Raw genomic sequence first — 57,671 nt, forward strand, 5'->3', positions numbered from 1 at the left:
GGACGAGGACCATAGCCGCAGGTTCCGTGCCTGCGCTAAGGGGACAAAAGGGCAGAGGGACGAGGACCGTAACCGCAGGTTCCGTGCCTGCGACGAAGCTGCGGGACAAAGGGACAAAGGGACAAAGGGACGGGGACCGTAACCGCAGGTTCCGTGCCTGCGCTAAGGGGACAAAGGGGCAGAGGGACGAGGACCGTAGCCGCAGGTTCCGTGCCTGCGACAAAGCCGCCCGAAACCCATGTGCCCAGCATGGACAAGGTGGAAACTGGCGCGCTCGAGAGGACTCGAACCTCCGACCTACAGGTCCGCAACCTGTTGCTCTATCCACTGAGCTACGAGCGCGCGGGAAGGGTCGTATTATACCGGACGCGGTTGGGGGCGATGAGTCGGGGAGGGGAGAGTGGGTGAGGGGATGAGGAGATCAAGGGATGGATGTTCCCGACTCATCATCCCCTAATCCCATCATCCCATCACTCCGGCTCTCATCACCGTCTCACCGACTCATACCCTCCCGGTCTCGCCGTCTAGGCCCCTCACGCCCTAGGGTCGCCAGACCTTTGGAGGTACGCCGATCTTGCTTTCTCCAAGCTCGTTCTCGAGCCTCTCGATGGCCTGCTCGATCATCTTGTCGCTGGGCCTCAGATTGTGCACGTCGCGCGCCACATTCAGAGCTTCCCGCGCGCGCCCAAGCTTGTCCAGGCACTGGAACAGCTTGCGCCCCGCCTCCCAATAGTGGGGCTCCAAGGCGACGGCGCGCTGAAACTGGTCGGCCGCGCGCTCAAAGAGGTGGTTTCGTTCGTAACAGAGCCCGAGGTAGGCGTGTCCCTGAGGGTTCTCGGGGTGGTTGAAAGTGAAGCTGACGAGGGCCGTCTCGGCCTCGTCCCATTTGCCCTGTTCCATCAGGGCTTCGATATCGCTGATCATTTCCGTCCTCCGTCCGACAAAGCGCCGGACTTTCGGCTATCGCCGCCATCAGGGAGGACTTCCCGCCCGTGAAGGCGGTCTATCCACATTGTACTCGCGAATACGCCGTTTCAAGCAGGGCTAAGGACCCTTTCCTGTCCTATTCGTCATCTTCAGGGCCTTTGAGATCGATCATCCACCAGCTTTGTTTCAGGGATACCTGCCAACCTTCCAAGTCGCGCTCAGGGACTTGGCGCCTTAACCCGCGCACCAGCCCCAGAATCTCCTGATCGCTGGGCCGCTCTTTGGAGACTTGCTCGGCTGCCTCCAGGGCCTCTTCGTATCGGCCCTGGCAATCCAGGCTCCTGGCCAGCGCGGCCCCAGCCTGCCAGAACCGGGGGTCGAGCGCGAACGCCCGGCCAAAGCTCTCGGAAGCCTCTGCCATTCGCCCCTGGTGCGCCAGGCAGATCCCGTGCAGATAGTGCGCTCGAGGGATAGCGGGCTGAGCCTGCACGAGCCGTTCCGCGGCTAGGCCGGCCTCTTCCCAGAGGCCGCTTGCGATGAGCGCTTCGATGTCCGCGATCTTCGACATGAGCCACCTTAGATTCTGCCTGAACTCGGGGAGCTCTGTCCGGGCCAGATTCAGCCAAGAAGGAAACTTGCCTTGGCCGATGGCCTGGCTCAAACTGGCTCCACCGACCTTCAGAACCCGGCAACTTTGCCGACACTACCAATAAGGCCCAACTGCGGCTCAGCAGACCATGAACAGCGTCCAGAGGCTCCTTAAGCACACCGACCTCCTCCTGGGTGTGGGGCTCGTCATGGTCGTGGGCATGCTCATCCTGCCGCTGCCCCACTGGGGGCTCGATTTCGGCCTCGTCATCGCGCTTGCCTCTGCGGTGATGATCCTCTTGTCAGCGGTGAACGTCACCGACCCCTTGCAGTTCAGCGTGTTCCCGAGCCTGCTGCTCATCACGACGCTCTTCCGGCTGGCCCTGAGCATCGCCGCGACCAAACTCATTCTGGGAACCGGGCAGGCCGGACAGGTCATCGAGACCTTTGGCAACTTCGTCATGGGCGGCGACTTCGTGGTCGGGTTCGTCGCGTTCCTGATCTTGGTCATCGTCCAGTTCGTGGTTATCACAAACGGCGCAGGCCGCGTCTCCGAGGTCGTCGCCAGGTTTACCTTGGACGCCATGCCCGGCAAGCAGATGGCCATCGACGCCGATCTTGCCGCCGGTCTCATCGACGAGCAGGAAGCTAAGGCCCGGCGTAAGCAGATCAAGCAGGAAGCCGACTTCTATGGCGCGATGGACGGCGCCTCCAAGTTTGTCAAGGGTGATGCGATCGCGGCTGTGCTCATCATTGTGGTGAACATCATCGGCGGGTTCGCTGTGGGGTTCATGCGCGGGCAGGGCGACGCGATGACGATCCTGAAGACCTACGCGGTTCTATCGGTTGGCGAGGGCCTGGTTTCGCAGCTTCCGGCACTGCTTATCAGCACGGCGAGCGGCTTGATGGTCACCCGCGCCGGACAAGAGCGCAGCATGGGAGTCGAGGTTGCCGGACAGCTCCTGGGGCAACCCAAGGCACTCGGATTCTCAGCTGGAGCGCTTGCGGCCATGGCCCTGGTGCCCGGGTTCCCCGCGACGATCTTCTTGACCATTTCAGGCGTGCTCTTTGCGCTGTACCAGTTCATGAAGGCGAACCCGAACGCGCTGGCCCCAGCCTCCGAAGTCATGAGAGCAGAAGCGGCGGTAAAGGCGGCTGCCAAGGAGGCAGCGCCCTCCGGCCCAGAGGCGGTGATGGCGCTGCTGACCGTTGATCCGCTTGAAATCGAGATCGGATACGGCCTGACAAAGCTGGCCGACACCCGCGTCGGGGGCGATCTTCCGGAGCGTGTGAGCGCCACTCGACGTCAGTTGGCTTCTGAGATGGGCTTCGTCATGCCGACGGTGCGCATCCGCGACAGCATCCACCTCAAAGCCAACGAATACATCATCAAAGTGCGCGGGGAAGAGGTCGCCCGCGCGGAGCTTTATACGGATCGGGTCTTGGCGGTTGACGGCGGGGCGGTCATCTACCCTATCGCCGGCGAGCACACCAAGGACCCGGTCTTTAGCCTCGACGCCTACTGGATCGATTCGGCCCAATCGGAGCAGGCCGAGCGTGGGGGCTACACGGTCATCGAGCCGAGCGCCGTGCTCTCGACCCACCTGTGCGAGGTCGCCAAGACGCATGCCGCAGAGCTGCTCACACGCCAAGACGTCCAGGTCCTGCTCGACAACGCCAAACTAACAAACGAGGCCGCGGTCAGCGAGCTGGTGCCCAACGTGCTCCAGATCGGCGACATCCAGAAGGTGCTCCAGCACCTCTTGCGCGAGCGCGTACCGATCCGCGACATGGTGACGATTCTGGAGACGATGGCGGACTTTGGCACGCGGGTCAAGGACCCCGACCAGCTTGGCGAATTGGTGCGCGCAAGCGTGGGCCGCACGATCACGCGGCAGTTCCTGGATACCAACAACCGGCTCTACTGCATCACCTTTGAACCGGCTCTGGAGCGGGAGCTCGCCGAGAAGGTGCACGTGACCAACTTCGGGTCCTCGCTGGTTCTCGACCCCGACATGCAGCGCCAAGTCATCGACGGAATCCAGTCAGAGTCCGATCGCGCGGTGGCAAAGGGGCTTCAGCCGGTCCTGATCTGTGGCGCACAGTTACGGCTACCGATGCGGCGGCTCTTGGAGAAACATGTGTCCAACGTGCCCGTGATCAGTTACAACGAGGTTTCGGCCAAAGCGGAGGTCGAATTCGTCGGCCAGGTGCGGGCGGCGGCTTGAGACTCTGCAGCCGCAAATGGCTTTCCGGAAAGGCCACCGATCATAATCTCGCGAAGCAATGGCGCTGACTTTTGACATGGACGTCCTTCCTGGCGGAGCCTTCCTCTATAGACCTCCTGAGAAGATCTTCACGGTCGAGGATTTCTCCTCCGACGATCGCCTGATGATCGAGACGGCGGAGCAGTTCAGCCGCAAAGAGGTGCTGTCGGCGGTCGACCGGCTGCAGGTGCAGGAAGAGGGCCTAATGCCCTCGCTCATCCGTCAGGCCGGCGAACTGGGCCTTCTCGGTACAAATGCGCCCGAGAAGTATGGTGGCCTGGGTCTTGGCAAAAACCTCAGCGCCAGGATTTTGGAGTTTCTGAGTCTGGACGCTTCGTTCAGCGTTACCGCCGGCGTGACCAGCGGAATCGGCGTGTTTGGACTCTCATGGTTTGGAACCGACGCACAGAAAGCCCAGTATCTGCCACCCGTCGTCTCCGGCGAGTGGTTGAGTGCCTATTGCCTGAGCGAGCCCAATAGCGGAAGCGACGCTCTGGCCGCCAGCACCCGTGCCGACGAGCGCGGAGGGAAGTGGATTCTCAACGGAACCAAGGCCTGGGTCTCGAACGCCAAGTGGGCGAACCTGTTCTTGGTGATGGCGAAGATTGACGGCGAACGGTTTAGCGCGTTCCTCGTGGAGCGCAACTTTCCCGGTGTTCACATCGAAAGGGAAGAGCTCAAGATGGGACTGAAGGGCTCTTCGACGGCCAGGGTCACTCTCGACAACGCCGAGGTTCCGATCGAGAGTTTGCTCTATGAACCTGGACAGGGGCATCGGGTCGCCCTCAACGCTTTGAACCTGGGCCGATTCAAGCTCTCCGCGATGTCGCTTGGGCCCGCGCGACAGGCCATGCGCGAGGCGGCGGCCTATGCCCTGGATCGGAAGCAGTTTGGCAGCCCGATTTCCGAGTTCGGCCTGATTCAGCAGAAGTTCGCGACGATGGCAGCGCTCTTCTACGTGGCGGAGTCCATGATCTATCGAACTGGAGCCTCGATCGACGCCGCCTTCGAGGCACATCCCGATACTCCCGAAGGCAACCGCAAGGCCGCCGAGGAGTACGCCATCGAATGCAGCGCCTGCAAAGTTTTCGCCACCGAGGCCGAGTCGTGGATCGTGGATGAGGCGTTCCAGGTGTTCGGCGGATATGGGTTCACTGAGGAGTTCCCGATCGCCAGGCACTACCGCGATGCGCGCGTGAGCCGCATCTACGAGGGGACGAACGAGATCAACCGGGTGTTCATTGCTTCGCGCCTCCACAAACTGGCCGAAGGAGGGAGAGCGTCATTGGAGGCTGCTGGGGACTCGTTCATCTCCAAACTTGCAGGCAAAGCCATGGCGCAGCCCCCTCGCGATCAGATTGCCCTTGGCGCTCAATCGGACCTCGTTCTGCTTGCTTACGCGGAGCAGTCGGCGCGCCTCAGGGCGAGGCAGTCCGGCGCTTGGGCGGAAGAGCTGTTCAAGGTGGCCGTGCCGGTCCTTAACCAGCGGGCAGCGGCGGCGTTTCAGCGGGTCACGGGAGAAGCGGTGTTGTTGCCGCAACCTGAGGTCAACGACCTTGCCGAGATTGCGGGAAGGGTCTATGAGTTTGGCGGCCCGTTGGGCACATAGGCGAGTCTGAACGGCCGTAGGTTGGAGGACATCGGCCACAGACGTCTGCAGTGGGTGTTTCCTCGCGGCTCTAGGGTAACCGAGGGACCTTGCGGCTGTCACAACACCAACTTGAAGAGCTTCTGATCGACTTCCACGTTAACCTTAAGGTCTACTTCCCAGAGGCTGGTGACGTTGAACCTCTGGCCGCCGAGGTCGAGGGTCTGCTCGATCACGTAGCGCATGAGGTCGCCCTCTTTGCCGATCAGCATCTGAAATCTTCCGGATGGGTGATCGGCGTCACCATATTCCTTCCATTGGCCCGAGATTGAGTACGCCTCGACGTCCCGGACTTTGGTCACGCCGTCCACCCTTACGGTGTACCACTGGCCGCGAAGATACTGCAGGTCTTCGGTTCGGCTGATGGCGATATCCAGGGGCGCCGACCGATCACCGATGCCTCCAACCACCCCGGAGTAGATGTCGCGGAGGCCCAAAACCTTGCCCGAAGCCAGGTTGATCGGCTCGGCCAGGCGCTTAGAGTCTTGACCGATCACCTGCGGCGCGGGATAGGAGAAGTGCTTTCCATCGGAGGTGACCAGCCATACCTTTCTGTCGCCATAGTCCTTCTGCTGGCGGATATAGAGCTTTGCAGGGTGCTCGTACTGAATCTGGGTGGTCAGAGTCGCAGACTCAGTGGCGGTCCCCTGGCGGAGCACAATCGTGCCTTTGAGGGTCTTGGCCGAGTTGTACTTGGCGATCATCTTTGAGATCAGCTCCGATGCGCTTGGAGCGTCCTGCTGCGCCGCTCCCGCGAGCAATGCCGATGCCAAAAACAATGCTTGTATCACGATTCGCTTGCCTCCGAGACCCACTTTACGTCTTCGACGCCATCAACATGGTTGGCCGTTCGCGCCGCCACGAAAAGCCAGTCCGACAGCCGATTCAGAAACTGAAGAACGACCGGTCTGGCGCCTCCAGCGTTTGCGATGGCAACGACCGAGCGCTCTGCCCTGCGGCAAACGGCCCTTGCCGTGTGCAGCCGCGCCGCCAGTTCCGTGCCCCCGGGCAGGATGAAACTCCTGAGCGGCGAAAGCGCCTCAGACAGTCTGTCGATCGAGCCTTCCAAGTATTGGACGTGCGAATCGGAAAGGGTTTCATTGACGAACCTGCTTTCTTGCGGGGTCGCCAGTTCCGCGCCGATCTCGAACAAGAGGTTCTGGACCACCTGAAGGTCTTTGTTCAGCTCGGAGATCGTGCTTGCGGTTCGGCAGGCTCCGATCCAGGCATTGAGTTCATCGACGTCTCCAATGGCCTCAAGCAGGGCGCTCTGTTTGGAGATGCGCTGGCCGCCTACCAGCCCGCTCTCCCCCAAGTCGCCGGTTTTGGTGTAGATCTTTATCGGCTTCGGAGCACTAGCCATGCAAACCTCGGGAGGGCAAGAGCCTTGCGCCATTTTCGCGGGTTCATCACCGTTCGCCAGAGCCATTCCAGCGAGAGCTTCTGAATGAGCTTCGGCGCTCGGCGCGTTTTGCCGCTGAAGACGTCGAAGGAACCGCCTACGCCGATGGCGACTGGCGCGCCGATGATCGGAATGGTGCGCTTAATGAACTTCTCCTGGCGCGGGATCCCCATAGCAACGAAAAGCACGTCGGGTTTGAACTCGGCAACTTCAGCTGCGACGATGTCGTCGCTGTCACCGGGAAAATAGCCGTGACGGGTGCCCACGATGTTGCATCCCGGATACTTCAGGCGGAGCTTTTCGGCCGCCATTTCGGCGACGCCAGGCTCCGCGCCAAGGAAATAGAGCCTCCAGCCTTTGTCGGCGCTCTTGGCGCAAATCCGATCCAGGAGGTCGACGCCGCTCACGCGTTCGGGAAGCACCTTGCCCTTTCGCCTTGCCGCCCAGAGGATTCCAATGCTGTCCGGGGTCACCAGATCGGCGCCTTCCAAGATGCTCCTGAATTCCGGATCGGTCTGAGCCTGAACGATGCCGCTGGAGTCGGCGGTGACCACCATTTGGGGCTGCTTCGACGCGACGAAACCGGCAATGCGCTCCATGGCCTGCTCCATCGACACTCGATCGACGGGCATGCCCAGAATCTCGACGGTCTCTCGAACCTGCCCCGTAGCCTGTGTTTGAACGGCCATCTTGCGCGCCAAAGTGTACCTACATGGCCCCGCCCCCGCACGCCTTTTGACTGCCGCTGACGAGCCCAGCAAAAATGACGTTTGATGCTAGCGACAGAGATCGCCAAGATAAGCCAAACTTCATGGAATCCACGGGTGTCGAAGCGTCAGAGGAGGGCTTTTGCCGTGCACAGCGCAATAAAGGCATCACGTGGTGGCCAACGGAGGTCATTGAAACGTGAAAAAAGCCTTTACCCTGATCGAGCTGCTTGTCGTGATAGCCATCATCGCGATCCTTGCAGCGATTCTCTTCCCTGTGTTCGCCCAGGCCAAAGAGGCCGCGAAGAAGGCTACTTGCATCAGCAACCAGAAGCAGTGCGCCATCAGCACCATCCTGTACGCCTCGGATTACGACGACTATTTCCCGATGAGCGCCTACATCCTGGCGCCTCTGCCGCCCGATCCTCGGCTCCGCGTGTTCTCGGTCTATGATGCCGTCGAGCCCTACATGAAGAACAACGGCGTCTTCAACTGCGCGAGCTATTCGCCGGGCATCGACTGGAAAAATCGGGTCGAGACCGCTCCCCCACTTCCCGGCGCCCTGACGACGGCAGGGTCCTTCCAATATGCCGGCTACGTGCCAAACCTCGGGGTCTTTGGAGAGAGCTTCTGCGCGCTGCCCATCGCCTCCTTGCGGGTCTACACGCCTACGACGACCGTCACCGCGATGCCCATCCCGGCGGAGACCATCATGTTCTTCGACGGCTACATGCGCAAGGCCGCACGGCTGAACTACTACAACTTCCCGGGCATGGCACGCCATGCGGAGGGCCTCGTGGTGAACTTCACCGACGGGCACGCCAAGTGGTACAAGTACTCCGGCATCCCGACAGGTGGCTCGACGGCGGGCGTCGCGACCGCGCTTCGGCCAACCTACTACTCGTGGAACACCGGCCCGCTCCTGAAGAACGAGGCCGATCTTGAGATGTGGCCGGCGAACACGGTCTATAACGACCTTCACGGCATTCCGGGAACGGCCATCACCGACTCGGAAGACTACGCCTGTCCGTAAGGGTCGTAAGTCCTGACGAGCCGCGCCCGCTGCACAGCGGGCGCGGCTCGTTGGTTTCTTGGTTGGCGATGCTGGGACCGCGTCTGCCCGTATAATAGATGTGCCCGCCTGGCGCGGACGGAGAACGCTCATGATGACTGCCCTTCTTGGCTTTGTGCACTTGGCCGCCGCATTGATCTCACCAGCCGTCCCAGCGCTTCAAGAGCCATCTGTAACCTTCAAGCTGGTGCCGAACGTGGTGGCGCCTGGCGCCAAGGTCACCGGACAGGTCGTGGTGAAGTTCGCTGAGGGGATGCACGGGTACCAGAATCCGCCGACCAAGGACTATATGATCCCCGTAACGGTCGCGAGCGCCACTCCCGGCGTTTCGGCCAAGCCAAGGTATCCGGAAGGCGTTATGCGCACGTTGATGGGCGAGGAAGCCGCCGTCTATGAGGGCGAAGTCACGATCCCAGTGATTATCACCGCCCCCAAGAAACCCGGCAAGGTCAGCGTCAAGGTCAAAGTTGGCTATCAGCAGTGCAATGAGACTTCTTGTTTCCCGCCGCAGTCGGTGACGCTCGGAATGACCCTCACGGTCAAGGCAAAGGCCTCGTCCCCGAAATGAACGTCGGCCCTTTCCAGATCGGCCCGAACAAGTTGACCTTGCTCGGCGGCCCCTGCCTTGCCGAGTCCCTCGACATGTGCCTTCAGGTGGCAGAATCGCTGAAGACCACCTGCGAGAAGCTGGGCGTCAACTACATCTTTAAGGCCTCGTTCGATAAAGCCAACCGTACGTCGGCTGGGGCGGGCCGAGGCGCGGGAATGGAAGCTGGGCTCGGGATTCTGGCGGCTGTGAAGGAAACGCTCGGGATCTCGGCCACCACGGACGTCCACCTCCCAGAGCAAGCGGCTCCCGTGGCCGAAGTGGCAGACCTGCTCCAGGTCCCCGCATTTCTCTGCCGGCAGTCGGACCTGCTGGAAGCCTGCGCAAAGTCTGGGAGGCCCGTAAACGTGAAGAAGGGCCAGTTCCTTTCGCCTTGGGACACTCAGTACATCGTCAAGAAGCTGCAGGCCTTCGGCGCAAACGGGATCATGCTGACCGAACGGGGCACCACCTTTGGCTATAACACGCTCGTGGTGGATATGCCGGGCCTTGAGGTGATGCGGTCGTTCGGTGTGCCGGTGTGCTTCGATGCGACGCATTCAGCCCAGCGCCCCGGCGCGGCGCAGGGGGCGTCCGGAGGAAATCGGGACTCCATCCCGGCGATGGCGCGCGCGGCAGCGGCAGTGGGGATCGACGCGCTCTTTATGGAAGTGCACCCAGACCCGGCTAACGCTCTGAGCGACAAAGAGACCCAGTGGCCGCTGGCCGACGCGGAGAGGCTGCTGGCTGAGGTCCACCGAATCTGGCAGGCGAGACGCGAATTATCCTGACAAAAGTGTCACATTTCCGGCTCCAGCGGACAACCCTCTCTTGAGCGCGGCAACGCCCTGGGATTGGACTAACCGCCGGCTTGGAAGCACCTTGTGAGACATCAGCGCCACCTTTCGACCGGGAAGCCTTTGACCATCGCCGGCTTGGCCGCTCTCGCCGCCTTGAGTGCCGCCCAGGGGATGACCAACGTCGGGCGGATCGTCATCGATCAATACAAGCTGGTGGACGCCAATTTCCCAATCACGGTCGGACCGGGAGCGCGGCTGATCGCCCACTTCGAGCCCAATGAGAACTTCGAGCGCCAGACCTGCTGTAAGCGCGAGAACCTGAGGTGGATCCAGACCTACTTCGCCGATCCACGTGTGGGAGGCGTTTCGCCGCCATTCCCAGACCAAAACAGGCCGATCATCGACCCGCGCAAGGATCAGCGCGTGCCCGGCGCGCCGACCGGAAAGGGCGACGACTTGCCCTTCTACGATCTGACCTACCCCACGTTCAACGACGTGGATCCCAACACGAACGTCCTGACCAATGGCAGCGGGGTTTATTACCAAGACACGCCGCGCGTGGAGCCGGGGCAGATTCGAGAGAACGTTCGGGTGAGGCTGACCACCGCCCTTGTTTGCGTCGAAGAAAGACGGATGTGCGTGCTTGGCGGTTTCCGTTGGGGTTTTGACGTCAAGAACCCCGGGCCGAACACTCTCTTGCCCATCGGCCGAATGAGTGAGGCCGAAGTCCGAAACAACCCGTTCACTTCCTTCAACACCGCCCTGCGCGCCGACTTTCCCTCCGATCCCCAGTGGACGATGCTGGGGGCCTACCGGTGCGGGTGCATGAACTGGATGAATGTGGAGGGCGTACCTGAGCCTTCGAGCCTGCTGGCGCTTGGGGGTATGGCGATCATGGTGGTCCGGCGCAAGCGGCGTTACCGGTAGTTCTCGAAGTTGACTGGGACGGGGAGATCGAGGCCGCGAACGAACGCCATGGTCTTCTGCAGCTCGTCCTTTTCTTTGCCAGAGACCCGGACCGCGTCGCCCTGAATCTGCGCTTGGACCTTGAAGCCCTTGTCCTTGATCTGTTTGATCAGTGGCCTGGCGTGGTCCTGCGAGATTCCTTGCTTCAGGAGAACCTTTTGTCTTATGGAGATGCCCGACCCATGCTCGATCTTGCCGTAGTCCAGTTGGCGCAGGTCGATGCCGCGCTTGACGAGCTTGCTGATCAGGATGTCCTTGAGCTGGCCCATGCGGAATTCGTCATCGGCCACCAGGGCGATCTCCTCCTTTTCAAGCTCGATGGAGGCCATCGTGCCGCGGAAATCGTAGCGGTTGGCAAGCTCGCGCTGAGCCTGGTCGACGGCGTTCTTGACCTCCATCATGTCGGCCTTGCTGACGATGTCGAACGAAAACTCCTTTGCTGCCATGGCGGAGGAGATTGTGACGCAAAATCGGCTGTTGATGGCTGGAGGAGTACGCCAGCCACGATCGCACCCGTTGTCGTCTCTGCAGTTGTGCCTTTCGCCGCTCGCCGCAAGTCAGGAATCCTCCAAATCCTTGAAATCTCTGGCCACTTCTGGGAAACCAGTACTTTGGGCGGTGCTTTCGGCGATGGATTTGGGGCGGGCAGGGATGGCCCTCTGATTGAAGGGATTGGGAGAGGAATAGGTCAACCTTGAACTTCTCAGATCGCCCCAAGCTCGCAGACTCGAATGGTGCGCCACCCAAGCCAGGGGCAACCAGGACACTTGCCAGACCTTCACCCTTCAATTGTCCCACGCGGAGCGCGGCTGGCCGTGACTTCGGGAGCACTGATACGAACCGTCTGGCCCAGTCTATCGAAAGGTATTCTGATCGTCACAAAGGTCGAACAGGCCATCCTCGCCAGTCGTGGTGTAGGCATCGAAGTTCACAATTCTGCAGGATCTCAGCCGAAAGGACCGTACAGCAGTTACGAAACGATGAGAAAACACTTCCAGCTGAAGGTGCTTAGTGTGCGGCCCGACCCACACATCGCTTATCTCCGGGTCAAGACCTGTTACGACCGGCAGGCTGTATTCGTACCATTTGCCAAAAGCTGGCTCGCAATGCCGAAAGCAAAGGGAATTGAATTCAAAGGGAGTAACTACATACCAGTAGGTTAGCACTTCACCTCCTTTTGTTCGGACATCAGCAGGCCGATAGAGAATTCCCTTGACCAGCGCTTCTTCGAACGCAGCCTTTGCTTTCTGTGACAGCAGAAGTCCCATTGTGATCGGAGGGCACAGGAAGTCCGGGGGAGCCCCCTTTCCGAAGTACTCAAAAGGAGGATCGCCATTGCAGTTGAGCCAAGACACAGGATACAACCCTCGGCGTTGTCCCGTTTCTATCTCGTAGTCAGATTCAGAGTCGAACAGCTTAGTAACGTTGAATGACGAGTCACTAACTCCGAAGAAGCAGTGATACCAGTTCATGACCCACCACCTCCGCACATAGCTCGCGCAAGATCATAGGCGTAGTCAAAGAAGTCCTTGAAGTCCGCCTTTGGATGATCTCGGAACCAATCCACGAGCCTTTGGCGATAGGCAACACTGAGCCTGCTATGTCGAGCCGGATCGACCCACATGCCATTGCACGGATTTCGGAGAAATTCAATAAGCGCAGCCTCGCCTCCAGGAAATCCCCTAGCGAATCTTTCAATAACTGTCTCAGCCAACGAGACGGGGATGATATGGTGCGCAACTTCTCTTGCCTTTGAGGCCACGACTTTCCCCGATCGAGAGTTGAAACCGCCTCTCAAGATGTTGACTAGTTCATATCCTCGCTTGCCAACATACTTAGAGCCAGCCTTCGCGGCGCGAGCCACCCAAGATCCCGGAACGGCTGGCACGAGGATAGAAGCGCCACTCCAAAGAACATAGATACCGTTCATCAATGAGGGGCTCCTCGCAAACTCGGCAAGATCGTAGAAGAGACCAAGAATGTCGAGAGCTGTCTCGAACCAGTAGCCGCGTGGATCCACACGAACCAGTGGATTATTCTGACAATAGGAATACCAGTTCCTGCCTTCTTTCGTCGGATCCCTTGTCAAAAACCTCCCGATACTGGAATCGTAATACCGGTGCCCCAGGAGCTTCAGGCCGGAGTCGTTGTCATCTTGGTAGCCGAAGGGGCCGCCGTAGCTGAAAGGTCCAACCCATGAACCAGAAGATGAGGTCAGATTGCCAAAGGCGTCGTACTGTTTCGAGCTTGATACCGTCTGATTCGAAGCGGTTTGCCGCGTGTTGCTCTTGATACCGGCGTGCTGGTAAGTAGAGGTTCCCGACGAGCGCACCGAAGCCCCTGGCGTGAAGTTGCTGTTTCCGTCGCTGAGCAAGGGCGCCGTAACCCCTGCGCCATCGCGCTTGTACGTCCAAGGCTGAAGGTAACGATCCACCCTTCCAACTCTCGTATCGAGTCCATTGTAGGTAAAGGTGTTCGTGCCTCCACTGGGTATCTGCACCAGGGTCAGGCGATCCTCATAATCGTATGTCAACCATGAGGTCCCCGAAGGCGTGGTCACACTCGTCATCCTGCCCGCTGCGTCGTAGCCGTAGTTCTTGTAGCCGCCGTTCCAGGTGACCGAGGTTAGCTTGTCGCCGGGGTCGTTCGAGTACGTTTCCACCAGACCGTTCACCGTCCTCGACGTTCGGTTTCCGTTGGCATCATAGGTATAGGACGCCGAATAGCCCGTCCTTGTCTCGGAGGTGAGCTGGTCGATATTGTCGTAGCCGTAGGTGGTCGAGACCCCGTCCTGCGTGTGGTTGGTTACGTTCGAGGCATTGTCGTAGGTATAGCTTTGGCTGGAGAGGGTGCTTCCGCCCGAGTTCTTGAGGAGGATCGAGTTCGGACGATTGCGGCTGTCGTAGCCGAAGGTCTCATAGGTACCGTTGCCGAAATCCTTGCGCGAGAGCCTCTGCGAGGTGTCCCGCGTGAGCTGCGTGACCTCGCTGTAGGGGTTCGTGATCGTCACCTTGCGAAGGGCGTCGTTGTAGGCGTAGGTGGTGCTCCCCACCCCGATCTCGGTCATCGAGGTCCTGCGCCCCGCAGCTCGACCGCGCCATCGCCGACCTCTTGGACAAGCTCAAGAAGAACCCGGTCAAACGCCCCACCCAACCGCCCGACCCCGTGAAGATCCCGCCTGGGAAGAGAGACGGTGATTGGGTGAGTCGGTGAAAGGGTGAGACAGTGAGACGGTGAAACGGTGAGATGGTGAGATGGGGAGCAGACATCCTTGCCTGGCTCTAGCCGGGGCGAGACTGCTTGCTCTTTAGCTCGCGCCAGGGGTGATTCAAATAGGAAGCGCCCCGCCGGAGTCCTCCAAATCCTCCGAATCCTTGGCCACTTCTCCATTTTGAGTACTTTTGAACTGCAGTTCCTTGGGCTATTGTGCCGTTATCGATGTCCTAATCCGAGACCCATGCCATAGGGCTGGGAGAGGGTGCATCGCGTCAACCTGTTTGGGGACCGATTGTGGATGCTCGACGAAGGGCCTTGGGACTCAACACTGATGATTGGGCTAGTCACGCGACAAGTGAACTATGGGCAGTCTGGGCTCACGGAAGGAGGCAAAGCAGTGGCCCGCTGAAGATCTGAAGTGCGTGCCCGTATCTGGTTGATCGCCAGCTTAGGGGTTCAGGCGAATTCAACGGCATGGGACAGGAACAGGACTTGAACAGGAAGAAGGAATCTGTTTCACTGTTCTTGAATCTGCAATCAGCTTAGGAGGCAGGCTGCGCGCCGGGATGGAACATACTGCGGCCGAGCCCTTTTGCTGTGACCAGAAGATAGGAGGAGATCTTTGAAATCGTTCAGGAACACCAATCGGTCCCTTTCGCCTCGACTCAGGGCCATCACTGTCCTTGCCGCCCTTTGGGCGACGTGCGCCGCAACTCCGCCAGAAACCTTGGCGGTCCACGATCTTGAGTTGATTATCGGTGTGTCCAATCCTACAAATAGTCCTGTCAGTATCACTCTTGGACCCACGCAGACGTTCATTAACACGCCAAACGACGACTTCGAAGTGGGTTACTACACAAAAGCCCATTTACGACTTGGGACGATCTCGAAGATCTCAGACATCTCTGGAATGACGATCCGAGTTCATGGCTCGGACGCCGTCACGATTAACTACCTGAAGCTCTATGTGAATGGTTGCTCAGACCTGTATTATCACCCCACCACATTCGCCCCAATCGTAGTTGCAGGCAATGGATCGGTGTCGTTCTCGGCCGCGCAACTTAGGGCAAACGCAGCATGGATCGCCTACACCGGAACGACTTGGCGCAGGACACCTTGGCCTCTTGTGCAGCTTAAGCAGGTTGCCTACACGATGGCGGGCCACGCCATGGCATCGCCAAGTCCACTTAGTTGGAAGACTTCCACCGGCGCGAGCGCGCTATCCCATGTGATTGACGAACATGGAGTCTGTGTCAAGCAGACTTTGGCGTTAGTGCAGAAGGTCACTGACTCGACCACCAAAACCTATGAGGTGCGATTTACGATGCACTATGGCATTTCCTGCTCCTCGGGCTCATTTTGGCGGTATGTGCTTCGGAATCCCTATAGCCGCACTGTACTTCTCAACGGAGCCACGGTATCGAGCAGCAACGTGCCCTACGCGGTTGAAACCGCTTCCAAGAATTTCTTCGCCTACTTCAAAGAACTCCTAGAGGAGCCAAGGCGTAACGGCGCCAAAACCGCGGAGATCATCTCCGATGCGAGCGACGCAAACCCCATTCGATTTACTTTCTAGACGTCTGCCCCGACTCAAATTGTGAGTCGTTGAGAAAGAACTCGACGAGGCGGGTGGGCCCGCTCTGCCTGCCCCCTCGTTCATCACCTGCCTTCGTGTGACCGCTTTCTGTGCGCCGCCCCAATCCTCTGGGTCGGGTAAACGTCATGGCGTTGTGCTCCGGGCCAAGCATCCGCTCTGAAGCAAGGTTGGCTCGCCCGTTAGGACTACTGGCGCCGACCTCCGGCCCGCGGATGGTCCTTTCCCAGAATTCCCAGGGCTGGCGCCCTGGGCTGATCACGGTTGGCCCTCCGGGCCTGCGGGGTGCGTAAATGTGTGGTGAGAGGTTGGTGGTTAGTGGTTGGTGAGTGATGTCCGTCCGGACCCCGGACATCTGGCCTACCCCGTACCTCAGTCTCTACACCCCCAGGACCCCGGACCCCCTCACCCCCGTTCGCTGCGCTCACGGTCCCTCTCCCCAGGGGGAGAGGTGGTTTGCCGGAATCCAGACCCTGCACCCCAGACCCCAGACCCCCTCACCCCCGTTCGCTGCGCTCACGGTCCCTCTCCCCAGGGGGAGAGGTGGTTTGCCGGAATCCAGACCCTGCACCCCAGACCCCGGGCCCACAGCATGCGCCCGAAGACCTCCCTCACCCCTCTTTCAATCCACTACTTGCCAGGCTTTCGACGATTTGCCGCTGGAACACGAAGAACACCACCAGCACCGGCAGGATCGAGATCAGCGCGCCTGCCATCTGGATGTTCTCATTGCCCGGGAAGCGGCCCTGCAGCATCGCGACCACCAAGGGCAGCGTGTACTTCTTCTCGTCTAGCAGGAAGATCAGCGGCCCCATAAAGCTGTTCCAGGAGCCAAGGAACGTCAGAATTGCCAGCGTCGCCAGAAGGGGCTTGCTGAGGGGCACGATGATCGAGCGGAAGATGCCCCACTCGCTGCAGCCCTCCAGCTTGGCGCACTCGATCAGGCTGTCGGGGATCTTGCCCACGAACTGTCTGGCCAAGAACACCCCGAACGCCCCCGCTAAGCCCGGCACGATCAGCGGCGTCCAGCTATCCAGCCATCCCAAATCGCGATAGAGCAGGAACGAGGGGATCAGGAGCACCGAACCCGGGATCATCATCGTCGAGAGGAGCATCAGGAAGATGCCGTTGCGCCCAGGGAAGCGGTGTTTGGCGAACGCATAGCCCGCCAATAGACAGAAAAACATGCTGCCGAACGTGAGCGGCAGGGCAATAAGGAAGCTGTTCCACGTGGCCTGGAGCACCAGTCCCGCGTCGAGCAGGTCGGTGTAGGGCTTGACGGTGGGCTGCTTGACGAACAGGCTGACTACGGGCTCGGCGGCCTCTGTATTCGACTTCAGCGAGGTCACCACCATGTAATAGAAGGGCAAGGCCATCATCAGCCGGCCGAGGGTCAGGAAGAGGTAGCTGAACACACGTTCGGCGCGGCTCTTTCTCATCGTGTAGCTCCGGTGGAATCGTTCTGCGACCCCTTCGGGGACGGGTAATTGGGAATGTGGCTCGTAGCCCGGGGTCTCGCTTCGCTCGACCACCGGCTATCGTTCTTCGACCCCTCCGGGGTCTCAAGACGAGCGATTCCGAGGCACGGGAGGAATCCGACTCTCGATCTGGCTTGGCTCGGCCTCATTCCCCCTCTCCCCCTCTGCGTCGGTAGACCCGGAACTGAACCGCCGTGAGCACCAGGATCATGGCGAACATCACATAGGCGATCGCCGCCGACTTGCCCATCTCGTAGGTCTCAAAGCCGTTGTGGTAAATCAGCGGAACCAGGGTGAGCGCGGAGTCGTTCGGGCCGAACCGCGCTCCGGCGTCGCCGCTCTTGTTGGCCATCATGTAGATCGGTTCGAACACCTGGAAAGCCCCGATGAGCCCCAGTACGCTGATGAAGAACACCTGAGGCCGGATCCCCGGCAACGCGATGTTCCAGAATCGGCGAACCGCACCCGCCCCATCGACCTCGGCGGCCTCGAAGAGTTGAGCCGGAATCTGCTGAAGCCCCGCCACGAAGATGAGCACATTGAACGCCAGCCCGTGCCAGATCGCGAGCACGATCACGCACTGAAGGAAGGTCTTCTCGCTTTGAAGGAACGGAGCGGGGTCCTTAAGTACGCCCAGGTTCATCAGCGCCGCGTTCAGCCAGCCCTGGGGCCCGCTAAGGAAGAGCTGTGAGAAGATGAGCGCGATGCTGACCACGCTGGTCACCAAGGGAGAGAAGTAAAGGAACCGCCAGAACTTCTCGCCCCTCGGCTTGCCGTAGAGCAGATAGGCGAAGAAAAGCGAGATCATGATGCCGATCGGCACGGTTAGAAGCGCATAGTAAGCGCTGCGGAAGGTCGCCGAACCCAGGTCGCCGCTCTCTTTGGCCTGAACGTAGTTGTGCGCTCCAGTCCAGCTCGCGGTCGAGAGCGGCAGCACAGGGTGGTACTCGGTGAAGGAGAGGTAAAGAGCTGTGACCGCCGGCACGAACACGAACACCACCGCCAGCACCACCGGTGCCGCGATGAAGAGGTAGCTCCATCCGTGCTTCCTAAGGCGTGGCGCGAGCCCGACCATGAACAGCGCAACCCCAAGCAGCCCCACCGCCGACCACTTCACGACGTCGAGCACGCTGGACCGCCGCTCGTAATCAGGGAGGTCGCGCACCACATTTCCGAAGCGGGTCTCATACCGGGCCGTTTCCTTTTCGACGATGGCTTTTGCCTTCGGTGCGATGTCTCTGTAGCTTGATTCGAGCTTGGAACGAATCGCGTTGTCGAGCGCCTGCCGCTCCTTGGCGTATCTCCCGGCGCCCATAGCCTCGATCATCTTGGTGCGCGTGGTGCCGAGCCTCGCAGCCAGGGCATCTTGCCGGTCGCGGATGAAGGTCTGCATCTGGTCGAGCAGGTTGGCTTCGAGCCGGTTGGCCTCAGCAGCGCCGTTGATGCTCGGCGCCGTGTCAAACGAGGCATAGGTCTTGCGCAGCACCTCGATCAGCCTTTGGCTGCCTTTGAACTCGGCGCGCCGCCAAAAGGCGGCATTGGAGGGCCCCCAGAACTCCCGCAGCGGTGAGATCGCCATGTTGCTTTGCTCCCCGCGGCTCATCCGGTCCAGCGTCATCGCCTGCTGAGCCTCCATGGAGTTCATGTATTCCAGCCATCGCATGGCCTGGCGCTTCTTGGCGGATTTGCGAAAGACGACGTAGGCCGTCCCGCCCATGATGTTGAACGCCTTGCCATCATCGGCCCGGGGCCAGGGCGCGATGTCCCACTTGCCTGCGACTTCGGGTGCGGTGAGCCTGATGCTGTCGAAGTTCGTATGCAGTTCAAAGAAAAGCGGGACCGCAAGGCTCCGGTCGTTGGAGCGGAACATCCCGATGACGCGGCTGCTGAGGTCCTTGCCCGGCGAGTTGTGGGTGTGCCATAGGCGCATCGCCTGGTGGACGCCGTCGAGGTACCTCGGTTGGGTCCAGTTGACCTTCAGTGTGCCATCCGTTTCGAGTTTGAAGCCGGTGAGCCCATAGGGCTGGGTGTAGAGCCCGATCGCCCACTGGGCATACGCTGGGAAGCCGAAATAATAGCGGTACCGGTTCGCCTCCAGGACGTCGATGACGCGGTTCAGTTCGGACCACGTCGCAGGAGGCTGCAGACCCAACCGGCGGAACACGTCCGTCCGGTAGAACATGATCATCGTCGAGAGGTCGTGCGGTATGCCGTAGAGCCGCTCGCCGGCGGCAAAGATCGTCAGCAGTCCGGGCGGGAACTTGGCTTCGAGGCGTTTCGTCTCTTCGGGAAACTCCGTCCTCAGGTCCACGACGCCGCCGACAGCGCCGTAATCGAACGGCCCTCCCAGGTTGGTCACACCTATGTCCGGCGGAAGCCCGGCCGCCATCGCTGCGAAGTACTTGGTGGCAAAGCTCCCCCAGGCGAGAGGCGTCACGTTGACGTGGATGCCGGTCTTCGCTTCAAACCTGTCGGCGAGTCCCCGATACATCCGCACGTCGAGCACGCTGCCCGTCACGGCCCAGAAGTTGATGGACTCCTTTGCCGGGCCGGCTAATCCCAATGCGCTCAGCCCCAAGAGCAGCGCGACAATCCAAGCGCGCACCTTCGGCGCCCTTGTTACCCGCTGAGTTGGGTCTGGCCAGTGCCCCACGAGGATAAGTTCTCCATCTGTCGAACCTGTCCCTTCTCAATGCAAAAGGCCCGGCCGGTCTTTTGAACCAGCCGGACCCAACAGGATCCGAAGAAGATCGGATTCTATTTGCGGCGTCGGACCACGGCCAAGAGACCGAGGCCGAGGACGGCCATCGAAGCAGGCTCGGGCACCGGGTGTATGAGCATGTTGGGACCCCACCAGCCATCGCCGCCGGCCGTTCCGCCGCCGCCCGTCGGGGCAACGAGGGTCGCGCTGGCACTGTAGGCGTCGGTCACGAAGGCGATGTTCGGGTCCGTGTAGAAGCCCGACGTGGCCCACGTGTAGTTGTCGATACCCGTCGTCGAAGCGATCATGTATCGGCCGGCGGCCAGATACAGCGGGGTGATCGAGGCATACCGGAAGTGGCCCAAGAGCGTGTCGCTGCTGGTCACCGTGGTGGAGGCCAACAGATTGCTGCTCATGTCAAAGATTCCCACGTCCTGGGAGCCCGACAGGAAGCCGTCGCCGTTATCGTCGTACGAACCGAGCGCATAGACGCTGACCGGATTCAAGACGTCGAACTGGCAGCCGAGGCTCCAGTAGCCGTTCGTGTAGTTGATGCTGATGCCGCTGAACTCCCAAGCCTGCCCAAAGGCGCTGGAAGCTGCAACAGCTGCAAGGCTAATCAAAGCGAGTTTCTTCATAGTCCTTTCCTGTTCCGAATGCACTGGCGGAGCCGCAAGATGCGGATCCGTGCAAGCGTAACGGAATATCAAGGAATGGCCCAATGAAAGGGCGTAGCGCAAAATCAGGTTTCAATACTGTCGGTATTTGACCTGGCAGGCAAATGTGTTGGCCTGATGGTAGAGGCCAACTCGTTAGCAAGTAATAGTCACAGTTTGGAGCGTTACTTGCTCATGGATGGGGCAAACGTCTCAAGCACCTTGATGTAATTGGCGCGGACGAACGCAGCGGGATCTGCGGACTTGCTTTGGCTCATGGAGCCCTTCATCTGTGCGACAGAGGAATACCCTTTAGTCTCCATCCATTCCGTGAGGCCGTTGACGATGGCCTCGATGTGGCCGGCCCCATTTCGGAGTAGGGAAGAGGTCGTCATCACGGCATCGGACCCGGCCAAAAGGTACTTGGCGGCTTCGACGTGGCTTCGCACTCCCGTGGTGGCGGCAAGGGAGCAGTCGAGTCTGCCGTGGAGCACACCGGTCCATAGAAGGGGCAGCCGAATTTCGGTGGGCTCGCTGAGTTGGAGCTGCGGCTGGACCCGCATGGTTTCCAGATCGAAGTCCGGCTGGTAAAAGCGGTTGAAGAGGACCAATCCGTTGGCGCCGGCTTGGACGAGCTTGGCGGCCATGTCCGCCACGGCGCTGAAATAGGGGTGCATCTTGACCGCGATTGGGATCGTGATGGCCTTTCTGACGGTCTTGACGATGTCCAGGTAGCGCTCCTCCACTTCTTGCCCCGATTGATCGAAGGAAGTCGGCAGCGTGAAGATATTGAGCTCTATCGCGTCGGCGCCGGCTTGCTGGAAAAGCTCGGCATACTCCGACCAACCGGCATCTGATAGGCCGTTCAGGCTGGCGATAATCGGGATCTCCGTTGCTTCTTTGGCTTTTCGAATCAGGTCTAGATAGCCGTCCGGACCGATACGGAAGTCGCCGATCTCTGGGAAGTAGCTTCCGACCTCGTGAAAGCTCTCCTGGCCCTCGGCGGAAAGGTGCTCCAGGGCCTCGTTTTCGAGCCTGATCTGCTCTTCAAAGAGCGAGAACAGCACGATCGCGGAAGCGCCCGAGTCCTCAAGCTTTAGGATGCCATCGAGGCTCTTGGAGAGAGGCGAAGATGAGGCAACGATCGGGTGCTTGAGCGTGATTCCAAGATAGGGGGTAGTTAGGTTCATTGTTTCGTTACCTCGAAGCCATTTCCTCATAGAGGCTCCAGCGTTGGTCGACCAGCTTTTGCGCCTTCTCCATCATCTCGTCTGCGTGGCCAGGGTTGGTGATGCGGAGCATCCGGTAGCGCAGTTCTTGATCTGTATATTGCGGGAGTTTTAGCGTCGGGCGCTGGGAGTCCAGATTGAACGGATTCAGGCCCTCTTGCCTGAGCGCAGGGTTGTAGCGAACCAGGGGCCAATACCCGCTATGGACGGCCCGGAACTGCTGATCGAGGCCCTTCTCCATGGTGATGCCGTGGGCGATGCAGTGGCTGTAGGCAAGCACGAGCGAGGGGCCCTTATAGGCCTCGGCTTCACGCAACGCCAGAAGTGTCTGCTGCGGGTTTGCGCCGAACGCCACGCGCGCCACATACACGTTGCCATAGGAAATCGCCTGAAGGGCGAGGTCCTTTTTGCCGACTTGCTTTCCTGCGTTGGCAAACTTGGCGACCGCCGCAAGCGGCGTGGCCTTGCTCGCTTGGCCGCCGGTGTTGGAATAGACCTCGGTGTCCATGACCAGCACGTTGACGTCTCGGCCGCTGGCGAGCACATGGTCGAGGCCGCCAGAACCGATGTCATAGGCCCAACCGTCGCCACCCACGATCCAGACGGAACGCCGAACCATGTGGTCGGCGACCGCAAGCAGCGCCTTGGCTGCATCGCCCTTGGGACCGCCGGAATGGGCGGCCTGAAGCTCGGCAAGCTTGGCTTTGAGGATCGAGACCCTCTCCCTTTGAAGCCGGATGTCGGACTCCACAAGCTGAGGCGCATGCAGCAGCTCGTCGACCAGGTCCTCGCCGAGATCGGCCGCAAGGGTTCCCAGGAGCCGCTCTGCGGCATCGAAATGACGATCTGCCGCGAGCCTCATTCCCAATCCGAACTCGGCGTTGTCCTCGAATAGGGAGTTGGACCACGCTGGTCCGCGACCCTCCGAATTCTTGGCCCAGGGGGTGGTGGGCAGGTTTCCGCCGTAGATTGAGGAGCATCCCGTGGCGTTCGCCACCAGCATGCGGTCGCCGAAGAGCTGGGAGAGAAGCCTCAGGTAGGGCGTTTCGCCACAGCCGGCGCAAGCACCCGAGAACTCCATCAGCGGCTCGAGGAACTGTACACCGCGCACGTTGGAGAAGTCCACCCGCGAGCGTTCGTTGACCGGGAGCGTCTCAAAGTAGGCCAGGTTGGACTTGGTTCGGTCGAGCACGTCGGCCTTCGGCGCCATGTTGATAGCCTTGACGTTGGTGGCTTCCTTGCTGAGCGCAGGACATGCTTCCACGCAGATCCCGCATCCGGTGCAGTCTTCGGCGTAGATCTGAAGCGCGTACCGGGTCTCCGGGAACCCTTTGGCGTCGATCGGCGCAGAAGGGAAGTCCTTCGGGGCGTCGGAAAGATAGTCCTGATGGAAGAGCTTGGCCCGGATCGCGGCATGGGGGCACACGAAGCTGCAGTTGCCACACTGGATGCAAAGCTCGGGCTCCCAGACCGGAACGCTGAGAGCGATGTCGCGCTTCTCCCACTTTGAGGTGCCCGTCGGGTAGGTGCCGTCGATCGGGAGCGCGCTCACTGGGAGCGTGTCGCCGAGGCCGGCGATCATCTTGGCGGTCACGTTCCTGACGAACTCCGGAGCGCCGTCGGCCACCGGGGGCCGCATGGCGACCTTCGAGTCGGTGCGATTGGGCGGGGTTACTTCTTCGATGTGGGCGATGGTGTGGTCCACCGCGCGGAAGTTCTTCTGAACGACCTCTTCGCCCTTTCGGCCATAGGTCTTTGCGATGGATTTCTTGATCCTGGCGATCGCCTCATCCTTCGGCAGCACGCCAGAGATCGCAAAGAAGCAGGTCTGCATGATCGTGTTGGTCAGCTTGCCCATGCCCGTCTCGTTGGCGACCTTTTGGGCGTCGATCACAAAGAACTTGAGCTTGCGCTCGAGGATGGTCTCCTGCATTTTCTTGGGCAGGTAGTCCCAGACCTCGGCGGCGCCATAGGGGCTGTTGAGCAAGAGCGTGGCGCCAGGCAGGGCGTTCTCCAGCACGTCTATGCGGTTCACAAATCCGAACTGATGGCACCCGATAAAGTGGGCCTTCTGGATGAGGTAGGCGGAACGGATCGGCTTCTTGCCAAATCGGACGTGAGAGGTGGTCTGGGAGCCGGACTTCTTCGAGTCGTAGACAAAGTAGCCTTGGGCGTAGAACTCGGGGTCTTCGCCGATGATCTTGATCGTGTTCTTGTTGGCGCCGACGGTTCCATCGGCTCCGAGCCCGAAGAAGAGCGCCCGGTGGACGCCTTCGGGTTCCGTTGAGAAGTCGGGATTGTAGTCCAGATGCGATTGGCAGACGTCGTCGACGATTCCGACGGTGAAGTGGTTCTTGGGCTCCGGCTTCATGAGTTCGTCAAAGATCGCCTTGACCATTCCAGGTGAGAACTCCTTGGAGCCGAGGCCGTAGCGGCCTCCGATTACAGAAACCGAGGTCCGCTTGGTCTCATGAAGAGCATTCACGACATCCAAGTACAGCGGCTCGCCCGAAGAACCGGGTTCCTTGGTACGGTCGAGGACTGCAATGGACTTGGTCGTCGCCGGCAGGGCCGCCACGAACCGATCGACGCTGAACGGCCGGTATAGGCGAACCTGGACCATTCCGATCTTCTCGCCCTGATCGACGAGATGTTCGACGGTCTCGCGGGTCGTCTCAGCGCCCGAGCCCATCAGAACGATCACGCGCTCGGCGTCGGGCGCTCCGACGTACTCAAACGGCTTGTAGGCGCGGCCGGTCAGCTCGCCAAAGCGCCTCATCGCGGCTTCGACGTGATCTGGGCACGCCATGACGAACGCGCTGCAGGCTTCTCGCGCCTGGAAATACACGTCCGGGTTCATCGCCGTGCCGCGCATGAACGGGTTATCAGGGTTCAGCGCTCGCCTCTTGAACGCTAGAACCAACTCCTCGTCGATCAGGGCTCGAATAACGGAATCGGGGATGAGCGTGAGCTTGTTGACCTCGTGAGAGGTTCGAAAACCATCAAAGAAGTGAACGAACGGAACCCTGGACGCCAGCGTCGCGGCTTGCGCGACCAGGGCCATGTCGTGGGCTTCCTGCACGGAGCTGGAGGCAAGCATCGCGAACCCGGTCTGACGGACCGCCATCACGTCTTGATGGTCGCCGAAAATGGACAGCGACTGGGTGGCCAGCGCCCGGGCTGCGACGTGCATCACGAACGGCGAAAGCTCGCCTGCGATCCGGAACATGTTCGGGATCATGAGCATTAGGCCCTGGGAGGCCGTGAACGTGGTCGTCAGAGCTCCCGCCTGCAGAGAGCCATGCACGGCGCCGGCGGCGCCGGCCTCGCTCTGCATTTCGAGCACGTCGGGGATCGCTCCCCAGATGTTGCGTTTGCCTTCGCTGGCCCATTGGTCCGCGAACTCGGCCATGGCCGAGGACGGGGTGATCGGGTAGATCGCACAGACCTCGTTGACGCGAAAGGCGACATACGCGCAGGCTTCGTTGCCGTCGAGCGTGACCTGGGTTTCTGCGACAGGCTCGCCCTTGGGGCTATCGCTTTCAGCGGGCGCATTCGCGGTTGTGCTGGAAGCAGGGGTGGACTTGGTATCGCTGGTGGTTGGCATGGTGGTTTACACCCCGGCGGTCGCTGGGGCAGGTTCAGGGATCATGGAAATCGCATAGCAGGGGCATTGATCGAAGCACGTCGCGCAGCCCGTGCAGAGTTCGTACTTCACTTCGTAGCCCTTGCCCTTGCCGAGCCTTACGATGGCGTCTTCTGGGCATGCGCCGAAGCAGCCGTCGCATTCGAAACAGTTGCCGCACGAGAGACAGCGCTTGGCCTCGAAGATCGCTCCTTTCTGGTCGAGGCCCTTGAGGACTTCGTCGAACGTCTCCCGGCGTTTCTTCATCTCCAGGTGTTCCTGAAGCTGCTTGTCGGCCTCTGTGTAGAACCAAAGCCGCAGCTTGTCGAAGGAGGCCAGGTCCTTCTTGGTGGCCTTTGCGTAGGTCCCGGCTGAGAGGAAAGCGTCGATGTTGCGCGCGGCCTTCTTGCCGTGCCCGACGGCGATGGTTACCGAGCGCTCGCTGGGGATCATGTCGCCTCCGGCGAACACGCCAGGACATCCCGTCATCATCTGGCCGTTGACTTCCACGGTTCCATCGGCTTGGCGCTTGATACCAGGGACGTTGTCCAGGAAGGTCGTATCGGTGTCTTGGCCGAGCGCCATGATCAGGTCGTCGGCTTTTAGGGTCTCGAAGCGCCCCGTGGGCTTCGGTTTGCCGTTTTCGTCAATCTCCATCTCTTCGACTTGAAACTCGTCGGCCTCGATCGACTTGATGGTGCGCAGCCAGTGGATCTGCACGCCCTCTTCCATGGCTTCGTCGGCCTCGAAGGGGTGCGCGGGCATGTGGTCGCGGTCACGCCGATAGATGATCAAGGGTTCGACGCCAAGCCGCTTGGCCACACGCGCCGCGTCCATCGCAGTGTTGCCTCCGCCATAGATGGCGACCCGGCGGCCCAGTTTCGGAGGGTTGCCGAGTTCGACGTCACGTAGGAAGTTGACCGCATCGAGGACCTTGCCGGCATCGCGAGCGGGAATCTCGGTGCGCTTGCCAAGGCCAGCGCCGACGGCGACGAAGACGGCGTCGAAGCCGCCGGCTTCCTTCTCAGCCATCGCATCGGTGACCGGGTGGTTCAGGATGATCTTGACGCCCATCCGCTCGATGCGGGCGATTTCGCCCATGAGTACGTTGCGGGGAAGTCGATAAGCCGGAATCCCAAAGTGCATCATGCCGCCGGGCAAGGGTCCTGCTTCGAGGATCGTCACTTGGTGGCCGAGCAGCGCCAAATGGTGAGCGCAGGAAAGGCCGCTTGGACCGGCGCCGATGACGAGCACCTTCTTTCCGGTCGCTTTCGCCAAGATCTTGGGGGTCCAGTTTTCGGCCAGTGCCTTGTCCCCTAAGAACCGCTCCACGGCGTGAATGCTCACGGAACCGTCAAGTTGCTCGCGGTTGCAGGCAAGTTCGCAGGGGTGGTAGCACACCCTGCCGTGCACAGCCGGCATGGGGTTGTCGTTCAGGATGGTCTGCCAAGCTTCAAAGAATTTGCCTTCGGTCGCAAGGGAGAGCCAAGCCTGAATGTTTTCGCCTGCCGGACACGCGTTGTTGCAGGGTGGGAGGAGGTTTAGATAAATGGGCCGCTTCGTTCGAAAGGGCCCGGTGCTCTTTTCGTGAGTCAGGTCGATAGGCTGCGTCAGATCGTTCTTGTTGGCCGTCAATGCGGAACCCCCGTTCTGCCCATAGATAGCTGAGCAGACTCGGAGAGCAACGTCCTAACGTTCGATCGTTGCCGAAGGTTTGTGCCTGGAAAGCATGGCTTCAGTCCTTCGGATGGCCGTCCAGCACTTCGCGCTCGAGGACCTCGATGCGTCGTTGCGCTTCCCGTTCGGAAAGCACGCGAAGGTATTGGACTGCGAGCACGTTCACCCAGTAGATGGAGTCGCTTCGATGGATGCCGTCGATGGCGTCGTACACGAGCTCGAGGCAGAGCATGTCGTTCTCATGGCCCCGAACGAGGTAGACGCACTTTTCGCACTGTCGTTTGGCGAGAGCGTTGGTCGCGGTCCATCGAACTTCCACAAACTGTCCGACAAGGCTCAACTTCGACCGCTCGCAATTGAGGACGTTGAGCTCCATGCTTGATAGCATATCCAATCGGAAGGGCAAAGAATCTCTACGAAAGTGTAGTTTATTCCAGGAACATCAGGCGAGGCGGCGGATTTCGGCGGCACACAGCGCCCAGGCGCGTCGCCGGCACCGACATCCGTCAAGTCGACCTTCAATCGTGCGCGACCTGCGGATCATCGGACGGAAGGGTCGCCGACACCGTTCCAAAGTCCATTGTCTCGGCTGCCGTTTCCGTCATGATCGTCCATCCGGGAGAGCTTCATCGCCTTTGCATGCGAATCGGCAAAAAGAACCGCGACGAGTCCCGCGTGGCGTTCGGCGGGGGTCGACCGACATCCCCACACCCCGGGCCCGGCGTTCCCGCTTCCACACTCGGTACCGCTCCCATAGTATCCGCTGGCGACTCCGCTTCCGCGCAGGCTGGTGAGGGGTGGGTCGATCGTGTACTCTCCCCCTCCGACGGTGCCGTTGTCGCGTCGGACCCCGTTCGTGTCGGCCACCGCGATCGTTTCGGCTGTCCTCTCGATTGCAGATTCGAATGCGCAGAAGGGCAAGCCCCCGCCCGCCGAACTGCGCGAATTGCCCAGGTACTGGTAGTTGTAGCCGTAGCCCCCATAGCGCTTGCTGGGATCGTGCGCCCAGGCCTTGCCGAAGATGTCCATGGAGGCATTAGGAGCAACGAAGATCTGTTCGGCTCGGACGTAGGGGTGGAGTCGATCGGCCCATCGTACTCGCGGATTCCAGCTTGAGGGTGAAGAGGACTGCGGATAGCCCTCACTGTCCGTTACGTAAAGAGCCAGGGCTGTGCCAATCTGCTTGAGATTGGAGAGGCTGGAAGTCTTCTTAGCCGAGACCTTGGCCTGGGCGAAGACGGGGAAGAGGATCGAGGCCAACAGGGCGATAATGGCGATCACGACGAGCAGCTCGATGAGGGTGAAAGCGGCATTCTTCAAAGTGGGCTCCGCGGGCAAAGTGGCCCGACGATAGTGTCTACGGAGAGCTGCGTGGCGCCCTATTGCCTATTGCGTCGAACGCTTGCGGATTCTATCTAAATCAGTAAGTATTGATAGGACCTTCGTGGCAGGTGATCAGGGCATGGGCTCTACGTCCACGTTCCTGGCGCAAGCCCGCGATAGGCAGGGAAGTGGCAGGTGCCCCAAACTGGAAAATGGCTGCCGCTGTTGGACTCGAACCAACGACCCGCTGATTAACAGTCAGCTGCTCTACCGACTGAGCTAAGCGGCAGCGTGGAGGCGATATTCTACCGTATGAGTGTTGGCACGTGAAACCCCGGTCCCTAGCGGCTGCGAATGGAAGCGGTGGCTCGCGTCATCAGGAACGGCGCCGCATGGGCCTGCTCGCTGGCGGCCACCTGGGTCCCTAGGGCGGCCCTTCAGGCCTGATGCTTTTCTCGGCGCCAGGTTCCAGGGCTTCTCCCTTCGCTTCAACAGGTCGGCCCGTTGGACTTGCAGCGTACTTCGGGGCTGCCTCAATCCCGGGGTCTCGCTGAGCGCGACTCCGGTTACCGGTATTTGACCTCTTCGACGTCATCTTTCGGAAGTCAGTGCACCGGCTTTGCTGAACCCCGTCGACCGGCCCAGAACCTATCCACCCTTTGCCAATCGGCTGAAGGTGTCCTTATCCACGGCGCGCATTAGGCATTCGTCGTAAGAGCACATCCCGGTCCTGAATAAGTCGGCAAGCGACCGGTCCATCGTCTGCATCCCGATCTGCTGGTTGGTCTCGATGATCGAGTACATCTGGTGGGTTTTCCCTTCGCGAATCAGGTTCTTGATGGCGGGAATGCCGATCATGATCTCAAGCGCCGCAGACCGTCCGCCGCCGAGGCGCGGAAGCAGCTGCTGGGAGATGACGCCTTCCAGCGTATTTCCAAGCAAGACCCTGATCTGAGCTTGCTGGTCAGACGGGAACACGTCCACCACACGGTCAATCGTGGCGGGTGCGTTGCGAGTGTGAAGCGTCCCGAAGACCAAGTGGCCCGTTTCGGCAAGGGTCAGCGCAGCTTCGATGGTTTCCAGGTCGCGAAGCTCACCCACCAAGATGATGTCGGGGTCTTCTCGGAGCACCGCGCGGAGTGCATTGTGGAAGGAATACGTGTCGCTGTGGAGTTCCCTTTGGTTGACGATGCACTTCTTGTGGTTGTGCAGATACTCTATCGGGTCCTCGATGGTCATGATGTGGCCCGAGAGTTGGTCGTTGATGTCGTTGAGCATCGTGGCGATGGTCGTCGACTTACCAGAACCCGTGGGACCTGTCACCAGAACCAATCCGGAAGTTCGATTGCACATGTCCCGGATCACGTTTGGCAGCCCCAAATCCTCGAACGCCGGGATCTTCGTGGGAATGGACCTCAGCGCCGCACCGATGCTTCCTCGCTGCATATAGACGTTGCAGCGGAACCTGGCCAGGCCCGAAACGCCATAGCTGAAGTCTGCCTCGTGGGTTTGCTCGAACTTCTGAAGCTGTTCATCCGTGAGGATGTCATAGAGCACACGACGGGTGTCTGCGCCCGTCAGGACGCTGTAGGGAAGGGCCTTCACCTCACCGTCCACACGAACCATCGGCGGCAACCCGACCGTTAGGTGGATGTCGCTTGCCCTCATCGACATCGCGGCGCGGAGGATATCGTCGAGATGTGCCTCGGAGACGTTGGCCACGTCTTCTTTGGATTCGTAATAGGACTCGGTCCGATCCTCGGCCCCGATGCCGAACTTGTTCCTGTTGACCTCGATCGAATGGATGTCGTCCGGCAGGGCGGCCGGCTTATAGGTGTTGGCAACCTTCGCGGCCTCCTCTTGTGCCAAGAGCTCTTCTTGAGAGGCAAATGGAATAGAAGAATCAAGGGGTTCGTCTTGAGAGGCGTGCGCCGCATGCAGGGGCGGCTCCACGAGGGGCGCCTCTGGATGCGCAATCGGAGCAGCCTGTTCAATGCTCTCGGAGCTCCCTGCTGGGCTTGGGTCTTCGGCCTGGAGCGCTGCGGTCACGTCATAGACTCGCCTCTCGTCCTCGGGAATCGCGTCGAACGAGGGAGCAGCGGGCTCTTGGGCTTCGATATGAGCCCGTTGTGCGTCAGATTGAGAAGCTGCATCAGGCTCTCCTTCCTGCTGCTGAAGTACGCGAGTCCAAAACGGTTCTGCCATAGGGGATTTCTCCTAAGATAGGCTCATTGAAGCGGCTTCCGAGATCGCGGCCGTAGCGCCGCGAAGCAATGTGTCGGTCGTTTCCGAGCCAAGGCCCAGGCTCTGGATGGCCCATCCGGGCAGCATCAAGGCTTCGTTCTCCGTGTCCGCCTCCTGTGCGCCCTTGATGGCCCAGCTTGCGAGCATGCTGCCAATGCAGGTGCAAGCCCGAATGGCCCCGGCTTCGGGGGTGCAATCGTCGGGGTCCAGATAGCGAAGTCCGCTGACCAACTGATCAGGAAAGCCCCACTTTGCCGCCGCCGCCGCCGCGACCTGCATGTGGTCGCAGCCATAAATCTGCTGTTCGGCAACGATGTCGGGAATGCCGGCCTTGACGAGGGCGACCACCGACTCGTAGTCTTTTCCGCCGTAGCGGTCGAGCAGCGTCTTTCCGATCAAGTGGATCAAACCGCAGGTGTATGCGTCCTCCGGGTTCAGCCGTTTGCTCTGCCGGGCGATGTAGCGTCCGGCGACGGCGGTGTCCACGGAGTGCCGCCACCATTGCCTTCGCCTCATTGATTCGTTGTCCGTCTTGCCGATGAACATGTCGTAGAGGCCGACGGTCATCGCGATCTGGCGGATGGACTTGAACCCGAGGAACAGGATCGCCTCCTTGATGGAGGTGACCTTCTTGGGAAGGGCATAGTAGGCCGAGTTCGAGACGGTCAGCAGCTTGGAGCTGAAGCCTGGATCGACGACGATGGCGGTTTCGATCTCCTTGCAGCTCGCCTCATCGTTGCCGGAGATCTCGAGCACCTTGTAGACGACGTGGGGCAGCACGGCAAGCTCACGCATTCTGGCGAGCAGTGCGTCGAGATCGGGCGATTCAAACTGAAGTGCGGCAGACATTTTGGGCCCTGGTTCTTTTTGGATTATCGGTCTTTGGGGATGCAATCCAAAGGTCGCAACTTGTTGCGGAGAGTTGGCCTAGGCATAGATCACCCTGAGCACCTCGTCGACCGACGTGATTCCCATTAGGATCTTTTGGACGGCGTCCATCTGAAGGGTCTTCATCCCTTCAGAGACGGCAAGATTGCGAAGCGTATGTGCAGGGGATTTGGTCAGGACGAGGTCCTTCAACGGATCCGTCATCACCATCAGTTCGTGAACTCCCGTTCGGCCCTTGTGTCCCGTGCCCTTGCAGAAGTCGCATCCCTTTCCGCGAAAGAGTGTCAGTTCGCCGCCGGTGTCCGCGCCGATCTCTTCGGGCACGGGGAAGCCGTAGCGCAGGAGGCTTTCGCGCGAGCCGACATAGGCTTCTTTGCACTTCGGGCAGATTTGGCGGACCAGGCGCTGGGCAAGCACGCAGACGATCGAAGATGAGATCAAGAACGGCTCGACCCCCATATCGATAAGTCGCGTTGGCGCTGAAGGGGCGTCGTTGGTGTGGAGAGTCGAGAGGACGAGGTGGCCCGTAAGGGCCGCTTCCATCGCGATGGTGGCCGTCTCCGTGTCGCGCATTTCGCCGACCATGATGATGTCGGGGTCCTGGCGCAGCATGGCGCGAAGGCCTGCCGAGAAAGTCATGCCGGCGCGAACGTGGACTGCGCACTGGTTGATCCCGGCGAGCTCGTATTCGACCGGGTCCTCGATGGTGATGATGTTCTGATCACCGGTATTGATCTTGTTCAGGATCGAATAGAGCGTTGTGGACTTGCCGGAGCCCGTGGGTCCGGTCACCAGGATGATCCCGAACATCTTCTGGCCCATTTCCTCGAGCGTCTTCAGGTTCTGCGGCAGGAAGCCCAGCTTGTTGAGGCCGACCTTGATCCCGCCCTTATCCAGGATTCGGCAGACGATCTTCTCACCCGTAACAAGGGGGAGGGTCGAAACACGAAGGTCGTATTCTTTTCCGCCAACCACCACTCCGATGCGGTTGTCCTGCGGGACTCGCTTCTCGGCGATGTCCATGTTCGCCATGATCTTGAAGCGGGAGGTGAGCGGCGCCAAGATCTTCCTTGGCAGGTGCATCCCCTCGATCATCACGCCGTCAATTCGGTACCGGACGAGCACGCCGTCCTTCAGTGGCTCGATGTGGATGTCAGAAGCGCGGTCATTCACGCCCTGGGCGATGATGAGGTTGGCCAATCGGATGACCGGCGCATCTTCACTCATCTCGCGGAGTTCAGCTTCGCTCAGCTCGTCGTCGTTGACAATGGGGACCTCGATCGTGCCATCGAAGTCCTTCATCACGCCGGCCAGAGCGTCGTGGACGTTGACGTCGATCTTGTAGAGCGAGCCAATGGCGCCGTTGATGTCCTCTTCCACGGCGATGTAAGGCTCAATCTCGTGCCCCGTCAGCATCCGCAGCTCGTCAATGGCGAAAACGTCGAGCGGGTTCGCCATGGCGACGGCGAGCCTGGTCTCGCGCAGTTCGAGTGGAACGGACTTGAAGCGCTTGGCGATCTGGGGCGAGATGAGCTGCAGGACTTCGGCGGTCGGCGCAACTTCGGCAAGTTCGACAAAGGGGATGCCCCACACCTTGCCGAGGCAGCGGACGCGGTCCTTCTCTTCGATGAGGCCCATGCTCACGAGCACACGGGCGATGGGTTCTGCCCCGCCCAGCTCGCGTTGCTTCTCGACGGCAACCAAGAGCTGCTCTTCGCTGATCAATCCCTCTTCAACAAATACGTCGCCCGTCAGCATAGTCAGCCCATATGGCCCGGACCTCCCGCCTGCGCAGAAGGGATCGCCAAGGGTGTGATTCCATCACGAGGCCATGCCGCATCCAGGTAGGTTTGACTGGAGATGCCGGTTTTCGAGCTTGGCGTTGAGGCCACCTCTTCCCTCGTGGGGGAGGTCGGTGAACTCAGTGAACCGGGTGAGGGGGCGGCGAGCCCCAAAACCGGGTGAATCAGCCCCACTACCCCCGCATATCCATCCCGCCATCGACCGTGATTGTGCTACCTGTGATGAAGGAGGCGAGATCGGAGAGAAGAAAGCAGGTCGCGCCTGCTATGTCCTCGGGCAGGCCAATCCGTCCCAGCGGAAAGCCCTCGATGATCTTGTCCCGGCCAAGCGACTCGAAGCTGGGGGCGGCCATGTCGGTGTCCGTCCAGGCTGGGGCAATGCAGTTGACTCGAATCTGGTCTGGAGCAAGCTCTTTGGCCATCGAGCGCATAAAAAGAATCTGCGCGCCCTTCGAGGTGGCGTAGGCCGAATACTCTGCCGATCCGCGCTGTCCGGCGGTGGAAGTGTAGATCACGATGCTTCCGCCCTTCCCGCCTGCACGCATGGACTTGACTGCCGCCTTGACGCAGAGGAACGTGCCGCGGACGTTTATAGCCATCGTGCGGTCCCAGAACTCGGTGTCCATTTCTTGGAGGAATCTCCCTTCGAAGATGCCTGCAGAGACCACAAGTCCATTGAGAGGCCCGAAGGATCGGGATGCCTGTTCCACAGCCGCTTCAACTTGCGCCTCTTCTGAGATCTCGGCTTGGAAGGCAAACGCCCGGCCTCCTTCTTGCCGGATTCCGGCGACCACTCGGTCAGCCGCCTCTTGATTGCTCTGGTAGACAATGCTGACTCTGGCGCCCGCTTTGGCAGATATCCTGGCCGCAGCGGCACCGATGCCCCGGCTTCCGCCGAAGACGAGGATGTGGTGTCCGGTGAGGTCGATGAGGGGACTAGTCATACGCCCCCTGACGATGGTTGCCTAGAAGCCTGAGCTGTCGCTCATTGCACGCCGCCAGCACCTCAGGGTTGAACTGCCAGGAGATATAAGGCGAGAACTGCTGGGCGATAAAGCGGTGCGAATAGTGCACCTGGAGCAGGTATCTCGTTCGGTCCTTGGACTTGTTAAGACTCCCTGTATGCCAGAGGTCGCTTCGAAAGAACAGGACGTCGCCCGCCTTGCATAGCACCGGCTCCAAGGTGCGGCCCTCCCACTTCGGTTCGGGCTCCTTGCCCCAATGCAGCGACTGTCCGGACTTGTGGCTGCCAGGAATCACATAGGTCGGGCAAAGGTCTTCGTCGATATCGGAAAGGTAGTAGTGTGCGGTGCAAAGGTAGATCGGGACCTGGACCTTCGGTGCGACGTCCTCGGGAAGCTCGAAGAACACCCGGTCGGTATGGGGCGACCATCCGTTGTGCCCTGGATGGCTGCGCCAGGCGGTCTCTCCGATAATGTGGCATTCGGCACCCATGGTGGCCTCAGCGAGGTCGATGACGCCTGGCCAATCGATGAACTGGAGCCAGAACGGGTCGCGGTTGAAGACGCATTTGTAGTGGTCGGTCAGGCCCTGGGCGTCGAATCCGAAGGGCTGAAGGCCATCGATCTTGCGGCATGCCTCCTCGACCAGCTCTGGCTTGAGTACATTGGGGATCAGCGCGAAGCCGTCGGCGTGCATCGCCTGCGCCATCGCATCGGTTTCGTCGGGTCGGAAGGTTCTTTGTAGGTAGTGGAAGGGTTCGAGCTTGGCCATGGCAAGTGGAGTCAGATTTCGACGCCGCAGTCGGGGGTGTCCTTCTGGAGCTATAGGCCCTGCTCAGGACTGCATCTTCGTCCGTCGTGTCCACACCACCACGATTGGCACAAAAAACACTCAACTTGGCTAGCAGGAACGACCGATATGGGCAGTACGACTTGTCAGCCGGGGCATGTCCTGCTCCTCGCTTCGAAGTTCGAAAGCGAGCTCCTGAACGTCATGCAGCCTGAGTCCATAGCATGGGGTGCCTCTCATGACGCGGCCGCCCGACCTTGAGCCGTCCTCGGTCAGGCGAAGCTCGCTCTGTGTCTGTAGTCCTCCGTGTCAACACTGGAGGACTCTTTGAGAAGGCCCTCCTGTTCAGGAGTAGGACAGGATCAGCCCCCTCCCTCGTCACGGGTTTCGCGATCTATCTTGGATTCGGCAAGCACCATTGAGAGTCCTAGTCTGGGACTGTAACTGGGCCAGAGGACGCTGCCTCCGAAACGTTGCCCGAAGCGTCGACCGCATAAATCCGATAGACATACACGGCGCCAGGAAGTAGCAAAGCATCGGTTAGCGTGGCAGTAGCGCCTGTTGCCGACGTCGTCGTGATCCTGATCCATCCTGCGGTTCCGCCTTGTTTCTGGCGCTCGAGGATCAGCGACTGTGTTCCTCCAGGCACCGTGCAGGTGATCTTCACGCGCGCGCCGCTGGCATCAAACGAGGCAGCCACATTCGTAACGGGCCTGGCCGACATCCGAATGGGAGATCCTTCGACCATCGCAGTTGATTCCGACTTCAGTCCCGCGGAGTTGGTCGCAACGACGCTGTACCGGTAGGACTCGCCGAGGTTCGTCCCATTGTCTTCCAACAAGACTTGCCCGGCATCGTTCGTGCTCCGAACGACTTGGATCGCCGCCGGCAAGGTGTGCTGGGGTAACCGGAAAGATGGCGGCCTGCCAGCGCCTCCGGGCCCCCCGGAACTCACCGGTGGCGCCTGTATGGTTGTCCGGTAGACCTCATAGGTCACGACTTCCTCTTCGACCCGCCCTGGATCGAGCTTCAGAACGATCTTGCCGTCTGAGGTCGGGGAGACTGCTCGGAGCACCGGGATGCTGGGGGGCATGCTCGGCTTAATTTTGACCTTGCCGACGGCCGAGGCGCCCGCATAGCCCCAGCGATTCACGGCAACGATCTTGTAGTAGTAGACGGCTGCCTGGCCACGTGTTGTGAGGTCGACAAAGCTCGTTGCGCCGGGACTTGTTTCGCCAAGCAGCACAAAGTCGTCGTCTGGCGGCAGATTGTCCATTCTGAATTCCCTGGCAAGTCCTCCAATTCGCACCGGGGCTCGCTGCGCGGATCGCGCGCCCGGACGTATTTGACCTGGACCCGGACGAGATTGACCGGATGCAAAGGAGAGAGCAGGGCTTGAGGTCAGGCTCGAAGTTAAGGTCCCGCCTCCGCCAGACGAAGCGACGAGACCTGACCCGATTGCGCGGAGTACGCGATAAGTGAGTTTCGAGGTGAACGAAGGCTCGTTCCAGGTAAGCGTGACCTTTCTACCGTAATTTGTTGGAGCCGCGGTCAGGTTCAACCGTGCGTTAGGGTTTGACCTCTTCAGCCGGCGGTTGACAATTTCATTTGCCTTGCTCGCTTTGGAAGACGCTCCGACGAGTGACCCTCTTGAGCCGAAAACCCCTGCCTCAGGCTGCATACGGATGGCGTTCGAGTACGGTCCCTTCATGATGTTGTCGAACTGTGCCGTTGTCTCCGGTGCTTCCTCGTCGACGAGCTTGATCGCCGTTACGGAGCTTGGTACAACCTGGGTCGGTACGCCGATTGGCTCACTTTCAAAGGGCACCCCCGATCTCGAGTTGCTTCTTAACACGGGTGTGATCCGATAGCGAACGTATCGATCCAGCGGTGCATCCTTGTCGACGAGGTTCCAGATTGCTGCAGGCATGGGCGGCTGCTTGAGAGCGCCCGTTCGGCCTTGGAAGTCGCTTGGCCCATGCGTTGGAGAACCCGCCAGTTCTTGAGATTCCCCCCTACCGATAGTGGCCAACCATGCTGCCAGATCCTTGTCCAAAGTGGCCTTGTATTGCTCTTCGCCGACGAATGCGCGTACGAAGCGGTCCCATTCCGGCCTTAGGGCGCAAAGGTCGGAGACCTTAAGGCCAGCGAAGGTGCGGTTGCCGACAGGAACAGCCGCGACCGGCGTCCAGGGCGCGTTTTGGGCCTCAGCATCTTGACGCTCTATCGTGTAAGAGAAGCTAATGTGGGAGGTGGGCGCCCCGTCCGAGATTCCGAGGGGCGGCGCCCACATCACATTGACTTCTGGCCTCGCGACTTTGGGGTCGACCAGGCGTGCGATCACAGTGCCGTCAGCCGAGGGTGTCGCGATGTTCTTCGTTTCGATGTCAACGTCTACGGGATCGCTCATCCGCTCGAACAGATCCACGGATTGGACGCGGTAAACGACTTTTGCGTCCACGGGTGCGCCACCGTCTGTGTAGCTGATCAGATTGGCGGCCAACTTCCCATCTTTGGTTTCCGATGCGGTCAAGACGACAAGTCGATTCCTGTTCAGCTGCTCGAAAGGACCGTCTCCGACTTTCCGCGATACCAGGAACCGTAGGGGCCCCTTCTTCGTTTCGTCGTAGCCAGCCGGCAGATCGATGTGCAGGTCGATCTTTGCCTGAAGCAGGATGGAGCCTCCCGGAGTGGCGCCCGGTTTGGGCAGTCGCGCTCTCTGGCCGGTCTGGACCGGTTTGCTGACCACGGGTGCATCGACTTTGGGGTCGGAGCCGACGGTTACCGAGGCTGAACCGACTGAAACCTCTTGGCCATTGAGCATGCCTCGGACCTCATATTGGTAGGTTTTGCCGATCTGTACGGCCGTATCCATGTACGTGAGACCAAGATCGGCGGCGGCTCCCGGGCTGAGGCTGGCGACCATCATCATTTCGTCGCGAGCATCCCGCGTGGCCTCATCTTCGTCCTTGGCTTTCTTTTGGGCGGCGCCACCCGCAGGAAGCTTGCCCTCCTTGATTCGCCCGAAATACCCCGCCAAAGTTGGATTTGCCAGAGAAGCCCTCATCATTCGGGTTTCTACCGGTCCCCTTTGGTCGGCAATCGCCTGCCGGGAAACCGCCTCCAAAGCGGCAAATTCGGCTTTCGAACTAAGCCGCTGCCTTGGGGCAACGGCGGGTTCAATCCGGATTGGCCGAAAGGCCGTGGGGGTGCTGTTGCGGACTTTCGCCGACGCCACGACTTCTTGTCGGCTGACGCGGGCAAAGGGCTGGCTACCCTCCTGGCGGTAGATTCGGAAGCCACCATCGGGCATCGAACCGCTCTCAACGAACCAACGAAGCTGAACGCGCGGCTTGTCGCCCACAAACGAGGCTGCGAACACCGTTCCCTGTGGCGCCAGAACAGGGCGCAGGTCGATTCCGATGACTCGCCAGGCGATAGCCAGCGAGGCGATGCTCGCAAGACCGATCAACGTGAGATAGCGTCTATTCATGAGTTTCTCCAGGTCGTGTTTGGAGGCTAGACAAGTCAATACACTCCGGGGGTCCCAACCTCGAAGTCAGCGTGGAGAGAGAAGTCTTTTCGGCCAACGGAAAGCCACGCATCGGCGCGGCCCTTGGCGGCGAAACCCACGCCCTCCACGTATTTGGCGCCTACGACCGCGGCGACTCCACCGCTAACGTCGACGTTTATGGGGCCAAGCGTTCCTGTGAAACTTGCCGCAGCGCTGAAGCCGAGTGCACCCGATAGCGAGGTTCCACTTGATTTCTTCGAGACGTAGAGCCCACACCAAGCCGTGATGTCAGCGCTTGCGGCGACATTGAGCTTTTCCCAGCCGAATTCCGCGCCAAAGTGCATCCCGACGATCATTCCGAACTTGAGGTCGAAGGAAGATCCCACGAGCTTGTGGTCCGTATCGGGGCCGTATTTGAGAAGAACATCCATTCCCAACTGGCCATAGGCCTGGCCGACTGGCGTCGTGACAGTGACCGACACGGGGTTTGTGAAGGATGGCTGGCCGAAGTCCGGTACGCTCAAGGCGTCGCCCGCCTGGAAGTGAATCTGCCTTTCATCGATCTGAAGGCGGAACGTGCCGTTCGCGGCGATGACTGGGTTTGCCTTGGTGGGGAAGTTCAGGTCCGCGCTTAGGCTGGCAAGAAACTCCTTCAAGGCCGCATCGTAATGGATGTTCCCGTGAATCAACCGGTCCTGGGCAGGCGGGTTTGCCGCCGTCAGGAGATAGCACTTGCCGTCGAGGTCGATCCAAAATCCGTTGCCGAAGGAGGCCGTTAGGACGAGCTCGCCCCAGAGGGTGTACTGGTCAAGGGTTCGAACCCCGACCCCCGCGCTCACAATCCATGCGTCGGGCTGGTTCATTCCAGGTGGGCGAGGCACGATGTCGTAGTCTTTTGCCGGAACGCCAATCTGGGCCACAGTCGTGTCCTTGGGAAGGATGTTCTTCGCAATCGCCCCCATGAATTTGTGAAGTTCGAGGCCCGTGTTGCCGAGCTTGATTGCCGTCGAAATGGAGGCCGTGCCTCCCACGTACCAGCCATCCTTCGAAGCAAGGAAGTCGATGCCTATGCCTGCGCCAGCGGGCCCAAAACAGTTAAGGAAAAGGTCGACCTTTCCCTTGATCATGTTGACCGGCTGATTTCCGGCACTGTTGAAGTAGGTGGTCCAAGGTTGGTTTTTAGCGACCCAGCCCGTTGTTGACGTGATGGTCTCTGAATTCAGTGAGCCGGAGATCCTCCCAACCTTCGGTACGTCGATATCGACCGTCAGCCCGTTCAGGCTCACCGTTGGAGTTCCTGAGCCGCCATTGATCTCTAGCCCGTCAAAGCCAATGCCGCCTGAAACCGGCAGGCTGGCGATTGACACGCCGCCCGTCAGAGTCACGCTGGGTCCTGCACCTAGTGCAAACTTGTCGACCAGGATGGCGACTGGTCCGAACCTTATGGTCTTTGGCGTCGGGAGGTCGACACCAATCTGGCCGCCGACCCAGTCCCCATTGGTGTCGATACCTACGTCCTGAAACGTGACCACGAAACCCTTGAGCTGTTTGAGAGCGGCGAAGTTTGTGTTGTCCGGCACTCCAAGAGTTCCTGTGATCAGGAACGTCGCCACTTGATTCGTGTACTGAATACTGCCTTTATCGATTTGAAGCTGGAGGCCAAGCTGCTGGATCGTTACGGGATCGGTAGGGTCTACCGTCAAGAAGTACGTGCCGGTATTCGTCAGGCCGGCGCTCAGGTTGAGTTTCGTATTGCTCAGGTTGGTGAGAGTGATGTATCCGTCGGCCCGGAAGTCTGTGATGGCGTTCTTGAGAAAGGAAATGGAGACGCTCGTGACTCCGGTGTTCTGAGAGTTCAACCCAGGCAGTTTGAGGGTCGTTGGGTTGCCTTGCAACGACACAGACCCGCTGATCCCGGCCGAATCGAGCACGCAGTTGTCGAACCCAATGGTTCCGATTTGGTCTGGCAATTCCAGCGTGGCTTTCTTGATATAGAGGCCCATCCAGCTTGGTGTGGCAATGAAGTCGAGGCCCTTTCCAGTGGGTGGATCGAACGCCTTGGCGTTTGGGTCGAGGTCGAGGGCGACGTTGGGCCCGCTGCCACTGGCTGGCGCGGGAATACTGAGATGGAACTTCTTCCAATAGACGTCGATGGCCGAAGCCTGTGGTGGGAAGGTAATGGTAACGTTCGGCTTCCCGATGGAAGGCTGCGAAGTATTGACGGGCGCCGAAAGAGTGACCGTGATATCGCTGATCTTGACTCTGCCTCTGTTCGGGTCGCCTTCGGGTTTCGTGCCGAAAGCTACCGGCAGCACCCAGTCGAGATTGATGGTTCCGGTAACGAGGCCATTGGTGATCTTGCCGGTCGCACCCTTGATCTCGACGCCGAAGTTCGACGGGTTGAGGCAATCACGCAGCTTCCTCGCCGGAGCGAGATTGAAAAGTCCCGTTGAGGCATAGAGGACGCTGTCGTTGTTAAGGCTGAGCGAGAAGTTTGCGCACGATGGTTGCCCTTCCTCATCGATCGAGAAGCCGCTTGCAGTCACCCAGAGCTCATCACCCTTCTTGAGAGCAAGATCGCCAAGCGGAATCGCTACGGTAACTTGTGCGTTGGCACCATCGACCGAGAACTTTGAAGTCGGCGTGTTGTTCTGGACGCTGCGCTCGAAGCTTGCGGTGAAGGACCCATCGACGATTCGAATTCCATAGAGCAGCTGGACGTCCTTGGCCTGGAATCCCACGGCCGTCTTGAAGGTGCCCCCCTCTTCAATGTCCAGAGTCTTGATGAGAGCCTTGACCTGTCCAGGCTTCGCCGGATCGTCGGACGACATGTTCAGGGCGACTTCCAGGCCGCCAGATGCCACCGAATTGGCGGTTGTTTCCTCAAATCTCAGGTACCTCACGTCCGTCTGCTGCACTTTGCGCAGCATCACAGACAGCACCGTATCTTTCTTGATCGTAAAGCCGACGGACCCAGGCAGGATTCCCTTTATGGGTTGAGTGTCGGCAGTGAATTTGTAGGTACCGCCGGTGACTTTGATGGGGCTCTGCGCCTGAGAGCTGTGAAGGAGCTGGGAATAGTTGATGCGGCCAACCTTCTTCTCCTTTTGAAACGCACGAACATAGATGTCCCCGCTTCCGCTGGAGTACTTGGAGCCGGAGTCTGGGCCAGCCATGCTGGTTCGATCCGTCGTCTTGATGTAGACGTCGAAGCCTTTAGGGGAGGAATAGTCGCCCAGCAGCATCAGCACCTCTTCCCCTTGCCTGCCCGTGGCGTGAGCGGCGCAAAGGAGAATGGCAACCACAGACAAAACTCCAACTCCCCGGAGTTTTGAACGCGAAAGCGTAAGCAAGCTGAGATTCAGGTTCATGTGCGTTCCTCTGCGGCAACCCGTTCAGCGTTGCCTGCTTGGCGATTACCCGTCAGCTTGCGCCAAGGAGTGTGACCAAACCGTGACGAATGTCGTCACGGTTGCTCTAGTAACATGACCTCAGATGGATCAGGAGGGACCTTACTTTCGGCCCGGTGGCACGCTAGATCCAGCTTCGCCAAGCTACATCGAGCGGGCAGCAGACCGCCAGTTGCTGTCGGCGCTACTAGCGCACGAGTACGTCTACCTCCTCGACTCACGCCAAAAGGGAAAGTCGTCGCTGGTTGCAAGGACGATCGAGAAGCTGCAGGAAGCAGGCGTGACGACCATCAAGCTCGATCTCCAGCGGATTGGCGCGAACGTCACACCTGACCAGTGGTATGCAGGCATCCTGGTCAGCGTGGGACAACAGCTGGGAAACTCGAAAGAACTCTTTGATTACTGGCAAGCGCACCAAATGGTCGGACCCCTTGCGCGATTCATCGGTACTCTCCACGAGGTCTTGTTAGCGAATACAAGCGGCCCAATTGTCTTCTTTATCGACGAAATTGACTTTGTGCGCGCATTGCCCTTTTCGACCGACGAGTTTTTTGCTGGCATCCGCGACTGCTACAACCGTCGTTCGGAATCCGAATCCTTCCAACGATTGACTTTCTGTCTGGTCGGCGTCGCAACACCCGGTCAACTCATCCGCAATCCGGAAGTAACCCCCTTTAACGTAGGGCAACGCATTGAACTCTCGGACTTTGGGCTCGAGGAAATCCGCAGCTATGGGGCAGAGCTCGAGACTCCGGAGAGGGATGGTGCCCAGCTCATCGCGAGGGTCCATTATTGGCTGAACGGGCACCCTTACCTCACTCAGGTCCTCTGCAGCCACATCGCGGCAGACAAGTCAATCCGGTCCCCTGGAGCAGTAGACCGTTTGGTGCGAGCAGTCTTCTTATCACCCGAATCAAGGCAGAGTGAGCCCAATTTCGCCGATGTGGAGCGACGAATTCTCGAGCCGAACCTGCCAGACCTTGCTCCTGATGAAAGTCGTGCACAGGTGCTTGATCTGTACGGCAAACTCCTACGAAACAAAAGCGTTGAGAAGTCGGCAGAGAACCCAATCGTGGCCACTCTGCGACTCGCTGGAGTTGGTCTTGAAGATAGACACACACTGGTTGTACGAAATCGGCTCTATCGAATCGTCTTCAACGAGAAGTGGCGGCGTCAAAGCCTGCCAGACGCCGAATCACGACGTGTTCGAGGTGCGGCGAGGCTTGCGGTTTTACGGACCGCCTTGGTCGCTGGGGCAATCGTGATCGGCACATCAAGTGTTGCTGTCGCGATGTGGAGGCTATCGCGCGACAAGTCAAGGGCGAACATTGCCCTGAGTCAGCAAAGCAGGGAACTTGAGCGGGCTGCCGGAGAAAGAGAACAAGCCCTTAAGGACCTCAAACTCAGGAACACCGAGCTTACGGAGATATCAGACGAGCGCCAGCGTGCCTTGAGCAGGCTGGAAACTCAAACCCGTGAACTGCTGCGTCTCTCGCAAGAGAAGGAAGAGGCGCTTGTAAGCCTCCGGAAGAAGACTGAGGACCTGACCTATTCCGACTATATCGGGAAGATCGCCGCTGCCGAAAGTGAACTCCAGATCAATCGGTGGACCGAGCTTCCAAGCATCATTAAGGAAACCGAGAACAACCCGAATCGTGGTTGGGAATGGGGGCATTTCGCGCTAGCGGTGCACTACGGTACGCGGGAAGACGCATTCACCAAGTGGAGCGTCATCGAGTCCCGGGCCAATGGAGACCCTTCGGTCGTCACGCAAGTCGGCGTCTATGAAATCCGGTCTGGCCGATACGTTCGAACTCTCTCTTTCCCTATCAGCCGTCCAGTAACACCACAGTTCCGCAGTGGCAACTATCGCGTGATGTGCGTCGAATCGACGCGGGGCAGCGCCATTTTTGATGCGAAGACCAACAAACAACTGACAAAGGATCGAGCTTATTCTACGATCTTCGACTTGGAACCTCGTCGACGACTCTATCTCATCTCTGAGCCGGAGACGAGTGACGCTGTTCAGCTTCGTACGATTGACGGGGACAAGCTGATTTGCGCCTATGCTGGACCCGTAGAGGCGCGAGCAGCCCGGATCCTTCCCGACGGCTCCATCATCGGGATTTTCGCGACCGAAAAGGACAACGTCGGCGAAGTTCGACATTGGGATCGTGCCGGCAAACTCCTGGATTCAGCTCCTTCCGATCAGCAATGGGCGAACTACGGGAATGGCCTAACGGTGAGCTCCGACGGCAAGATGTACGCAGCCTGGGGACACAACGTCAAGGTCGAAATACGAGCAGTTCAGGGGCACCGTAGGATTTGCGCTCTGCCTGACTTTCAGCGCACCGTAACGGACCTGCGGTTCTCTGATGATGGCAGGAGAGTCTTGGTGGGATGTGAAGACGGGATCGTGTACCTGTTTGAGGTTGAGACCGGAAAGATAGTGTCACGATTGTACGGAAGCCACGCGGCGATCAGGAGTATTGCCTTTCTGAACTCAGGCACGGGATATGCGGCACTGGACGGCAGAGGATTCCTAAGAACCTGGAATGCCGTTCCGGAAGAAGGAACCAAGTCCTACTTGGAACCTGGAACACGTGCGACGCAGGCCACTGTCGATGCAAAAGGGAGGGCGCTGTTGACGGTTCTCGACGATCGTAGGTTGGCCACCAGGGATCTCTTGACCGGCGACTCAAAGGTGGTGCCGATCGCCAACCCAGAGCAGGTTGCCGTGATATCGCTGGCCCAAGGCTGCGACCAGTACTTCCTTGCTCGGAACAACGGAACCATCGAGCGGGTCTCTGGACTCACTCTAAAGCAGGCCGCTCGGAACCGGATCTTCTCTTCAAAGCCGACACGCATCGATTTCTTGCGCGGGGCAAAGCGGCTATTCGTCGCCACAGAGGATCGCAGGTTTGCGCTTCTGGATTCGACGTCACTCAGTTTGGTCGCCCGCATTGAACCACGAGCGATCCACAAACCAGAGGACTCGAACGGCGTCGACCTCAATGACACGTTCGCCTTCGACCAGGAAACCCCACAGTTCGCAACCTATGTCGCGACCGTCGGGAAGGTCCAGATCTACTCCTCTCAAACCGGAAAGCTCATCAACGAGTGGGATCCAGGTCGGCCAGTGTTGTGCATGACCTTTGTGAATGGCGGCAAGCAACTTGTGGCCTCCCTCGCTTCGGCCTGGTGGGTCAGAGACGGGCAAACCGTGATTTTCGACGTTCGAACTGGACGCCGCTCATTTGAATTCAAGCACCCAGCGCAGACCGTAAATCTCCTCGAATACGCTCCAAAGACAAGGCGCCTTGCAGGCAAGACAAGCGATCAAAGGGAAGGCGACCGGGTGGTTTACGTCTGGAATTTCGACACACGACGGCTGATTGGCGAGCTTTCCACCCCATTCTTCATCACAAAGCTATCCTTCTCGCCGGATGGCGATCGGATTCTTACTCATTCTGCAAACAACGCGACTCGCCTTTGGGACAGTGGCACGGGTCAAGAGTTGTTCAGGCTGCCCGTGAACGGCTTTGCGCAGTTTTCGGTTGATGGTCGACGCATCATTCAGTTGCAGCCCGACGGCGGAGTGCGAGTGTGGAACAGCCTGCCATGGCGGACCTCACAGAAGCGTGGTTCGAAGTAGCGTCTCGTATGCTGGAACTCGGAATTCCACGCGTCCATCTCTTGCCAGCGATACGAGGCCAGCCGACCAGAGTCGCAACCGAGTTGTCTTCGAAGCGAACTCCTCTCCTTGAAGTAGCCTTCTCACCTCGTCCTCGGTGTCCTTGTCTCGCGTTGCCTCGGCTAGGATTCTGTGGAGGTGGTCGCTAAAGGGTCCATCCTCCCAAGCTATGTTGCTGCGAAGCTCATCAATCGATCCACCTTGGTGCAGGAACGAAAACACCTTGCGAGCAAGATAAGGATGGCCCTTAGTGAGCTCAAAAACATAGGGTGAGAGATGGCTGACAGGTGCCCCGTACTTGGCGCCAAGTTCTCTGACCTCGTCTTCAGTGAAATCGCGCAAGCTGACCCTTGTTCCCACATTGAATGGCGATTGATTGATGTCTTTGATGAACAAGTGGGCCTCGTTGGCGTAGCTGATCAGTATTGACATTCGTTTCCAAGGTCCCTCGGGCTCCAGCAAGCGCCGGTTGTGCCAGCTCCTTACGAGGCCGAAGAAATCGTCAGCGTAGTCCGTCGCAAAAACGCGGTCCACTTCGTCCATGGCCCAGCACACGCGTCCATCCGTTTGACGCAGGCAATTGTCAATCTGCTGATCCAAGTTCGAGTTTGGCCCGACCCATTCGTTCCAAGAAGGATCATAGGTCAATCCCAGTTGAGTCGCAAACGAGTGGATAAGCGTTCGATAGAAGGCTGGAGCCCGGGCAATTTCCGTCTTGCCGAGCGTTTGAAAGTCTGTGACGACAACTTTCACGCCCCTCTCGCGGAGCCGTCCGGAAGATCTCGCAATAAGCGAGGTCTTGCCGACTTGGCGTGGACCAAAAACCAACACCACGGGCTCTCCCGCAGCCAGGGAGGCATTTGTGACTTGGTCTGCTCTTCGTTCCACATAGAACCGCGATTCCGCCGATAGGTGATCGACTGACTCGGGGCGCAATGTCTCGATACCAGTAGATGACGTGTAGAACTTATCCGGTCTAGTCATCCCTTGGGCCTCGATGGCCTCCAGCGAAGCAATCGATGGCGTCTGTCCGAAGTTGTCGTCCAGCATCTTCTCCAGAGCCTCATATTGCTTCAGGGCCATGGCCTGGTTATCAATAGCGGCATAGCTTCGGATAGAAGCTCGAAACACCTCCTCACGTTGGGGTGCCAAGACGATGGCCGCGTTAGCAATGCGGACGGCTTCGACGCCTTGTCCACTGCCAGCCAGACTCAAACACAAACTCTCAACAGTCTTGCAGAAGACTTCCTCAAGTTGACGGCGGTATGGATAGACCCAATCGGCTTCGATTGGCAAGAGGAGTGGCCCGCCATAGAGAGCAATCGCTTCTGTGGCGCGCAGGTTCTCGCTTTGATCCGGATGGCCACCTTCAAGTAACGACAGGAATCTCTCCACATCAGTTTCGAAAGCGCTCGTAGAGAGTATCGTCTTCGATAGCGCCGTGCTCATGTATGCTCCGCGCTCGACTCCGACTTCGATGGCATCTCTCACGTCGGCGATGGCTCTTCTCAAGCATTGAGCCTGACGGTCACCATCCGAGTCGGGCCAGAGCAGGTCTCGCAGAGTGGCGTTCGCGATCTCTCGTCCTTTGTTCAGAGCCAGCAAAGCCAGCAATGCGGCAGCCTTTCGCGAACGAAACGAGGCTTGCACTGCATCAGGCGATAACACTTCGAATCGCCCCAGCATTCGTATCTGCCACATGCCGATGCCTTTTACCCGATGCGTTCGGGTTTGATTGCCCGACCGGTCGACATCCGAGGTATCGAAGGCCCGACCATGAAGCCCCACCATGGAGAGAACCGGGTTCGTAGAGGCCAGGTTCGACACAGCAGCGAATGGGAGCTCTCACCTTAGCCAACCTCATCGCCATAGCTGTTGGTCGACGTTGCTCTGCCGCATCCTTTGGGGCAACAGTTTTTTTGCCAATCTTTCAACTCGCGCTCAATGAGGGGGAGAACAGAGTCCTACGTCAGGACCTCGTTGATCGCTGCTAGGTCTATCTTGCGTGGGCGGAACCCCTGAGTTCATCGACCTTCGGCCACGGTAGGTTCGTTTACACCGCCTAGGTGAATGGCGTCCAAAACCTTCTGGGCCCCCAAATGAACTCCACTCAGTCTCCAAACCGTGGCACCGTGGGCCTGAAACACCGATTCACGACGCATCCCATGCGCTTCGGCCCCCGGTTCTCGTTTGCGGGTCTGTGAACGGGCGTATCGGCGATTCTCACAAACCGGATTGAATGGGTCGTTTCACTTCCTGCTGCGTGACGGACTTCGTCACGTTTCCGTCACGCTCCCAATGTTAGGCTACGAAATGCAGATTCCAGGAACTCCCTGAATCCAAGCTGATCTGCTGATGACGCCTATGAGAAACACTGAATGCAGGAATGTCGAATCTAGAAGAACTGGCAGCAATAGGGCACGCGTCAGGCCAAGTCTCGTCTCGACATGGGTCTCAGTAGCCTTCATCTTCGCCGCCACTCCGACAAGCGCACTTCTTGTGGGCCACCAGCGCGCCATTGGAGGATCGGGTTCCCAGCTCCGTCCGCGCAATGACCAAGCTTCTCTTCGCCAGGCTCCCTTGTCCAAAGAGCGCCAACGGCTTGCACAACGAACCGCTGTTCTGCGCCTTGTCGGAGTTGACGATCTTAGTCAACTGGGCTCGTTGAACCTCGGAGCCCTTTCTCAAAGCGCTAGGGGGTTGACGACAATCCTGGCGGAGGGCGGGCTGGCAATCCCATCTGCAAGGTCTGGCGGCAAGGCGGCACCGTATGCTCGAGCGAAGCAGCGAGTCGGCACGGTTTGGCAGTCTCTTAGCGGGACCGGAACGTCGCTAGAGGTCATTACGCCCCAACAGCTTCAAACAAGGCTCGGGCAGTTCAAGCAATCCCAGCAAGGCAACACGGCTCAGGGTCTGACGATCGACCTGAACGCTGCCTATTGGGTTGCGCATGAGATAAACATCCCAGACAACTACACCGTCGTACTCAAGTACCCACATGAACGGCTGGTATTGATCGCAGACAAGATCACCTTTGGCCAAAACGTGCAGTTCACCTATGAACGAACGCCTGTGACACCGTTGGTCAAGCCCTCGCCAACCCCATCCGCACCAGGTGCTCAGATTGACGAAAATACACTTGAGAAGGGCGGCACCGGAAAGCCGGGCTTTGCTGGAGGCGCCGGCCAATCGGGCCTGCACACCCCCGACAAATTCAAGAATGATCCCGGACCCGAATATGAGTTCTGGACCCTTGATGCCGAAGGACCCAATCCAATCATCGACGCCGGCGGTGAGGATGGCCAAGACGGCGGCCCCGGAGGTGACGGTGGCCCGGGAGGCAAAGGCGGAAAGGGCCTTAACGCCAAGCGGCTCGCAAACAACGGATTCGACGGCGGAACAGGTGGAAAGGGAGGGCGCGCCGGCGACGGAGGGAACGGCGGCACCGGCGGTAACGGCGGCCGAGTTCGGATCTTTGCGCCACCATCCGAAATCCTCCAAATCGGTGGCAAGGGCTACACTTTCGAGGTTTCCGGAGGCAAAGGCGGTGCCGGTGGTCCCCAGGGCAGCGCGGGCGCCGGAGGCGAGGGGGGTGATGGTGGCGACGGCATTAGCGGTGTTACCAATAAGAGCCCAGGTCGAAAGGGTGCTGGCGGCCCGCAGGGCGACCCGGGCAATCCAGGTGCCGCTGGGCAGGCTGGCACGGTCGCGGGCACCGATGCGGTTCAGTTGATTCCAATCTCGCCAAATGACTATGCCGGAGAGCTCTGGAAGCCCCTCATCGGGCAAGTATCCGGCAGCAATCAGGTTTCGTACGAGGTCAGGAAGGGGGATCAGGTCACGCTTACTGGCAAGAACTTCGCTCCTGGGGACACCGTTTACATTCGATGCAACGGGCAGATGGCGCCTTGTCAGACGGTGTTCATCTCAGGGGGCAACAATCCGCTGGACGACAGTCTCCTCACTTTCATGGTCCCAGCTTCCGATGGGGCAAAGGCTCCGATCCAAGTTGTGCGTAACAGCGGCGTGAAATCTTCAACGGCAACACCGCTCTACGTGTTGCCGGTCTTGGACCCATCTCTTAACGGTCTACGCGCCAAACCCAACGACACGATTACGCTGACGGGCAGTGGTTTCACACCAACGATGTCTGTGTTCGCCTTTTGGGAAGGTCAATCCGCCGATGTTTCGCTAGACGAAAACAACGCCAATAGCCTAACGTATGTCAATGCCACCCAAGTCAAGTGGCGCGTGGTTAGGCCAGCAAACAAAGCTTGTGGCGACCAGGCAAGAGAGCCGGTCAAGCTTGAGGTGAGATCGATCCCAGAAAACAAACGAAGCAACCAGATTTCGGCAAACTATGACAACTATGTTATGCTGGTTGTCGGTGACTCGATGGCTTGGGGAACCGGCCTTGCCGACTCCCAAAAGCACCACTACTTGCTGGCAGAGCACATTAAGAACACCGTCCTCAGCCAAAACAACCCTGGCCGAATGCAACTCAGTCGTGTCGTGGTTGCTCACACAGGCGCCATCCTCGGTTGGGACAGTCAGCAAAGTCAGGAGCAGGCTGCAATCGATGGCGAGGTGCCGACGAAGTTCCCTTCGATCAAGAAGCAATTGTCTGATCACGAAGGCGAGCTCGCTCCGTACATCGACCTTGTCGTCATGTTCGCAGGAATCAATGACTTTGGAATGACCAACATCTTTAACCCAGGCACATCCTTCTCGACAATAGAGTCGAAGGCCGACCTGTACCTTGGAACTCACCTTACCGCATGCCTCAAGCTTGCACTCCAGAAGATGCCTACCTCCAAAATCGTGGTCTGTGCCTATCATCGGCCGGTAAGTGTGGATACGGATTGGGGAAAGCTGAAGCAGTTTGAACTCCTCGACTGGTACCTGCAGAAGGAGATGTGGAAGGGATTCGCCGGTGGCGCACCTTATAACGACACGAATCGTGACACTGTGGTAAAGAACGCCGAAAAGTGGCACGAATACTCCTCGCAAAGGATCGCGCAAACGATATCCAGTGTCAACGTTGGCCTGGCATCGCCTCGCGCATTCTTTGCCAATCCTTACCCGGTCACTACCGCTGAGCAAGAGAAATACGTGAACAGCATTGCCATGTGGACGGGCAAGAATCGACACGTTTGGAGTCCAGAACCGTCGCTTCACAAGAAGTGTGGCCACAACCACAATAACTCTCTCAACTTCGCCCATGATCCAGATGAAATTGACCAAGTGATCTCCGCACGCATCGACGCGGTGAACACCCACTCTTTGAGAATCAACGAGGACACAGATGATGACCGTAAGCGGGTTGGCTACTCGAGCGCGTCTTGTCATCCTAACGCAAAGGGTGCTTACGACTACTTCGAAGCAATGCGAGTGGCTCTTGGTTTATAAGCCGCGGGATAAGCGGGCGTTTCCGATGGAAGGGCAACTATGAGTAAGCGAGTACGAAAGCATGCCTGTGTCGGAGCCTGGAGTCTTGCGGCACTGGCACTCGGCCAACAAAACATCAAACCCCTTCGGATGGAGGGAACAGATGCGGGAAAGCTCAATAACGAGGGCATCGAACTATCTCTTAAAGGCAAGTTTCGAGAGGCTGTCACCAAGATCGACCTGGCTAGTGTGAATGACCTAACTAGTCCGATCCCTTGGATCAACGGATCCTGGCTTCAGCTTGAGCTTGGAAGGCACGCGGCGGCGTTCACTGCTATCAGGCAAGCACAGCTGATGGGTGATGCTTCTCTTAGGAGGCTTACACTGGACATTGAGGTCGAAACCGCTCGGGGACAGCTTGACAAGGCATGGAGCGGCGTTCGCCAGGCGGAGTTTCAGAGGCCTGAAGAGCCCTATGTCCATATGGCAAGGGCCAAATGGGCTGACTCGGCTTCGCGGTCAAGAGTTGCTGAGAGATCTCGCTGGCAAGCCTATCGGTTTGGGCGCGAAGTTGTCGTCGATTCCAAGCCCTTCAGCACATCGGATCTGCAAGGGGACTTGGGTCCAAAGGGGGCAGGTGTAGTGGAAGGAAACGTGCAGTCCTTTGGAGGCTCGGGCGCGGTTGCGGCGAGCGGAAAGTGGGTCTCGGAGACGCTTGGCGGGCAGGTCGAAGCAAAGAACACGGCCGTCCAGGCGCAGCTATCGGCCGATGGCGCTTTGGGCACCCTTTATGGAAACTACCGGACGCTAGACAGTGAGCGTCCTGGGCCGCCGAACACCCTCTTCGTGTCAACCCCGGGGGCGGCGCTTCGCTACGAGGATTGGATGCTGGGATGGCAGCGGCGCTTTGGCGACTTTACGCTGAATCTCAACCGGCGCGAGGCCATAGCGGATCTGCGGCCCGCTGCGGGAAGTCTCTTCGTCCCCAACATCGAGCAGCGGCAATGGATGGCGGAGGGGCGTTGGGACCGCGGACCGTGGACCCTTGGCGGAGGAACAAGCGTGGTTGATCGCTGGTCTGTGTTGAGCCCCGCGATCGAGCCGTTCGAGGACGTGTTTCCCAAGGGAAGCACGAGAATCTCCCATGGCTATTTCGTCTATCGAGCAGACCTATCTCAACGAAGCCGCTTGATCCTCGGAGGAACGGTGGAGGAAATCGGGGGTCACACGCATGGACTGCTTTCGGGGGAGCTTGCCCTCAAGATTTCGGGTGAAAAGTACTTCAGGATTGGCACAAAGCCCACAATGAATCGAGCCGGGACTGTCCTCTACCCTGAAGATCTTCGTGCAAGACCTCTTGGCGATAACACGATCGACCGCGTTCTCAACTCTGCCCTAACGGTCAACCGCACGACGAGCGTCTTCTCGGCTTTTGAAAAGCAAGATGAGGTGTTCGCGAACTTGGATCTCATAGCTTCCGAAGGGAAGTCCCTTCGAATCGGTGGCTTCAGGAAGCAGTTTTCAAGCGGGTTGTTCATGACAGGTGACCCTCAGCAGCAAGCGTCGCTCGATCTGTTTCCAATGGCTCAAGGCCGTGTGCAAGGTGTCGAAGCGACATACGCTCACACGGTGTCCTCCAAAGTTGAGTTGGGTGCCTATTTTGTTGCGCAAGAGAGTGAGGGAACGATCGGGACTGGAGGTGGCGGATTCAGGACGCGATTGTCCAACACGTCAGATCGCCTGGGGGGAATCACCCTCGACTTCGCCGCCGGATCGACGTCAATCGCAGTGTTCTGGTCCTACATGGGACCTCAAACCCAATACTCTTATCGGTTGAATGAGGCCACCATGACCAAGGAACTGCACCTCGAAAGAGTCGGATCCTTATCGAGCGTTAACGTCGTCGTCAAGACTCCGCTCAAGCGAGGCAGCCTCGAGTTCGCCGCCCTAAATCTCACGGGCAGCTCCTTCTACAAGGGCTATGGCGCTTCCCCATACTTCGCTGTCGGATACTCCTCGAGGTTCTAGCCAGAAATGATCCTATTGCTGCCTGCTGCCGCCCTACTTCTTCAACAAGGAAGCGCGCCCGCCAAGCTGCCCGATTTCACTGGGCCGAAGAAGAGGGCTGTTGTCGCCAGCTTCAAGCTGGCCATCGACAAGTGGACCATTACAGCCACGGCGCCCTCCGGGGGGACAACCGACACACAGGTGACGATTACCCAGACCGATACTCTGGGCGCCGGCGTGGCGGACATGTTGGTGACGGAACTCATCGCGTCGAAGCGTTTCCTCGTCTATGAAAAGAAGGACGACGAAGACCTCGCTAAGGCCATTGGAGCACGGGGCGGAGCCGGAACAGAAAGTCAAGGAGAAGCGCCACAAGCCAAAGCGCTAGGTGCGCAAGTCCTCTTGAAAGGTTCAATTACCGAACTATCCTTCAGGAAGAAGCTCAGCAGCATTGCCATCCCGGACCTTGCAGATGTTGTGGGTGGCGCGGCGAATTTCGTGGCCACCGTGGGCATCGACCTGAAAGTCATCGACATCGAATCGGGCTTGATCCTCGATTCGGTTCAGGCAATCGGAAAGGTCGGCGCCAAGTCGAGCACCCTTGGCTTTAAGCTCGAAGGAATCGACTTCAAGCAAACGACCTTTGAGGACAGTCCGATCGCCAAGGCGATGAGGGCTGCTGTGCGTGATGGAGTCCAGAAGGTCTGTGCCAGGCTCGACCGTGTTCCGTGGGAGTCACGGGTTGCGCTCGTGTCCGAGACTGAAGAAGCGAAGCTGCTGTACCTTGCATTCGGATCGGAATCAAACATTCCGGTAGGCACCGTCTTGGAGGTGTTCCGTCCTGGCCGCCCCATCGTCGACCCTCAATCGGGCGAAGTGTTAGGCCAAGAAACTGCAAAAATCCTAGGCAAGTGCCGAGTGCAGACGCTGAACCCCAAGTTCTCCATTGCCGCCATCCTGGAAGGCTCCGACTTCCAAGCTGGAGATGCCGTGAGGCTCCCGCCCAAATCAGGAAGCTGAATGCTCTTCGATCAGCCAATCCTAACGGAAGGGGAAAACTGGTCGTTCACCGTGAAGTGGAGAGCTCGACGCCTCCTTAGGGGAGTTCAACGTGTGGGGCCACCTCGTCCGTCACATCTCAACCCTCTGCCGCTTGGGCCAGCAGGAGGCGGCTTCGTCGGCGGTGAGCTCCTCAGCTGTCGACGTCACTCCAGAAAACAAGCGCCTGCTGAGGATCAGGGAAGTGTCTGAGAGGATCGGCTTGAGCCGCACGGTTACCTACAAGTTGATCCATGGAGGGCAGATTTCGGCCACCCGCATTGGCCACCCTACGCGCTTCCCAGCCAAATCCTCGGAAGAGTGGATTAGGCCTCTGGAAGGCGTATCCTGAAGCACTCCGCACACTATACGCACACATCCCAGAAGCAACATCCCTCTGCACTGTGCGGAAAGTGGGTCATTTAGGTTCAAAAAACTGGAGCCGACGACCGGATTCGAACCGGTGACCTGCTGTTTACGAAACAGCTGCTCTACCACTGAGCTACGTCGGCTTTTTCTGGCCTAAACATATACGATGCGGATGACCCTCTTAAGTCTGCACCCCTGAGTTCACGTCCCGAGAAACCGCCATATTCATTTTGGCAGCTCTCAGGGACTTGCATAGGCCGCGGCGCCACTGAATCGATTGCCTGTGCGCCGGATGTCGCGGCACGGCAGGTAGCTCGATTCACAAGCTCGCAAATGGTACCCCAGAGCCATCTTCGGTTCAAGACCATGCTGGCGGCCGGAACTTGAAAAGTAGTATCCTTGCGTATACCTATCAGGTTCTTATGGGCGAGAGAGCTTTCCGCGTTGGGTGGCTGGGGCTGGCCGCGTCAATACTATCTTCCTTGGCGAGCGCGCAGGCGGCAAAGACGATGCCTGCCGTTCAGTTGGCCACGCCACCAACCATCGACGGAACGCTGAGTTCAGGGGAGTGGTCAAAGGCAGCCAGAGGAGATGGCTTCTGGGACCCCTTCAGCGGCAAACCCGCCGAAGACGCGACCGAGGTGTATGTCGGCTACGACAAGTCCGCGCTCTACATCGCGTTCTATTGTCACGATCGAAACCCAGAGCAGATCATCGCGCGCGAGATCAGGCCTGGCGCGAGCCTCGACGGCGAGGACTCGGTGGTGGTACGCATCGACCCGTTCTTCACTCGCCAGAGCGAGAGCGTCGACCGCTTCCTGGTGAATGCCATTGGGACTCGCTCGGAGGACATCTCGTCAGGGAGAGCCGCAAAGCGAGAATGGAGAGGGGAGTGGGATGCAAAAGTCGGCCGCGTAGCCGATGGCTGGACGGCCGAAATCAGAATCCCCTGGACCGTCCTAACGTATCCCTCCGACGCCTCGAAGATGTCGATCAACTTCGTTCGGTTCTATGGCAGGGGCCGCAACCGGGAAATCTGGAGCAACATGGGCCCCAACTTCCGGGGCGAGTATGAGGGCATTTGGGAAGGAGTTCAACCTCCTAAGCCTCCGGCACCGAAGCCGCTGTTTTTGGGCTACGCGCTCGGCCAGGCAGACAAGGATTCCAAGACCGTCAAGGGCGACATCGGCCTCGACATCAAGTATCAGCCGAGCCCGCAGATGACGATCATCGGGACCCTCAATCCGGATTTCAAAAACGTCGAACAGCAGGTCGAGCGCGCGCAGTTCACGCGATCCGAGCGGTATCTCGAAGACTCCAGACCGTTCTTCGCGGAGGGGTCCGGGCAATTCTATTTGTCCGAGCAGTATGGCGTCGGGCGGCTTTTCTATAGTCGGCGCATCCGCGACTTCGACGCCGGCGCCAAAGTCTACGGGAGGCTAAACCCCAAGATCAGCCTTTCCGCTCTGGCCACGACGGGAGTTGGCGGGGAGCAGAACGCCGTCTTCAACCTTAGGCACGTTCTGCCGAACGGTGGTGACGCCGGCATCTTTGGAACCGTCCACAAAGGCGGTGGCAGGGATGATACGGTGCTTGGAGGAAGCTTCAATCGGAGATTCGGCAACTACGAGTTGAACTTCGAATCGATGCGCGAGACCGATACTGAAGCGGGCGGTTCGGCGGGGTCCTATGGCATTGGCTACACGGTCCCGAAGTTCTTTCTCGGCTTGCGCAGGGTGACGATCACCGAGAACTTCGATCCAGCGCTAAGCTACATCCAGTTTGGCGACAAGAAAGGCAACTGGCTCTATACCGAGTACCGCTACTCGTGGAACGGCCAATGGCTGAAGGAAGTCGAGGTTTCCTTCTTCGCAGATGACTTCGACCGGTATTCAACCGGGAAGTCACTGATGAAAGGCTATGACTTCTTCGGCACGTTGACCACGAGGGATAAGAACCAGCTCGAGTTCTCCGTTGAGAACCGGTCCTATGAAGGAATCTCGGACAAAGTCAGCGGCCTCTACTTTGCGTTTGACCCCGAGAACCGGTTTCGCAATGCTTCGATAGGCCAAACCTGGGGCACACGTGGAGGCAAGGCCTATCGTTACTATTCGCTTGATGTCACGAGGCGCCTGGTCGGCAAACTTGACGCGGGTCTCTCGGTGGGCATCGAGGACTTTACGGAAGGGAGCCGGCAGTATATCGGGACAATCGGTTGGGAGTTCGATGCCAAGCGCGCGATCACTGGCCGTTGGGTCCAAACGGATGGAAAGTCGAACGGCTATGTCGCCTATCGAAGCAGCGGATTTGCAGGCAACGAGTGGTTCGTGATACTCGGCGACCCGAATGCTGCGAAATTCAAGCCTACGCTCACTCTGAAGTTTGTTTGGCCGTTCTAGCTTCCCAAATGCAAGAACTCCCTGCTTCTTGTGAAGCAGGGAGTTCAGAGAGTCTGTGGAGTTGGACTTAGCGTCCGCCGCCGCCCTGTGGGGGATCGGCCTTGAACTCCTTGCCACCCATTTCCTTCAGCTTGGCCGCTTGCTCAGGGGTGAGCAGCTTCCCAAACTCGGTGTTTAGGGCTTCATTGTTCTTTTGCATCGCCGCCATCATCTCTTCGCGGCCCAGGCCCTCTTGCCGAAGCGACATATTCGCCTCGCGCTGCTTTTGCTGCAGGTCGGCGATCTTGGTCTTCTGGGCCTCCGTGACGCCGAGGTCCTTGGCGACGTCCGCGTGGGTGATCGCGCCGTTCTTGGCGAGCTGGATACGAATCTCCTTGAGGCGCTTCATTTGGTTCGCATCGAGGATCTTGCCGAGCTTGTCAAGGATTTCGGCGTTGCGTTTGGCCATGGCTTCGCGCATGGCTGCCTGGTCGAAGTTGCCCTGGCCGCCACCGCCGCCAACGCCTCCTCCTCCTCCGCCACCGCCACGGTTACCGCCGCCGCCAGCGCCAAATCCGCCTCCGCGCATCTCCTGCTGCAGAGCTGTAATCTTGTCTTTCTGCTCAGCCGTTACTGCGACGTCGCGTTGTACGTCCGCACGTCCGAGAAGCTGCAATCCCGTCTGATCGTTTCCTCCACCAAAGCCCCTCTGCCCAAAACCGCCC

At 59.2% G+C, this 57,671-nt stretch carries 39 protein-coding genes and 3 tRNA genes (1 of these 42 running past the window's edge); 13 read left to right on the forward strand and 29 right to left on the reverse strand.

The window, feature by feature from the left end; translation table 11 throughout:
- Positions 1–266: 266 nt before the first annotated feature.
- The 3 genes from HZC36_04255 to HZC36_04265 all read right to left on the reverse strand — a co-directional run bounded on the left by HZC36_04255 (position 267) and on the right by HZC36_04265 (position 1,495).
- Positions 267–342 (reverse strand) — tRNA-Arg (locus HZC36_04255).
- 198 nt (positions 343–540) lie between these two features.
- Positions 541–924, reverse strand: coding sequence for a tetratricopeptide repeat protein (locus HZC36_04260; GenBank protein ID MBI5706185.1), 384 nt, complete (start codon positions 922–924; stop codon positions 541–543).
- Between the two features lie 139 nt (positions 925–1,063).
- The gene (locus tag HZC36_04265; GenBank protein ID MBI5706186.1) at positions 1,064–1,495 is read right to left on the reverse strand and encodes a tetratricopeptide repeat protein; all 432 of its coding nucleotides are present in this window, start codon (positions 1,493–1,495) and stop codon (positions 1,064–1,066) included.
- 169 nt (positions 1,496–1,664) lie between these two features.
- On the opposite strand from HZC36_04265, the gene flhA reads away from it, so the two are divergent.
- Together flhA and HZC36_04275 are read left to right on the forward strand one after the other, a co-directional pair.
- Positions 1,665–3,743 (forward strand): flagellar biosynthesis protein FlhA, encoded by a 2,079-nt coding sequence (flhA, locus tag HZC36_04270; protein ID MBI5706187.1) that lies wholly within the window; start codon positions 1,665–1,667, stop codon positions 3,741–3,743.
- Between the two features lie 58 nt (positions 3,744–3,801).
- Entirely contained in the window at positions 3,802–5,391 is a 1,590-nt protein-coding gene (locus HZC36_04275) for an acyl-CoA dehydrogenase family protein (GenBank protein MBI5706188.1), read from the forward strand.
- 98 nt (positions 5,392–5,489) lie between these two features.
- Here the strand turns inward: HZC36_04275 and HZC36_04280 are convergent, their stop codons facing one another.
- Genes HZC36_04280 through HZC36_04290 form a run of 3 tightly spaced genes read right to left on the reverse strand, consistent with a single transcriptional unit; the run spans position 5,490 to position 7,521 of the window.
- A complete protein-coding gene (locus HZC36_04280) occupies positions 5,490–6,221 on the reverse strand; it encodes a hypothetical protein (protein ID MBI5706189.1) in 732 nt (243 codons plus the stop codon).
- Positions 6,218–6,772: a cob(I)yrinic acid a,c-diamide adenosyltransferase gene (locus tag HZC36_04285; GenBank protein ID MBI5706190.1), complete on the reverse strand. Its 555-nt coding sequence runs from the start codon at positions 6,770–6,772 to the stop codon at positions 6,218–6,220. The genes HZC36_04280 and HZC36_04285 overlap by 4 nt, the downstream gene beginning before the upstream one ends.
- Positions 6,769–7,521 carry a WecB/TagA/CpsF family glycosyltransferase gene (locus HZC36_04290; protein ID MBI5706191.1) on the reverse strand — a complete coding sequence of 251 codons (753 nt, stop codon included), beginning with the start codon at positions 7,519–7,521 and terminating at the stop codon, positions 6,769–6,771. The genes HZC36_04285 and HZC36_04290 overlap by 4 nt, the downstream gene beginning before the upstream one ends.
- Positions 7,522–7,738: 217 nt before the next feature.
- Between HZC36_04290 and HZC36_04295 the strand changes: the two genes are divergently transcribed.
- The 4 genes from HZC36_04295 (at position 7,739) to HZC36_04310 (ending at position 10,924) form a co-directional block, all read left to right on the forward strand.
- Positions 7,739–8,572, forward strand: coding sequence for a prepilin-type N-terminal cleavage/methylation domain-containing protein (locus tag HZC36_04295; protein ID MBI5706192.1), 834 nt, complete (start codon positions 7,739–7,741; stop codon positions 8,570–8,572).
- A gap of 130 nt (positions 8,573–8,702) precedes the next feature.
- Positions 8,703–9,179 carry a hypothetical protein gene (locus HZC36_04300; protein ID MBI5706193.1) on the forward strand — a complete coding sequence of 159 codons (477 nt, stop codon included), beginning with the start codon at positions 8,703–8,705 and terminating at the stop codon, positions 9,177–9,179.
- Positions 9,176–9,988, forward strand: coding sequence for a 3-deoxy-8-phosphooctulonate synthase (gene kdsA, locus HZC36_04305; GenBank protein MBI5706194.1), 813 nt, complete (start codon positions 9,176–9,178; stop codon positions 9,986–9,988). Before HZC36_04300 ends, kdsA begins: the two co-directional genes overlap by 4 nt.
- A gap of 93 nt (positions 9,989–10,081) precedes the next feature.
- Positions 10,082–10,924, forward strand: coding sequence for a PEP-CTERM sorting domain-containing protein (locus HZC36_04310; GenBank protein ID MBI5706195.1), 843 nt, complete (start codon positions 10,082–10,084; stop codon positions 10,922–10,924).
- On the opposite strand, the gene HZC36_04315 is transcribed toward HZC36_04310, so the two are convergent.
- The 3 genes from HZC36_04315 to HZC36_04325 all read right to left on the reverse strand — a co-directional run bounded on the left by HZC36_04315 (position 10,915) and on the right by HZC36_04325 (position 14,030).
- Positions 10,915–11,409, reverse strand: a complete 495-nt coding sequence (locus tag HZC36_04315; GenBank protein ID MBI5706196.1) for a YajQ family cyclic di-GMP-binding protein — start codon at positions 11,407–11,409, stop codon at positions 10,915–10,917. The genes HZC36_04310 and HZC36_04315 overlap by 10 nt on opposite strands.
- A 408-nt stretch (positions 11,410–11,817) precedes the next feature.
- Complete coding sequence (locus HZC36_04320; protein MBI5706197.1) at positions 11,818–12,435, reverse strand: hypothetical protein; 618 nt, start codon at positions 12,433–12,435, stop codon at positions 11,818–11,820.
- The gene (locus HZC36_04325; protein ID MBI5706198.1) at positions 12,432–14,030 is read right to left on the reverse strand and encodes a hypothetical protein; all 1,599 of its coding nucleotides are present in this window, start codon (positions 14,028–14,030) and stop codon (positions 12,432–12,434) included. Before HZC36_04325 ends, HZC36_04320 begins: the two co-directional genes overlap by 4 nt.
- Before the next feature lie 771 nt (positions 14,031–14,801).
- Between HZC36_04325 and HZC36_04330 the strand changes: the two genes are divergently transcribed.
- Complete coding sequence (locus tag HZC36_04330; GenBank protein MBI5706199.1) at positions 14,802–15,755, forward strand: hypothetical protein; 954 nt, start codon at positions 14,802–14,804, stop codon at positions 15,753–15,755.
- Positions 15,756–16,384: 629 nt separating this feature from the next.
- Here HZC36_04330 and HZC36_04335 read toward each other — a convergent pair.
- From HZC36_04335 to HZC36_04410, 16 genes are all read right to left on the reverse strand, one after another.
- On the reverse strand, positions 16,385–17,212 hold the full coding sequence (locus tag HZC36_04335; GenBank protein ID MBI5706200.1) for a carbohydrate ABC transporter permease: 828 nt from the start codon (positions 17,210–17,212) through the stop codon (positions 16,385–16,387).
- A 184-nt stretch (positions 17,213–17,396) separates the two neighbouring features.
- Positions 17,397–19,856, reverse strand: coding sequence for an extracellular solute-binding protein (locus HZC36_04340; GenBank protein ID MBI5706201.1), 2,460 nt, complete (start codon positions 19,854–19,856; stop codon positions 17,397–17,399).
- A gap of 152 nt (positions 19,857–20,008) precedes the next feature.
- Entirely contained in the window at positions 20,009–20,590 is a 582-nt protein-coding gene (locus HZC36_04345; GenBank protein ID MBI5706202.1) for a PEP-CTERM sorting domain-containing protein, read from the reverse strand.
- Positions 20,591–20,793: 203 nt separating this feature from the next.
- Complete coding sequence (locus tag HZC36_04350) at positions 20,794–21,798, reverse strand: dihydroorotate dehydrogenase-like protein (GenBank protein ID MBI5706203.1); 1,005 nt, start codon at positions 21,796–21,798, stop codon at positions 20,794–20,796.
- 7 nt (positions 21,799–21,805) lie between these two features.
- Positions 21,806–25,444 carry a pyruvate:ferredoxin (flavodoxin) oxidoreductase gene (gene nifJ, locus HZC36_04355; GenBank protein ID MBI5706204.1) on the reverse strand — a complete coding sequence of 1,213 codons (3,639 nt, stop codon included), beginning with the start codon at positions 25,442–25,444 and terminating at the stop codon, positions 21,806–21,808.
- Between the two features lie 6 nt (positions 25,445–25,450).
- A complete protein-coding gene (locus tag HZC36_04360) occupies positions 25,451–27,097 on the reverse strand; it encodes an NAD(P)-binding protein (GenBank protein ID MBI5706205.1) in 1,647 nt (548 codons plus the stop codon).
- Positions 27,098–27,197: 100 nt separating this feature from the next.
- Positions 27,198–27,515, reverse strand: a complete 318-nt coding sequence (locus HZC36_04365; GenBank protein ID MBI5706206.1) for a hypothetical protein — start codon at positions 27,513–27,515, stop codon at positions 27,198–27,200.
- A gap of 164 nt (positions 27,516–27,679) precedes the next feature.
- On the reverse strand, positions 27,680–28,459 hold the full coding sequence (locus HZC36_04370) for a type II secretion system protein (protein MBI5706207.1): 780 nt from the start codon (positions 28,457–28,459) through the stop codon (positions 27,680–27,682).
- Between the two features lie 216 nt (positions 28,460–28,675).
- Positions 28,676–28,751, reverse strand: a tRNA-Asn gene (locus HZC36_04375).
- Between the two features lie 359 nt (positions 28,752–29,110).
- A complete protein-coding gene (locus HZC36_04380; GenBank protein ID MBI5706208.1) occupies positions 29,111–30,667 on the reverse strand; it encodes a PilT/PilU family type 4a pilus ATPase in 1,557 nt (518 codons plus the stop codon).
- A 12-nt stretch (positions 30,668–30,679) separates the two neighbouring features.
- Positions 30,680–31,555: an HDOD domain-containing protein gene (locus tag HZC36_04385; protein MBI5706209.1), complete on the reverse strand. Its 876-nt coding sequence runs from the start codon at positions 31,553–31,555 to the stop codon at positions 30,680–30,682.
- Between the two features lie 78 nt (positions 31,556–31,633).
- Positions 31,634–33,352 carry a Flp pilus assembly complex ATPase component TadA gene (tadA, locus tag HZC36_04390; GenBank protein ID MBI5706210.1) on the reverse strand — a complete coding sequence of 573 codons (1,719 nt, stop codon included), beginning with the start codon at positions 33,350–33,352 and terminating at the stop codon, positions 31,634–31,636.
- A gap of 217 nt (positions 33,353–33,569) precedes the next feature.
- Positions 33,570–34,340 (reverse strand): SDR family oxidoreductase, encoded by a 771-nt coding sequence (locus tag HZC36_04395; protein MBI5706211.1) that lies wholly within the window; start codon positions 34,338–34,340, stop codon positions 33,570–33,572.
- A complete protein-coding gene (locus HZC36_04400) occupies positions 34,333–35,067 on the reverse strand; it encodes a phytanoyl-CoA dioxygenase family protein (protein MBI5706212.1) in 735 nt (244 codons plus the stop codon). Before HZC36_04400 ends, HZC36_04395 begins: the two co-directional genes overlap by 8 nt.
- Positions 35,068–35,575: 508 nt before the next feature.
- A complete protein-coding gene (locus HZC36_04405; protein ID MBI5706213.1) occupies positions 35,576–38,641 on the reverse strand; it encodes a hypothetical protein in 3,066 nt (1,021 codons plus the stop codon).
- 35 nt (positions 38,642–38,676) lie between these two features.
- Positions 38,677–41,967, reverse strand: a complete 3,291-nt coding sequence (locus tag HZC36_04410) for a hypothetical protein (protein ID MBI5706214.1) — start codon at positions 41,965–41,967, stop codon at positions 38,677–38,679.
- 190 nt (positions 41,968–42,157) lie between these two features.
- Between HZC36_04410 and HZC36_04415 the strand changes: the two genes are divergently transcribed.
- Complete coding sequence (locus HZC36_04415; protein MBI5706215.1) at positions 42,158–45,727, forward strand: AAA-like domain-containing protein; 3,570 nt, start codon at positions 42,158–42,160, stop codon at positions 45,725–45,727.
- Here the strand turns inward: HZC36_04415 and HZC36_04420 are convergent.
- Positions 45,704–47,467: an AAA-like domain-containing protein gene (locus HZC36_04420; protein MBI5706216.1), complete on the reverse strand. Its 1,764-nt coding sequence runs from the start codon at positions 47,465–47,467 to the stop codon at positions 45,704–45,706. The genes HZC36_04415 and HZC36_04420 overlap by 24 nt on opposite strands.
- A 753-nt stretch (positions 47,468–48,220) precedes the next feature.
- On the reverse strand, positions 48,221–48,421 hold the full coding sequence (locus tag HZC36_04425; GenBank protein ID MBI5706217.1) for a hypothetical protein: 201 nt from the start codon (positions 48,419–48,421) through the stop codon (positions 48,221–48,223).
- Between the two features lie 45 nt (positions 48,422–48,466).
- Here HZC36_04425 and HZC36_04430 point away from each other — a divergent pair, with 45 nt between their 5' ends.
- From HZC36_04430 to HZC36_04445, 4 genes are all read left to right on the forward strand, one after another.
- Entirely contained in the window at positions 48,467–51,175 is a 2,709-nt protein-coding gene (locus HZC36_04430; GenBank protein MBI5706218.1) for a hypothetical protein, read from the forward strand.
- A 39-nt stretch (positions 51,176–51,214) separates the two neighbouring features.
- On the forward strand, positions 51,215–53,182 hold the full coding sequence (locus HZC36_04435; protein ID MBI5706219.1) for a hypothetical protein: 1,968 nt from the start codon (positions 51,215–51,217) through the stop codon (positions 53,180–53,182).
- A 6-nt stretch (positions 53,183–53,188) separates the two neighbouring features.
- On the forward strand, positions 53,189–54,181 hold the full coding sequence (locus HZC36_04440) for a hypothetical protein (GenBank protein ID MBI5706220.1): 993 nt from the start codon (positions 53,189–53,191) through the stop codon (positions 54,179–54,181).
- Between the two features lie 163 nt (positions 54,182–54,344).
- Positions 54,345–54,551: a helix-turn-helix domain-containing protein gene (locus HZC36_04445; GenBank protein ID MBI5706221.1), complete on the forward strand. Its 207-nt coding sequence runs from the start codon at positions 54,345–54,347 to the stop codon at positions 54,549–54,551.
- Positions 54,552–54,636: 85 nt separating this feature from the next.
- Here the strand turns inward: HZC36_04445 and HZC36_04450 are convergent.
- A tRNA-Thr gene (locus HZC36_04450) sits at positions 54,637–54,711 on the reverse strand.
- Between the two features lie 279 nt (positions 54,712–54,990).
- Here HZC36_04450 and HZC36_04455 point away from each other — a divergent pair.
- Entirely contained in the window at positions 54,991–56,967 is a 1,977-nt protein-coding gene (locus tag HZC36_04455; protein MBI5706222.1) for a carbohydrate binding family 9 domain-containing protein, read from the forward strand.
- Positions 56,968–57,034: 67 nt separating this feature from the next.
- On the opposite strand, the gene HZC36_04460 is transcribed toward HZC36_04455, so the two are convergent.
- Positions 57,035–57,671 carry the 3' portion of a hypothetical protein gene (locus HZC36_04460; protein MBI5706223.1) on the reverse strand. It continues 107 nt past the right edge of the window, so the window shows 637 of its 744 coding nt (coding positions 108–744); its start codon lies off the right edge, out of view — the gene reads right to left on this strand; it ends in the stop codon at positions 57,035–57,037.

The organism is Armatimonadota bacterium, from assembly GCA_016223145.1.
Taxonomy (GTDB): domain Bacteria; phylum Armatimonadota; class Fimbriimonadia; order Fimbriimonadales; family Fimbriimonadaceae; genus Nitrosymbiomonas.

What these genes read in the sequence shown, in the direction of transcription:
- HZC36_04335 (MBI5706200.1), bottom strand. Translation starts at nt 17,212, where the DNA reads ATGAGAAAGAGCCGCGCCGAACGTGTGTTCAGCTACCTCTTCCTGACC.
- HZC36_04320 (MBI5706197.1), bottom strand. Translation starts at nt 12,435, where the DNA reads ATGAACTGGTATCACTGCTTCTTCGGAGTTAGTGACTCGTCATTCAAC.
- HZC36_04405 (MBI5706213.1), bottom strand. Translation starts at nt 38,641, where the DNA reads ATGAATAGACGCTATCTCACGTTGATCGGTCTTGCGAGCATCGCCTCG.
- HZC36_04415 (MBI5706215.1), top strand. Translation starts at nt 42,158, where the DNA reads ATGGATCAGGAGGGACCTTACTTTCGGCCCGGTGGCACGCTAGATCCA.
- HZC36_04300 (MBI5706193.1), top strand. Translation starts at nt 8,703, where the DNA reads ATGATGACTGCCCTTCTTGGCTTTGTGCACTTGGCCGCCGCATTGATC.
- HZC36_04455 (MBI5706222.1), top strand. Translation starts at nt 54,991, where the DNA reads ATGGGCGAGAGAGCTTTCCGCGTTGGGTGGCTGGGGCTGGCCGCGTCA.
- HZC36_04260 (MBI5706185.1), bottom strand. Translation starts at nt 924, where the DNA reads ATGATCAGCGATATCGAAGCCCTGATGGAACAGGGCAAATGGGACGAG.
- HZC36_04440 (MBI5706220.1), top strand. Translation starts at nt 53,189, where the DNA reads ATGATCCTATTGCTGCCTGCTGCCGCCCTACTTCTTCAACAAGGAAGC.
- HZC36_04290 (MBI5706191.1), bottom strand. Translation starts at nt 7,521, where the DNA reads ATGGCCGTTCAAACACAGGCTACGGGGCAGGTTCGAGAGACCGTCGAG.
- HZC36_04315 (MBI5706196.1), bottom strand. Translation starts at nt 11,409, where the DNA reads ATGGCAGCAAAGGAGTTTTCGTTCGACATCGTCAGCAAGGCCGACATG.
- HZC36_04435 (MBI5706219.1), top strand. Translation starts at nt 51,215, where the DNA reads ATGAGTAAGCGAGTACGAAAGCATGCCTGTGTCGGAGCCTGGAGTCTT.
- HZC36_04400 (MBI5706212.1), bottom strand. Translation starts at nt 35,067, where the DNA reads ATGGCGCAGGCGATGCACGCCGACGGCTTCGCGCTGATCCCCAATGTA.
- HZC36_04275 (MBI5706188.1), top strand. Translation starts at nt 3,802, where the DNA reads ATGGCGCTGACTTTTGACATGGACGTCCTTCCTGGCGGAGCCTTCCTC.
- HZC36_04265 (MBI5706186.1), bottom strand. Translation starts at nt 1,495, where the DNA reads ATGTCGAAGATCGCGGACATCGAAGCGCTCATCGCAAGCGGCCTCTGG.
- flhA (MBI5706187.1), top strand. Translation starts at nt 1,665, where the DNA reads ATGAACAGCGTCCAGAGGCTCCTTAAGCACACCGACCTCCTCCTGGGT.
- HZC36_04420 (MBI5706216.1), bottom strand. Translation starts at nt 47,467, where the DNA reads ATGTGGCAGATACGAATGCTGGGGCGATTCGAAGTGTTATCGCCTGAT.
- HZC36_04385 (MBI5706209.1), bottom strand. Translation starts at nt 31,555, where the DNA reads ATGTCTGCCGCACTTCAGTTTGAATCGCCCGATCTCGACGCACTGCTC.
- HZC36_04345 (MBI5706202.1), bottom strand. Translation starts at nt 20,590, where the DNA reads ATGAAGAAACTCGCTTTGATTAGCCTTGCAGCTGTTGCAGCTTCCAGC.
- HZC36_04350 (MBI5706203.1), bottom strand. Translation starts at nt 21,798, where the DNA reads ATGAACCTAACTACCCCCTATCTTGGAATCACGCTCAAGCACCCGATC.
- kdsA (MBI5706194.1), top strand. Translation starts at nt 9,176, where the DNA reads ATGAACGTCGGCCCTTTCCAGATCGGCCCGAACAAGTTGACCTTGCTC.
- HZC36_04380 (MBI5706208.1), bottom strand. Translation starts at nt 30,667, where the DNA reads ATGGCAGAACCGTTTTGGACTCGCGTACTTCAGCAGCAGGAAGGAGAG.
- HZC36_04365 (MBI5706206.1), bottom strand. Translation starts at nt 27,515, where the DNA reads ATGGAGCTCAACGTCCTCAATTGCGAGCGGTCGAAGTTGAGCCTTGTC.
- HZC36_04395 (MBI5706211.1), bottom strand. Translation starts at nt 34,340, where the DNA reads ATGACTAGTCCCCTCATCGACCTCACCGGACACCACATCCTCGTCTTC.
- tadA (MBI5706210.1), bottom strand. Translation starts at nt 33,352, where the DNA reads ATGCTGACGGGCGACGTATTTGTTGAAGAGGGATTGATCAGCGAAGAG.
- nifJ (MBI5706204.1), bottom strand. Translation starts at nt 25,444, where the DNA reads ATGCCAACCACCAGCGATACCAAGTCCACCCCTGCTTCCAGCACAACC.
- HZC36_04325 (MBI5706198.1), bottom strand. Translation starts at nt 14,030, where the DNA reads ATGACCGAGATCGGGGTGGGGAGCACCACCTACGCCTACAACGACGCC.